Origin of the sequence: Halarchaeum nitratireducens (genome assembly GCF_017874695.1) — an archaeon.
GTDB classification, from domain to species: Archaea; Halobacteriota; Halobacteria; order Halobacteriales; family Halobacteriaceae; genus Halarchaeum; species Halarchaeum nitratireducens.
Map to the genome: position 1 here is coordinate 218714 of NZ_JAGIKY010000003.1, position 55617 is coordinate 274330.

Genomic DNA, 55617 nt, shown 5'->3' on the forward strand with positions numbered 1-55617 from the left:
GCGGGTATGAGCGATCATCCCCGCGTAGAGATTTACACGAAGACGGACTGCCCGTACTGTGAGAAGGCCAAGGACCTCTTCGACAGTAAGGGCGTGGACTACGTGACGTACAACGTCACGGGCGACGAGGAGCGCTTCGAGGAGATGAAAGAGCGCGCGAACGGCCGCGAGACCGCCCCCGAGGTCTTCATCGACGACGAGCTCATCGGCGGCTGGGACGACACCTCCGCGCTCGACGCGACGGGCGCCCTCGACGAGAAGCTCGGGATCGCCGAGGAGACCGACGACGTCGTCGAGCACCGGAACCTCATCATCACCGGGACGGGCATCGCGGCGCTCACCGCCGGCATCTACGCGGCGCGCTCCGACAACGACCCGTTGCTCTTCGAGGGCGACGAGCCCGGGGGCCAGCTCACCCTCACCAGCGAAGTCGACAACTACCCCGGCTTCCCCGAGGGGATCAACGGCACGACGCTCGTCAACGACATGAAAGAGCAGGCCAAGCGCTTCGGCGCCGAACTCGAACACGGGATCGTCGCCTCCGTCGACGACGGTGTCCGCCCCTTCCGCGTCACGCTGGAGAACGGCGACGTCTACACCGCCGACGCCGTCATCGCCGCCTCGGGCGCGTCGGCCCGAACGCTCGGAATCCCCGGCGAGGACGAACTGATGGGGTACGGCGTCTCGACGTGCGCGACGTGTGACGGCGCGTTCTTCCGCGGCGAGGACATGGTCGTCGTCGGCGGCGGCGACGCCGCGGCCGAGGAGGCCGTCTTCCTCACGAAGTTCGCCGAGACCGTCTACCTCGTCCACCGCCGCGACGAACTGCGCGCGGAGGACTACTGGGAGAACCGCGTGCGGGAGCACGTCGAGTCGGGGGACATCGAAGTCCTCTGGAACACGGAGGCCACCGAGATCCACGGGAGCCCGCAGGACGGCGTCGACAGCGTCGACCTCGTCTACCACCCCGAGGGGCACCCGACGGCGAAGCTCGACGACGCGCAGACCGAGGAGCGCGCGCTCGACGTCGGCGCCTTCTTCGTCGCCATCGGCCACACGCCGAACACGTCCTACCTCGAAGAGACGGGCGTCGAACTTGACGACGAGGGGTACCTCCGCACGCAGGGCGGCCACGGCGCCGGTCAGACGAAGACCGACGTCGAGGGCATCTTCGGTGCGGGCGACGTCGTCGACTTCCACTACCAGCAGGCCGTGACGGCCGCCGGGATGGGCTCGAAGGCCGCGCTCGATGCCGACGAGTACCTCGAAGGCGCACTCTCCGGCGCCACCGGCGAAGCCGAGGGGAGCGCCGAAGCGCCCGCGGACGACTAGCGCGGTCCCGACGACGAGAGGACCGCGTCGTAGAACGGGCGTAAGCGAGTGACGCGAGCAGCGCGATCGTTACGCGATCGCGTTTACGCGAACGACGAAGCCGTGAACAGCGCGATCACGTAGCCGCCACCTTCGCGCGAACGGTCACGAACCGGGGAGGATGTCGCTGAGTGCGGCACCGACAGCGGTCGGCACCCACGCGACCGCGACGACGCACGCCGAGAGCCACGGCTCGGCCGTCCAGTCGACCTGTCCCCACCCCGTGAAGAGGAGCGTGGTGACGCCCATCGAGATGGTGACGACGCCCGCGAGACGACGGGGGATGACGCCGAAAATCGGGTTCTTGACGCGGACGTCCTGAATCTCCGCGACGTAGAGGATGCCGTACACCATCGCGACGGTCGCACAGAGGGTCCCGAACAGGTGGCCGACGTGCGCCGCCACGTAAGCGCCGACGTCGTGCGTTCCGCCTTCGACGACCATCGGGATGGCGAAGAGGACGCTCCCGAGCGCGGCCTCCGCGGCGTCCGCGCGGTCGAATCCGCGGATGACGCGCCCGAACGTCCCGCCATGTCGGAGCTCGACCGCGGTCTCCATCGCCTCCGCGACCGCCTCGCGGGCCTCCTCGCTCTCGACGTGCGCTTCGAGCGCTTCGAGGTCGTCCATGAGGTCGGAGACGTCCGCGCCGTCGTCATCGTCGTCGTCCGTCGCCGTATCGCCCATGTCCTCGATGACGGCGCGCCGATACAAAAAGTCGGCCGCCACGCCCTTGTCTCCCGAGCCGTTCACCGCCGCACATGCCCGAGTATCCGAAGCCGCACGAACTGGAGACCGGGATGACCGTCGAGATCGAGCGCGGTGCGAACAGGGAACCGATCATCGGCGAGATCGGTGCGGTGATCGGTGAGGCCGACCCGACGGGGGCGGACGTGAAGCTGAAGTCCGGCGCTCGCGGTCGCGTCCGGAAGGTCACGCACCAGTAACGTCCCGTCTCCGCCGCCCCGCGTTCGGGAACGCCTATACGACCGGGCGGCATAGCCCGGCGCATGACCGAACAGACGCCCGCGGGTGACGCGGGCTGGTTCGCCGGTGTCGAGCGCGACGACACCGACGCCGCGGCCGCGGCGATACGCGAGGGCCGCGCGGACGCGCCCGCCGACTGGCCGGAGCGAGCGCTCGACGCCGGATTCGCGGCCGACGCCGACGACTACTACGACGCGCTTCACGAGGCGACGGTGGCGGCGACGCGCCGCGCCGTTCGGGAGGCCGAGTCTGCCGACGACAGGCAGCTCGTCCACGCGATCCGCGCGATGGACGACCTCGCGTCGACGACGAACGAACTCGCCGAGCGCGTCGCGGAGTGGGGCGGCACGCTCGACGACGAACCCGGGACGGGCGTGGCCTACGCCCGCGATCTGGCGGCCCGCGATCCCGAGACGGCGGCCGAGGAGCGCGTCGTCTCGCTCGCGGCGCGGGTCGTGGCCCTCGCCGACGAACGCGACGCCGAACGGGAGTTCCTCGAACGGACGGTCTCGACGGTCGCGCCGAACCTCGCGTCGATGGCCGGCCCGGTCCTCGCCGCGCGTCTGATCGAGCTCGCGGGCGGTCTGGAATCCCTCGCCAAGATGCCCTCGGGCACCGTGCAGGTGCTCGGCGCGGAGGACGCGCTGTTCGCGCACCTTCGCGGAAACGCCCCCTCGCCGAAGCACGGCGTCATCTACACCCACGAGTACGTCCGGGGCACCCATCCGGACGAGCGCGGGTCGGCCGCGCGAGCGCTCGCCGGCAAGCTGACGATCGGCGCGCGGATCGACCACTACGCGGGCGACTACCGTCCCGAGGTCGAGGCCGAACTCGACGAGCGCATCGAGACGATCCGCGCGCGACACGACGACGGAGGCGCGAAATGAGCGACGACGACCCCGACCTCCCGGCGGGCGTCGCGCGCCGCGACTTCGGCGACGGACCCGCGCTCGCCACGCGCGGCGAGCCGGTCTACGGCGAACCCACTGGCGACGGCTGGCGGCGCTGGGACCCGCACCGCTCGAAGCTCGGCGCGACGATCGAGAAGGGACTCGACACCGGTCTCAGCGCGGACGCCTCCGTCCTCTACCTCGGCGCGGCGAACGGGACGACGGTGAGTCACGTCGCGGACGTCGCCGGACCGACCTACGCCGTCGAGTTCGCGCCGCGCTCCGCCCGCGACCTGCTCGGCGTGTGTGACACCCGGTCGAACCTCTTCCCCCTGTTGAAGGACGCCCGCAAACCGGAGACGTACGCGCACGTCGTCGAAGCGGATCTGGACGTGCTCGTGCAGGACGTCGCCACCCGGGGCCAAGCGCGCGTTGCGGTCGAGAACGCGCGGTTCCTCGCCGACGACGGACGTCTCGTCCTCGCGGTCAAGGCCCGGAGCGAGGACGTCACCGCGGCTCCCGAAGCGGTCTTCGACGAGGCGCTCGCCGACCTTCGGGAGGCCTACGACGTGCTCGCGCGCGCACCCCTCGAACCGTACCACGACGACCACCTCGCGGTGGTCGCGACCCCGCGCTGAGGGCCGCCTTCGGTACTTATAAACTCGCCCCTCTCGAAGGCCGGGTGAATGACGACGGGTTCGCCGGACGCGTTCAGTGAGCTCGGGACGCTCGGCGTCGAGGAGGAGTTCTTCCTCGTCGACGCCGGTGGGCGTCCGACGGCGGGCAGCGACACGCTCGTGTACGAGGCCGACCCCCCGGAACTCTTGGCCGACCGCGTCGACCACGAGCTGTTCAAGTTCGTCGTCGAGACGCAGACGCCGAAACTCGACGGGGTCGAGGACGCCGGTGCGGCGATCCGTGACGTCCGGGAGGCGCTCGTCTCCTACGCGGCCGAGCACGGGTACGGCGTCGCCGCCGCCGGCCTCCACCCGGGCGCGCGCTGGCGCGACCACGAACACGCCGAGAAACCCCGGTACCGATCGCAACTCGATCGCATCCAGTACCCCCAACACCGGAACACGACCGCGGGGCTCCACGTCCACGTCGGCGTCGACGACGCCGATAAGGCGATGTGGATCGCCAACGAGATCCGGTGGTACCTCCCCGTGATGCTCGCGCTCTCCGCGAACTCGCCCTTCTGGAACGGCCACGACACGGGTCTCGCCTCGGCCCGCGCGAAGGTCTTCGAGAACCTCCCGAACACGGGGATGCCGACGGCGTTCGACTCGTACGCCGAGTTCGACGCCTTCGAGGAGCGGATGGTCGAACACGGGTCGATGGAGGACCGCGGCGAGATCTGGTGGGACGTCCGCCCCCACTCGGGACACGGCACGGTCGAGGTTCGCGCGCCCGACGCCCAGCACGACCCCGCGGTCGTCGAGGCGTTCGTCCGCTACGTCCACGCGCTCGTGCTCGACCTCGCGGAGCGCTACGCGGACGGCGAGACGGGGTACGGCCACCGACGCGAGCTCCTCGACGAGAACAAGTGGCGCGCGACGCGCCACGGCCACGACGCCTCGTTTATCGCCCGCAGCGGCGAGGACACGGTGACGCTCGGTGACGTCGTCGAGCGTGAGTGCGACCGCCTCGGCGTCACGGGCATCCGCGACGTCTACGAGGCCGAGAGCGGCGCGGCGTTCCAGCGGCGCGTCCGCGACACCGAGGGGGCGCGCGCGCTCTACGACGCCATCCGGCTCTGAGGCGAGCGAGGACGGGGCGAGCAGGAGGTTTTTACGCTCCCGGGGCTTGTGTTCTCCCGAGAGCGACATATGTCCGAGGACACCGACACACCCGAGGGGGGAGAGCGAAGCGCGCGCGACCGACTCGGCGAGAGTGCGGATCGGGCGCGTTCGGGGTTCGACGAACGCGTCGTCGACATCCTCTCGTGGATGCTCGACACCGAGACCCGCGCCCGCATCTACGTCTACCTCCGCCAGCACCCGTGGAGCACGAGCGAGGAGGTCGCCGAGGGGACCGGACTCTACCCGAGCACGGTGCGCGAGGCGCTCGCCGAGCTCGCCGACGAGGACACCGTCGAGCGTCGCAAACGCGAGAGCGAGGGGGCCGGCAACAACCCCTACGAGTACACCGCGATCGCGCCGAGCGACCTCGTCGGCGGCGTCGTCGGCGGCGTACAGGACGAGCTGAACACGATCTTCACGCTGGGACGCGAGGACGAACGCGACGAGCAACCGGTCCGTATCGAGGTCAACGGTAACGAGAACGACGCCGACGCGTCCGACGACGCGGACGCCGCTGCGACGGGCGAGGACGCCGCCCCCGCGGGCGACGACGCGCCGGACCGGAACGCCTGAGAACCAAACTGCTAAACATGATGGAACCCTCGCCCGGTGTATGAACGTTGCGCTGGGCGGGACGTTCGACCCCATCCACGACGGCCACCGCGCGCTCTTCGAGCGCGCGTTCGAACTCGGGGACGTCACCGTCGGCCTGACGAGCGACGACCTCGCGCCTCGGACCCGTCAGGAGGAGCGCTACGTCCGCCCGTTCGAGGAGCGAAAACGCGATCTCGCGGCCGAACTCGAACGGTTCGCCGACGAGTACGGCCGTGAGTACGAGATCCGTACGCTGACCGAGCCGACGGGCATCGCCGTCGAACCCCAGTTCGACGCGCTCGTCGTCTCCCCGGAGACCGAAGCGGGGGCCGAGCGCGTCAACGAGATCCGCCGAGAGCGTGGCTACGACTCCCTCCGAATCGAGGTCGTCCCGCGCGTCGCGGCCGACGACGGCGGCGTCATCTCCTCCACCCGGATCGTGAGAGGCGAGATTGACGAACACGGTACCGTGACGCCCGACGCGACGCCGCGCGAATAACCACCGACTCCGCCTACCATGACGGCGGTTCGAGGCCCGCGTCCGCGAGGAGGTCCTTCCACCGGCTCTGTACGGCCTGCCGCGAGACGTCCGCGGCCTCCGCGACCGCCGTCTGCGAGCGCTGATCGCCCGCGACGAGCGAGCCCGCGTAGACCGCCGCCGCGAGCGCCGCGCGCTTCGAGCGCTCTTCCTCTGGAACCCCAGAGAGGAAGAGGTCCTCCGCGCTCGAACGCGCCTCGGCGTCGAGATCGAGTCTGTCCGCGACGCGGTCGAGTTTCGCCACCCACTCGGCGTTCTCGAACGCATCGCCCGCGCGATACATGTCTCGCGTGAGGTGGTGAAGGGACATAAGCCCACGGCGAAGGCGACACGCTCTTAGGGAACTCGGCCGTTCGTCCACGTGCGCACGGGTAGCCAAGCCTGGCCAACGGCGTAGCGCTTAGGACGCTATCCCGAAGGGGTCCGCCGGTTCGAATCCGGTCCCGTGCATTTTCTGTCCGAGCGAAGCGAGGACGAAAACCATCCGGGCCGGATTCGGGCCCTATCAGGCGCGCGCAGCAGCGCGAGCACGTCTGATTTCGGTTCGAATCCGGTCCCGTGCATCCCCTCCATCTTTTTCCGACTCGGCTCGCCTCCGGCGACTCCTCGTCGCAGAAACATGGGTGAAAAAGACCCGCGCGATTGAGTTCGCTGGCGAGTCCGCGACTGAACCGTCACAACCGTGGCGCATCCGACCGCCACTCCACCGCCCCGTTTCCGCCCTACTGACCGGTGATGACCTCGTCGGCCCGGATCCGCAGGAGGACGCGCTCGCTCTCGATGGGGACGGCGTAGTCGTCGCCGGTGTAGCGGTGCGCGAGGGCGTCGATGTGTTCGCGCGCGCCGTCGGTCGTGATCTCGGCGACCTCGCCGGTGACGGAGAGGAAGCGGTAGTCGTCGTCGGGGTCGGTCGTGATCTCGGCGACCTCGCCGGTGACGGAGAGGAAGCGGTAGTCGTCGTCGGGGTCGGTCATGCTCGCGGCGACCGTCGGGTCGCGTTCGGCGTTGCGGGCCTTGCGGCGGTGGCGTTCGGTGTTGACGAGTAGGCGGTCGTCGTCGGCGTCGTAGCCGATCCAGACGGGCGTCGCGTGCGGCGTGCCGTCGGGGTTCATCGTGGTGACGTGTGCGATGGTCGCCTTCTCGAAGAGGTCGTGGTACGCGTCGGGGATCGTGGCCATGCGCGTGAGTTCGGCGGCCGGCCACGTAGTCCTTCGTCCCCCGGCAGACGGACGTCAGACGGGTCACAACCCTTTTTGCCGGCCCACGAGTCGGTACCGCCAATGTCTGCGCTGAAGGATCTTCTCGGCGAGCTCGTGACGGACGTCGACGCGCTGGTGTCGTTCTCCCCCAGCGGGTCGTATTACGAGCGCGCGCGGGACGCCACCGACGGGGGCGACGTCGACCTGATCGTGGTGGGCGCGGAGAACACGGTCGGCGCGGACGCCTTCGTCGAGCTCCCCCTCGAGTTCGCCGAGGTCACGGAGCGCGTGCGGTTCGGGATCGAGGGGGCGCTCGACAACGAGTACCTCTCGGACGGCGATGACGTCGCCTGCGCCACCGCGGTGTTCGACGACGACGTCGACACGGTCTCGCGGGTGCGCGTCGACGCCGAGCGCCACTCGGGCGTCTACGACCTCTTCGTCAACTCGCGGGCCGATCCGGCGGTCATCCGCGACGTCCTCGACGTCGTGATCGAACTCGGACAGAAGGGTCAGAAGGGCAAGCCGGTGGGCGCGCTGTTCGTCGTCGGCGACGCCGGGAAGGTGATGAACAAGTCTCGGCCGCTCTCGTACAACCCCTTCGAGAAGAGCCACGTCCACGTCGGCGATCCGATCGTGAACGTGATGCTCAAGGAGTTCTCGCGGCTCGACGGCGCGTTCGTCATCTCCGACTCGGGAAAGATCGTCTCCGCGTACCGCTACTTGGAGGGGTCGGCGGAGGGCGTCGACATCCCGAAGGGGCTCGGAACGCGGCACATGGCGGCGGCGAGCATCACGCGCGATTCGAGCGCGATCGCGGTGGTGTTGAGCGAGAGCGACGGGCTCGTCCGCGCGTTCAAGGGCGGTGAGCTCGTCCTCGAACTCGATCCGGAGGCGTATTGATGGACGTGCAGACGCTCGTGACGCGGGACGTCGACTACCTGCTCGCGCTCGGCGTGCTCGTCGTCGGACTCGTCGCGGGCTACCTCGTCGGACGGCTGAACGCCCGCCTCCTCCGGGCGGCCGGCGTCCCGACGGCCGTCGAGGGGACGAGCGTCGAACGGACCGCGCGGCGGTTCGGCACGTCGATCGTCGCGCTCCTCGCGCGCTTCTCCTCGCTCGTCATCTACGCCGTCGCGGTCGTCCTGGCGCTCGCCATCACTGACCTCGTCGACCTACGCGCGCTCTGGTACCGACTCGTCGGCTACCTCCCCGCGGTCGTCTTCGCGGTCGCGGTCCTCGTCTTCGGCGTCCTCGTCGGCGACAAGGTCGAGGTGGTCGTCTCGGAGCGCCTGCGCGGGGTGAAAGTCCCGGAGATCGGCGTGATCCCGCTCGTCGTCAAGTACGGCATCGTCTTCGTCGCGGTGCTCGTCGCGCTCGGCCAACTCGGCGTCGCCACCCTCCCGCTCGTCATCGTCTTCGCGGCCGTCATGCTCGCGCTCATCGTCTTCGTCGCCGTCGCCGCGCAGGACCTCCTCGCGTCCGCCGCGGCGGGCGTCTACGTCCTCCTCAATCAGCCCTACGGGATCGGTGATCACGTCCGCATCGGCGAGACGAGCGGGATCGTCCAAGAGCTGGACGTCTTCGTGACCTACATCGAGGACGACGGCACCGAACACGCCGTCCCGAACGCCCACGTCTTCGAGTACGGCGTCGTGAAGGAGCGCTAATCCCCCTACCTTTCCTCTACCCCTCTTCCCTCGTCCTCCCGCCCCGCCTCGTCCGTCTCGCCGCCGCTAGCGTCCGCGCTGTCAGCGCGCTCGTCGCTCGTCCCGTCTCGCCCGCGTTCGAGCGGTTCCGCCGGGACGCCCGCGACCGTCGTCTCGGGGGCGACGTCCTCGGCGACGAGCGAGTTCGCGGCGACCTGCGCGTCGCGGCCGATCGTGACGCCCGGGAGGACGACCGCGCCCGCTCCGATCATCGCTCGCTCGCCGACGACGACCTCGCCCGTCCGGTACTCGTCTTGGAGGAACTCGTGGCAGAGGAGCGTGGCGTCGTAGCCGACGATGGCGTCGTCCGCGACGGTGACGAGCTCGGGGAAGAAGACGTCCGGCGTCGCCTCGAGTCCGAAGGAGACGCCGTCGCCGACGGTCATCCCGAGCAGCCGGTAGAGGACGACCTTCAGCCGGAGGCTCGGCGAGTGGCGCGCGAGCACGATACAGGCGTAGTTGAGCGCGACGCGAACGACTCCCTTCGCGTCCGGCCAGTGACGCAGCGCGTTCCCGGGTCCGGGCGTGGGGTGGCGCGCCAGTCGGTCGTGGCGGCGATCGGTCATACCCCGCGTTCGTCACCGTCTCCCGTGAATCCCGCGCTCCGCCCACGGGATTTCGACGACTGTCGTAGCTAGGGTTTATGGTCGTCGTACCCATCACTACGCGTAACGAGATGCAAGCGCGACAGATGCCGAAGGGAGTTCCCGAAACGGTCGAATCGGCGCGGGGAAAGCTCGTCTATCTCTTCTTGCAGTTCCACGAGGGGGCGACCCTCGACGAGCTCCGCGATGGCCTCGACCTCCAACGGATCACGCTGTTCAGTATCCTCAAGACTCTCAAGGAACGCGGCGTCGTCGATCGCGACGGCGAAGTGTACGTTACCGCTCGACCGGCCTGAACTCGCCCGTTACGTCCCAGTCGTGGATACAGGCTACTTCCCCCTCGTTACCCTCGGGTACGCGCCACGCGTCGACGTCTTCGTTCCAGGCTTCCGTTCGTCCGCATCGGACGCAGGAGCGCTCTTTCGGCGAGCGAATGGTGAGACTCATACGCACACGTAACGCGCCGATGTGTAAAAGCCTACGCTTCTTCGGCAACGATTGTCACCCGCGGCCACGGGTTCCTCACGGTCGTTATCCCCAGAATCCGTCCAACTTCGGTCCGAGGAACTCCGGCGTCATCCGGACGAACTCCTCGCGCTCCTCCCGGCCGAGGTAGCCGTGAACCGATCGGGGTGCGTCCGCCGTATAGCGCTCGTCGACGAAGGCGCGCACGCCGCGCTCGTCGCGTCCCCGCACGACGCGTCCGATGGCCTGTCGCGCGCGCCGGACCGCCGGTACCGTCAGCGCGTACTCGAAGGCGTTCTCCTCGCCGAACGCGTCCGTGTACGCCCGCTTCACCGCACGGATCCGCGGCGACGCGACGTTCACGAGCGGGACGCCGACGACCGCACAGCAGTGGAGTTTCTCGCCGTCGTAATCCACCCCCTCCGTCAGCGTCCCCCGCGTCGAGGTGACGAGCACCTTCCCCGGCCCCCGGAAGAACGCCCGCTTCAGCCGCTCCGTCTCCTCGTCGCTCGAACTCGAATCGACCAGTACCTCCTTCTCCACCGCGTCGGTGAGGTAGTCGCCCGCCCACGCCGCCTCGCGGTAGTTCGGCATGCAGACGAGGACGTTCCCGTGGCTCCGCGCGAGCGTTCGGAGGACGTAGCGGTACTCCTCGCGGGTCGCGTTCGCGTTCTCGCCCGTCGGCGCACCCCGGTTCCGCGCGGTGAACGCCTCCGCCGCCACCGTCCACGACGCCCGGTTCTCCTCGGGGAACGGCAGGTCGTACGAGCGCTCCGCGACCGGCCGCGGGTCGTCCGGATCGTCCGCGAGCGCGTCGAGGCCGACGACCTCGCGGAAGACGTCGAGCGGTTCGAGCGTCGCGGACATCAATACGCCGCCGCCGAGGCCGGCGAACACGTCGCGGACCGCCCCGCCCGGCATGCAGTTGTACGTCACGAGCCCCGCGGTGTACGTGGCCTCCCACGGGTCGCCGCTCGGGGCCTCCGACGGTGCGTGTTCGAGTTCGATCTCCCGGAAGTACGTCGCGTGATCGCGCTCCCACCAGTTCGTGAACGTGCTCCCGACGGCCTCGCAGACGGTCGTGCGGTCCTCCTCGTCGAGGACGTCCTCGACCGCCGTCCCGACGGCGCGGAGGCGCCGCCAGAGGTCACCGGTGTATCCCTCCCGCTCCGCCCACTGGGTCAGCTCGTCGGGCTCGGCGACGTCCGGATCGCGCAGCGGGAGTTCGACGTCGTGCGCCGGCCAGTCGCGCTCGCCGTCGAACTCCGCGGCGAGGCGTTCGGTCACCTCGCCGGTCAGCCATGCCGCGACGTCGTCGTAGAAATCCCGGGCGCGCTTCACGTCGCCGACCGTCACGTCGAAGTCCGCGAGATGCGCCGCCACCTCCTCTTTCGCGCCCTCGCTCTGGTTCGTCCGCGCGACGAGTTCGCTCAGGTCGTTGCGCGCCCGCCGGAGCGTCTGGCGACCGACGCGCTCCGAGAGCAGATCGCGCACGCGTTCCTCGATCCGGTGGGCCTCGTCGACGATCACGAAGGTGTCCTCGCCGACGACGCCCTCGATCAGCGGTCGGCTCTGCGGATCGAAGAGGTGGTTGTAGTTCCCGACGATCACGTCCGCCTCGCCGAGGAGGACGCTCTGGACGCGGTGGGGACACGTCCCGGCCTCGACGGCGGCCGGCAGGAGATCGCGCGACGTGACGACGTGTTCGTCGCCCGCCGAGAAGTCGATCGGCGACCCGCGATTGCGGCCGTACCAGTCCGCCTCGAACGGACAGAACAGCGGTTCGTCCTCGTCGAACTCTGCATCCGCACTCGGCTGGACCGGGACGTACGGCGAGGCCGCCCCCGCCGTCTCCAGCGTCGACTGATCGATCGACTCCCGGCCCGGACGCGCGCTCTTCGCCAACGCACGGGCCGTCACCGGGTCCCACCACGCCTCCTCGATATCCTCGTCCGTCCGGATCGCCGTGAGGTCGTCGAGTTCCGCGCCGTCGTCGCGCGCCCCGCCGTCGCCCGCCTCGACCAGCTCGGCGGTCGTCTCCCGCAGGTCCTCACAGCGCTCGTGCGTGCTCGCGTCCGCGGGGAAGACGTCCTCGCGGCCGTACGGGCAGAGGTCGCGCTTACCGACGAGCGCCACGCTCCGCAGGGGATCGTCGCTTTCGGCGTTCATCGTCCGCAGGTCGTCGACGAACTGCCGGAGCTGCTGTTTGACCGGCGTGACGACGAGGACGTTCTCGTAGACGCCACGATCACAGAGCGTCGCGGCGGCCGTCAGCGCCGCCATCGTCTTCCCCGTCCCACACGCCCCCTCCATGGCGAGATAGCCGCCCTCGCGCCCGACGTCGACCGCGGCCTCGATCGCGTCCGCTTGGTTCTCGTACGGCTCGTCGAAGCCGAAGCGCTCGCGCCACGCGGCCCCCGCCTCCCCCTCGACGTCGGCGTCGCTCATTCACTTCGACTGGGGCCCGCTCGCATTTGAGTGTCGGGATCGTCGCGCCGACGGTTCAGAACCCGAGGTCGATGGGGAGCGCGCCCTTCGTGTATCCCTCGACGCGTCCGCTCGGACGCACGCGGAAGACCGCGGCGGGCCGGTGTTGGACGTCCGGCTCCGCCGCGAGGAGCGCGCGCCAGTCGTCGTCGGGGAAACTCGAACAGTCGACGAGGAGCGTTGCGCCGCCGCCGTGTTTCGCCAGCTGGCCGTCCGTCTTCGTCGCCACGGTGTCGCGGATCGCGGCCGTCGGCGTCCCCGCGGAGCGCTCGTTCACCGGGAGCGGGCGCGTCACCTCGACGAGGTGGGCCGCCGATCCGTCGGGGCGCTCCGCGCGGAAGTCCAGCGAGTGACCGGTCGCCACCTCGATCTCCGGGGTGACGTCGTAGCCCGCCTCGTGGAGGAGCCACGCGGCGTCGAACTCGCCCATCGCGGCGCTCGTCCGCGTCAGATCGAGGTACTCGGAGGTGCCGAGCTTCCCCGCCATCACGTGCCGGTGCGGTTCGAGGATCCCGGTCTTCAGGAAGTCGTCGTAGAACGCGAGCGCGTCGTCCCGGTCGGCGTCCGGGAAGCCCGCCGCGTGCTCGCGGAAGAACTCCCGGGAGGTCTCGCGGCCGTCCTTCGAGCAGAAGACCGGGAGGAAGAACCACGAGAGGTAGGTGTAGGGTTCGAGCCACGGGGCCTCGTCGTGGAGGCCGGCGAGGAACTCGCGTTGCGCCCACCGCGAGACGCCGTGCGGGGCCTCGTCGAACCCCTCCTTCTCCGTCCGCCAGAGCGCGCTCGGCGTCTCCGTGTTCCCCAGCCAGTACCCGCCGCTCCCGCTCTCGGCGTACGCGAAGAGCGCGACGTCGCCGTTGTCCATCTCGAAGCGCCGCGCCGCGTATCCCGACGGGGCGCGGTACCACGGCGACGTCGCCGTCGCGCCGATGTTCGCGTCGAGCGCCGCCAGCAGTTCGTCGCGGACCCGCCCCGCGCTCCACGTTTCGGTCGAACGCCTGAACCGGAGCGGTTGTGCCACGACCGACGGTAGTCGATCTGTCCGTTTACGTCTTCCGTCGGTCGGTCTCAGGCCGGCGCGAGCGGCGGAGGGCGGGCCTCACCGAGCTTCGGGTACCGCGGCGGACGCCGGTCGGGTCGCGGATGCGGATCGATCGCCCGCCCCGCCGGACCGCCCGCATCGCTCGATCGCGGACCGCCGCGAGTGCGCTTCCCTTTTGCCGCCGCCGCCCCCAGACCGTGGCGTGCGCGACACCGTGAACGACCGCTGGCTCTACGCGTGGGCGGGTGCGAACGTCGCCGTCGGCGCGCTCTCGCTGCTCGTCCCGCTCTTCATCGTCGGCCTCGGCGGCACCGCCTTCGACCTCGGCCTCTGCTGGTTCGCCACCTCGATCGCCATGGTGCCGGGCGCGCTCGGCGTCGGCACGCTGGTGGATCGCACCGGCCGCCACCGCCCGTTCGCGCTCGCCGGCCTCGCCGGGATCGCGCTCGCCACGGCGATCCTCCCGTTCCTCGACACCGTGGCCGCCGTGATCCTCGTCGACGCCGCCCTCTGGCTCTGCGTCGCCAGCGCCACTCCGGTGTTCACGACGCTCGTTCTCGCCGACGCGCCCGAACGCGAGTGGAACGGTCGCATCGCGCGTCTCAACCGCTATCAGGGGTACGGGTGGGCCGGCGGCCTCGTCCTCGGTGCGCTCTGGACGCGCCTCGCCAGCGGCGCGCTCGCCCCGCTCGCGTCCTCGTCGCTCGCCCTCCCCGGCGGCGTCGCCCTCGGACCGGTTACCCTGCCCGTCCAACGCTCGCTGTTCCTCGTCTGCGTCGCCCTCCTCGCCGGCGCGACGCTCGCGGCCGCGCGGTGGCTCCCGACCAGCGACGCCGCGCCGAGCGCGAGCGCGCTCTCGCGCCGCCCGCGCCTCCTCGGAACCGCCCGCGGGGCGCTCAGCCCGCTTCTCCCGGGGCGACTCGTCTCGCTCGCGCGGACGTCGCACCCCCGCGCGCTCCTCCGCGGCGTCCGCCGTCCCCTCGCCGTCTACCTCGTCGCCGTCTCCGTCTTCTTCGCGGGGTTCAGCGTCTTCAGCGCGCCCCTCCCCGACTTCCTCGCGGGCGTCGGCTTCGGCGACGACGCCGTCTACGCCCTCTACGTCGTCTCCAGCCTCTCCTCGGCCGCGTTCTACGTCGGCGCGGGCGCGCTCGCCGACCGCTACGACCTCCGCCGCCTCCAGACGGGCGCACTGGGCTTCCGCGCGCTCGCGTTCCCCGCGGTCGCCGCCGCGGCCTCCGTGCTCGGCGCGCCCTCCGTCCCCGGCCTCCTCGGCGTCGCCGCCCTCAACGTCGTCGTCGGCCTCTCGTGGGCCGTCGTCGCCGTCACCGCGAACACGCTCGTCGCGCGCTACGCCGCCCCCGACCGGCGCGGCGCGGCGCTCGGGCTCTACACCGCGCTCTCCTCGGGCGCCGGCGGCGTCGGCGGCCTCGTCGGCGGCTGGCTCGCCGCCCGCACCGACTACCTCCTCACCTTCGGCGTCGCCGGCGGCCTCGTCGTCCTCGGCGGCCTCGTCGTCTTCGCGCTCGGCTGGCTCGCGGACACGGGCCGCGTCGCGGGCGCGGCCGGCGCGGCGAACGCCGACTGACCCCGGACGCGGGGATGGGCTTTTCTTCGCCCCCGACGACGGGACAGTATGGCACCGCACGGCCACTACGTCGACGGCGACTGGCGCACCGGACAGGGAACCGCGACCTTCGAGAGCCGCTCGCCGGCGACGCGCGAGCGTCTCGGCGAGTTCGCCCGCGGGACGCCCGCGGACGTCGAGGAGGCCGTCGCGGCCGCGGAGGCCGCTCAGGACGAGTGGCGCGCGCTCTCCTACATCGACCGCGCGGAGTTCCTCTGGGAGATCTATCACGAGCTCAGAGACCGACACGACGAGCTCGGCGCGGTCGTCTCGCGGGAGTGCGGAAAGGAGATCAGCGAGGGGAAGGCCGACGTCACGGAGGCGTGGCACATGGTCGAGTGGGCGGCCGGGAACGCCCGCCACCCGCACGGCGACGTCGTCCCGAGCGAGATCGCCGCGAAGGACGCCTACATGCGCCGCAAACCCCGCGGCGTCGTGGGCTGTATCACCCCGTGGAACTTCCCCGTCGCCATCCCCTTCTGGCACATGGCGCTCGCGCTCGTCGAGGGGAACACGGTGGTGTGGAAGCCCGCCGAGCAGACGCCCTACTGCGCGCAGATCGTCGCCGAGATGTTCGACGACACCGGGATCCCCGACGGCGTCTTCAACATGGTGCAGGGGTACGGCGACGCCGGGAACGCCGTCGTCGAGAACGACGCCGTCGACACCGTGCTCTTCACCGGGAGCGCCGAGGTCGGACACTCCATCGCGGAGAAACTCGGGGGCGTCCCCGGGCGCGACGTCGCCCTCGAGATGGGCGGGAAGAACGCCGTCGTCGTCACCGAGGAAGCCGACCTCGACATCGCCGTCCACGCCGCCGTGATGAGCGCGTTCAAGACGACCGGCCAGCGCTGCGTCTCCGCCGAACGACTCGTCGTCCACGAGGACGTCTACGACGAGTTCAAAGCGCGCTTCGTCGACCTCGCCGCGGACGTCGCCGTCGGCGATCCGCTCGACGAGCGCACCTTCATGGGCCCGCTCGCCGACGCCGATCAGGTCGAGAAGTTCCGCGAGTACAACGCGCTCGCCCGCGAGGAGGGCGTGGACGTCCTCGTCGACCGCGCGGAGCTCGCCGACGGCGAGATCCCCGACGGCCACGAGGACGGTTTCTGGGTCGGGCCGTTCGTCTACGAGACCGACTACGACCCCGAGCTCCGCTGCATTAGCGAGGAGGTCTTCGGCCCGCACGTCGCGCTCATCCCCTACGCGGGCGGCATCGAGCGCGCCGTCGAGATCCACAACGCCGTCGATTACGGTCTCGCGGGGGCCGTCATCAGCGAGGACTACCGACAGCTCAACTACTACCGCGACCACGCCGAGGTCGGCCTCTCCTACGGCAACCTCCCCTGTATCGGCGCGGAGGTCCACCTCCCCTTCGGCGGCGTGAAGAAGTCCGGCCACGGCCCCGCGTCGGCGCGCGAAGCCATCGAGGCCGTCACCGAGCGCACCGCGTGGACGCTCAACAACGCGACGGAGATCGAGATGGCTCAGGGGCTCTCCGCGACCCTCTCGACCGACGACGGGTAGCGCTCAGGAGAGCACGGCGCGCGCGGCGAACACGAGGTTCTCGCGGCGCTCCGCGACGCGCCGGTAGAAGTACTGGAGCCACTTCCCGCCGTAGGGCACGTACTGCGCCACCGCGTACTCCTCGGCGAGCGCGAACTGGGCGTCCTCACGGACCCCCATCAGCATCTGGAACTCGAAGTCCGTCCCGTGCTCGGCGGCGAGCGTCTTCGCGTGGTCGATCATCGCGGGGTCGTGGCTCCCGACCGCCACCTCGCCGTCGTCGTAGTGTGCGAAGAGGTAGTCGAGGCCCGCCCGGTACTGCTCGTTCACGGCCGCCTTGTCCGTGTACGCGACGGACGCCGGTTCGTCGTACGCGCCCTTGACGAGCCGGACCGCCGCGGGGACGTCCGCGAGGCGTTCGAGGTCGCCCGCCGTGCGACGGAGGTTCGCCTGCAGCGCGACGCCGACCCGTCCCGGGTGCGTCTCCGCGGCGCGTTCGACGACGTCCAGCGTCACGTCCGTCGTCGCGTGATCCTCCATGTCGACCCAACAGAAGACGTCGCTGTCGGCCGCGGCGTCGACGATCCGCAGGAGGTTCTCTCTGAAGACGTCCTCGCTGACGCTCACCCCGATCTGGCTCGGCTTCACCGAGACGCGGGCGTCGAGGTCCGTCGTGGCGATGTCCGCGAGCAGGGAGACGTAGGCGTCCGCGTCCGCGTCCGCGTCGCGGCGATCGCGGTAGTGCTCGCCGAGGAGGTTCAGGATCGCGTTCACGCCGCCGTCGTCGAGCGACGCGGCGTGCGCGAGCGCGGTCGCTGGCGACTCGCCCGCGACGAACCGGTCCGCGATTGGCGGGATCATGTCGCACTCTTGGTCGCTCGCGGGGATAAACGAACCTCCGGTTCGGAGGCGCGCGATCCCGACTGCGCCGCTCGCGCTCGGAGCGTCGCCGAGACGGTGCACACAACGGTCGACAGGGCGGGCCAGCGGCGATCGCTGTCGGAACCCCCTCCCGATGAGAGAAGACCAGCGCTCGGGCTGACCCGCGGGTCTCCTGCTCCCCGACGACGCTCGTGCCGTCACGGGGAGACACCGTAGGAAAAACCGACGGTCCTTTCGCTGGCGGACGTCTCAGGAGTGGACCCTAAGCACTCGGTCGGAAGCCAAGGGAGGGATTTGAACCCCCGAATTCTCGATTACAAATCGAGTGCTTGAACCGCCCAAGCTCCCTTGGCGCGTCTCAGCGTTCGTCGCCCTCCTTTGTGTGCGTGTCGCTTTCCCCCGGCTTCTCCAGCACGCAGCGCTGTGGCCGATAGCCGCGGTCCTCGTAGAGGGCCCGCGCACGCTCGTTGTCGGCCATCACGGCGATCGAGAGGACGTCGACCCCGGCGTCACGGAGCGTGGCCTCAGCCGCGTCGAGCAGCGCGCTCCCGATCCCGCGATCGCGATGTGCGGGGTCGACGTAGACGTTGTCGACCACGCCGCGTGAGACGTCCTCCTCGTAGAGGCCGCTCTCGGGGTGGAACATGACGAACCCGACCGGCGTCCCGGCCTCGGTGCGTCGCGCGACGAGCACCCGATCGGTCGCCACGTACTGCGAGAGAACGTCACGGGCGGTCGTGCGGTTCTCGACCGCGAGGAGATGCGTGCCATGCGCGCGCTGGTCGGCGACGAGCGCGACCCAGAGGTCGACGAGCGTCTCGAGGTCGTCCATCGTCCCCGCCTCGATCACCACGCCGTCCGGTGCGCGTCGCGCCATCGCCGAAATCGATGAGCGCGTCGGCCTTAGGGCCGTCGCCTCCGCCTCACTCGCCGGTCGGGCGGTAGTCCCAGAGGTCGCCGTCGCGCATCCCCTGACCGACCTGCCTCCAGAAGTCGACCTTATCGGAGTACTCGTCGGCCTCGACGTGCTCGAAGATGTCCGCGACGGAGACGACCTTCCGGTAGTTGATCCGGACGGGATCGTCGCCGTACTCCGCGACGAACGCTTCCTTTTCGAGGGGGAAGTCCTCGTCCTCGTCGACCTTCTTCGAGAGGACGGCCATCCCGTACTTGCGCCCGCCCTCGCTCCCCTCCTCGCCGTCGGGGTCGTGGGGCCAGTCGCGGCCCGACTCGTCGTACATGTCCTCCATACACGGACGTGCGGTAGGGGTACCCAAAACGGTTACTCTCCACGCGCGCGTCGGCGTCGTGCTCACGTCCGCGCGCTCGCCTCGGACCGCCGTGCACGTCTCGTCTCGGTTCGATCGGCAGAAACGGCGAGACCGGGGTTCGAACTGGACGAGACGGGTCGCCCGTCTCGTATGCTCGCACCCAGCACGCCGGGCGTCTCACTCCGCTCGACAGCAACGGCGAGGCTGGGATTCGAACCCAGGAGGCTGAATGCCACCGGTTTTCAAGACCGGCGCGATAGGCCGCTCCGCCACCTCGCCGCGCAGCGTGTCGTTGTCGCTGGTCCCGTATGCGGCTTTCGGCATCGATCCGTGCCGGCCGTGGTCGTCGTCCCCGCGGCTACGCTTCGTCGGCGTCGTTCTCGGCCGGGGCGACGCGTTCGAGCGTCTCGACGAAGGTCTGTCGCCGGATGGGCTTCGTGAGATAGCCGTCGACGTCGTCCTCGCTCAGGACGGTGTCCTGCTCGTACGCGCTCACGACGAGGACTCGGCCGTCGAAGTCGGTCTCGTGGAGTCGTTCGACGACCTCGGGGCCCGTGAGGTCGGGCATCCGGCGATCGAGGACGAGCACGTCGACGTCGGCGTCGAGGGCGTGCAACGCCGCCTCACCGTCCGCGGCCGTCCGGCAGTCCCACCGATCCCCCGAGAGCCAGAGCCGGAACGTCTCGCGGAGCTCGTCGTCGTCGTCGGCGAGCAACACGGTGTCGGTCCGGTCGACGCCGGCGTCCGACTCGGCGTCGGAGATCGGCGCGAGGAACTCCTCGCCGGCGCCGCACACCTGGCAGGTCGCGTCGGATCGCAGGATCGAGAAGTTCTGCGCTGTCGAACACGCCTCACAGATCATCAACGCCATCGAGTCGCTCCTCCGGGCGCTCCTCGGACGCCCACGGTTCGGGACATATGCGCGTACTGATACAGTGGCGGTGGCCTCCCTAACCGTTTCGGTCACACCGACTCGCCGGGCCGTCGGTGGCGCCTCCCGCCAGCGCGGGCGTTCACGCGGGGCGTCGGTGACGGTCGCTCAGAGGTCGCGCGAGCGCGAGAGACTCCGGAGCGGACCGCCGCAGCCCTCACAGACCCGGGTCGCCGGGGCGACGACGCGCGCCCCACAGCGGAGACACTCGTACGTTTCGCTGTCTTCCGTCTCCACGACTGGTCGCATGTCTATTGTTAACACGATGCCAAACATAAGCGTTTCTCCGACGCCGTCACGTTCGAACGAGCGTCCGCTCTCCGCCCCGGTCAGCGACGCGTACTGGAAGATCGTCGAGGAACGCGGCCGTGTGTGCCGGGACCGACCGCCCGGCGCGGCGGCGCGCCGCGATCCGGGGGAGGAGCGTACGCAGATCCGCGCCCGTCCGCACCGCCGTCGACGGCGGGATGAAGTCCACGTCACAGTCGGCGTCGCGCGCTCGCGCCGTCAGCGTCTCCAACTCCGGGGTGGCGTACGCCCCCGCGAAGTCGATCGGCTCACCGAACGCCGCGTAGTGGACGCGGCCGTCCGCCGCCGGCCCGAGCACCACGTCCCGACGTCGCAGTTTCATCGCCGCCGCGTCGAGCGCCGAGCGATCGAGCAGCGGCGCGACCGGCTCCGCGACCGCGACCGACGACCGCGCCTCCGTCTCCAAGAGGTGCGTCACCGTGTTCCCCACCCGTGCGTCGTAGCTCGACCCCACCTGGATCTCGAAGCGCGTTCCGTCCAGTTCGTCCCCGTCGAGCGCCTCGGCGACGAGTGCGCGCACCGCGTCCTCGCTGGTCCGCTCGCGCACGGCCGGCTCCGGCAGGAGGTCGTCCGGCCGGTAGTTCACGAGCACGTCGCCACCGCTCTCCATGCCGGCGCGCAGGAGGTCCTTCGTCATCGCGCGGTAGAGGTCGACGACCTCCGCGGGCGTCAGCGGCGACGTGTCGGCCAACCGCGGGAGGACGAGTCCCTCACGGGGCGGGTCGATCATGGCGACGAGGAGCGTCATAGCCCCTGATCCGCGTGCGCCGCCCTTCAACCCCCGCGTTCGCGGTCCGCAATTCGCCGACCCGTCCCCGTTCGGTGAGTGCCCTATCGCCCGCGCCGTCCCTTCGTCTGTCGGTAATCCGTATCGAGGAGGTCGAGGAAGGCGGTCACGAACGCGTCCGCCTGCTCGGTCGTCATCGACCCCGGGTGGATCATCGGCATCAGCTCGAAGCCGCGCCCGCGGATCCGCTCCGCGTGGTGTTCCACCACGTCGAGGTCGTCGGCCGGCGTCGTCGTGTACTCGGTGCCGATCTCCGCGAGCGCGCGTTCGCCGACCGGCACGATGATCTCGGGGTTGATCATCCGCAGGTCCGCGTTCAAGAAGGGCTCACACGTCGCCACCTCCGCGTCCGTCGGGTCCCGATCCGGGTGGCGACACCGCGTCAGATAGGTCAGATAGGCGTTCTCGATCTCCGGCTCGTCGCTCGTCGGGAGCGAGTGGTTCAGCCCGATCTGCCCGAGCACGTCCTGGAAGCGCTCGCCGGCCGCGTCGCCCGTGAACGGGACGCCGGTCCGCTCCGCACCGGCGCTCGGGCGCTCGCCGACGAAGACGAAATCCGCACCCGCGTCACCGTAGCCGTGGACGACGCGCTCGCGGACGTCGCAGAGGCCCTCGCAGTTGCGACAGTCCTCGTCCATCCCGAAGGGGTTGTACCGCGTCTCCTGTGCGGCGTCCATGCCGTGTCCGACGCGGGCGTCCCGCAAAGACGTGCCGACTCCCTATCGCCGCCAGCGCCGCGGCCGCACCCGATCTCGGAGGAGCCATCCCACCCCGAGCAGGACTGCGAGGACGCCGAACGTCGGGGCGACGCGTACGAGCCCGTCCGAGATCGACCCCGCGGTCAGCGACCAACCGGGGCGCGCGAGCCCCGCCGCGGTCGTCGCGGTGACGGCGACGAGGACGATCGGGATCGCGTACTTCACGACCGGGTACGCGCGACCGAGCTCGGCGCGCACGACTGCGGTGTCCGCGGCCCACGTGAAGACGACGGCGAGGAGGAACGCCGTGACGGGGAGGGCGAACGTCCCGACGGACGCGTCAACGAAGTCGAGGAACGGGACGCCGAGGACCGCCGCGCCCGCGGGCGTGTAGCTCAGCGCCGAGGGGACGCCGAGGCAGAAGACGCCGCCCATCAGGACCGCGGTCGCGCGGGGGCGCGACCACTCGGTCGCGCGCGTCGCGGACGCCACGCTGACTTCGAGGAGCGACACCGCGGACGTGAGCGCCGCGAGGAACAGCAGTCCGAAGAACGCGACCGCGACCACGCGCCCGAACGGCATCGCCGCGAACGCGCGCGGTAGCGTCGTGAACGCCAACTGGGTGCCGGCGCTCGGTTCGACGCCGAGCGTGAACACTATCGGAAAGACGACGAGGCCGGCCGCGCAGGCGACCGCGACGTCCGCCACCGCGATGACGCCCGCCGACTTCCAGAGCGACGTCCCCTCGTCGACGTACGCCGCGTACGTCAGCATGATCCCCTGTCCGACGGAGAGCGAGAAGAACACCTGCCCGAACGCCGCCGACCACACGCCGGGATCGGCGAGCACCGAGAGCCGCGGCGTCAGGAAGAAGGCGACGCCCTCCGCCCAGCCGGGGAGCGTCACTGCGTAGCACGCCAGTCCGCCCAACACGACGAAGACGATCGGCATCACGGTCGTCGAGAGCCGCTCGATACCGGCCTTCACGCCCGCGCTCACGACGACGGCGACGACCCCCGTCACGACGACGAACGCGACGGCCGGCCAGTACGTCGCGGCGAACCCGTCGAAGGTGAGCGTGACGCCGGCCAGCGACGCGACGAAGAAGGAGAGCACCCACCCCGTGAGGACGAGGTAGTACGAGAGGATCACGAGCACGGCGCCCGCGACGACCCACCCGAGCGCCGCGTATCGCCGCCCGACCGTCCGGAAGGCCGAGACGACGTCCGTCCGCAGCGAGCGTCCGACCGCGAACTCGAGGACGAGCAGCGGCACCGCGAAGACGAACGCCGCGAAGAGGTACGGGACGAGGTACGCGCCCCCGCCGTTCTGCCCGACGACCGAGGGGAACCGCCAGATGTTCCCGAGCCCGACCGCCGCGCCGATCGTCGCTAGAAGGAACCCGAGCCGGGACGACCACTGTTCTGCCATACTGACTCGGGCGCGTCCCGAGACCATCAACGTGCGCCCGATGCCGAGCGCTTACTCGACGTGCGTCTCGGCGTCGTCCGGATCGTTCTCCGGGCTCGCGGGATGGTAGTCGGTGTCGTACTCGCCGGGGTTCCCGTCCATCCGGTCGGGGTTGATCCGGCCGCCGAGGAGCATGAAGTCGAGGATCGTCAGCCGGCACATCGCCTCGACGACGGGGACGCCGCGGGGCGGCAACACGGGGTCGTGGCGGCCGATGACCTGCGCGGTCTTCTCCTCGCCCGTCTCCCAGTCCACCGTCGTCTGCTCCGACGGGATCGACGTCGGCGCGTGCAGCGTCAGCTCGCCGTAGATCGGCTGGCCGGTCGTGATCCCGCCCTGGAGACCGCCGTGGTCGTTGCCCACCGGGACGGGGTCGCCGTTCTCGTCGAACGTCCAGTCCTCGTTGCGCTCGCTCCCGCTGTACTCGCGCGCCTCGCGCCCGAGGCCGAACTCGAACGCCGTCGTCGCCGGCACCGACATGAGCGCCTGCCCCAGACGCGCCTCCACGCTGTCGAATCGCGGCGCGCCCAGCCCCCGGGGAACGCCGCGGATCTCGAAGTAGATCGATCCGCCGATCGAGTCGCCGCGCTCCTGATACTCCTCGATGCGCTCTTGCATCGCCGCGGCCGCATCGGGGTCCGCACAGCGCACGTCGTTCTCCTCCGTGTGCTCGAGCATCTCCTCCCACGACACCTCGCCCGCCTCGATGTCGTCGATCTGGTTCACGTGCGCCTTCACACGCACGCCGTTCTCGCGGAGGACCTTCTTTGCGATCGCCCCCGCGGCGACCCAGTTCACGGTCTCGCGCGCGGAAGAGCGTCCGCCGCCGCCCCAGTTCCGCGTCCCGAACTTCGCCGAGTACGTGAAGTCGCCGTGCGAGGGGCGGGGCGCCGTGATGAACGGCTCGTACTTCCCCGAGCGCGCGTCCTTGTTCTCGATCGTCAGCCCGATCGGCGTCCCGGTCGTGTAGCCGTCCTGCACGCCCGACTGGATCGTCACCGCGTCCGGCTCGCCCCGCGACGTCGAGATCATCGACTGGCCGGGCTTGCGCCGGTCGAGTTCGTACTGGATGTCCGACGCGTCGAGTTCGAGGCCCGCGGGGACGCCCGAGACCGTCGCACCCATCCCCTTCCCGTGGCTCTCGCCGTACGTCGTCACCTGAAAGAGCCGTCCGAAACGGTTCCCGTTCATTACTACGGGGTTCGACGGCGCGTGGTTAAAGGCCTTGCACAACGCGCAAAATCGGACCCGGAGCCGAGCGCGCGACTTCTTGATCCGGGACGCGACGACCCCGGGCTATGCACTGATCGACGCACTCGGGGCGGACGAGCGAAACTCGCCGGCGACCCGCCCCGGCGGACGGAGACCGGCGTGTCAGCCCTCTTCGCGCGAGACGCTCGCGCCGAGATCGTAGAGCGCGTCGAAGAACCCCGGGAAGGAGACGTCGACGTCCTCAGCGCCCGTGATCGTCGTCTCTCCCTCGGCGACGAGCGCCGCGACGGCGAGCGACATCACGACGCGGTGATCACCCAGTCCGTCCACGTCGGCCCCGACGAGATCGCTCTCCCCGCCGTGAACGATCAGGGCGTCGCGTTTCTCCTCGACCGCCGCGCCCATCTTCGTCAGCTCCTCCGCCATCGCGCTCACTCGGTCCGTCTCCTTGTAGCGGACGTGCTCCGCGTTCACGATCTCGGTGGTGCCGTCCGCGGCCGCGCCGAGCACCGCGAGCGTCGGGAGGAGGTCCGGCGTGTCACCGACGTCGACGGTCGTCCCGTCGAGGTCAGAGCGCCGCACGACCGCGAGCCCGTCGTCGCGGTGCCAGTCGAGATCCGCACCCATCTCCTCCAGGATCCCGAGGATCGCGCTGTCGCCCTGTGCGCTCGGATAGACGCCGCGCACCTCGACTTCCGGGTCGCCAGCGAGCGCGCCCGCCGCGAGCAGGTAGGACGCCGAGGAGAAGTCGCCGGGGACGGCGTACTCGCCCTCCGGCGGCTCGTACGTCTGGTCGCCGTCGACACGGTAGCCCGCCTCGGTCCGCGCGGCGTCCACGCCGAAGTCGTCGAGCAACTCGATCGTGATGTCGACGTACGGCGCGGACTTCAGCTCCGTCGAGAGTTCGATGTCGATCCCGTCGTCGGTCGAGGCGCCGGCCATCAGGAGCGCGGAGATGAACTGCGAGGAGACGTCACCGGGAATCGTCACCGATCCCCCCTCGATGGGGCCCTCGACGACGAGCGGCGCCTGCCCGTTCCCGCGCGTCGATCGCGCGCGTCCGCCGAGCTGTTCGACGGCGTCGAGGAGCGGTGCTTGCGGCCGCGAGCGCAGCGAGGCGTCACCGGTGAGGACGGTCCCGCCGTCGACGAGCGCGGCCGCACCGGTGGCGAGGCGCATCGTCGTCCCCGAGTTCCCGCAGTCGACGACGTCTGGCGGGGATTCGGGGGTCCCTCCGAAGCCGTCGATTTCGAGGACGCCGTCGACCTCGACGACGTCGCCGCCGAACGCCTCCACGGCGCCCATCGTCTCGCGGGTGTCGGCCGATTTCAGCGCGTGCCGGACGAGCGCACCCTCCGCGTAGCCAGCGGCGAGGATCGCGCGGTGCGTGTAGCTCTTCGACGGCGGTACCTGCGCGTCGCCGTGTACGCGCGACTGCGGGACCGTGACCTGCATACGCGAGCGGACGCGTGAGGCGCCCGTAAGCGTTCCGGGGCCGCCCGAGAGCGACGGCAAACCCTTTTGTCGCGGCGGGCGGACTCTCGCGCATGAACGACGAACGCGACTACGGCGCGCTCGACGCGTTCCTCCGGGAGACGGGCCGCGACGGCTACCTCCTCCACGCGAGCGCCGACCTCGCCGACCAGTACTACCTCTCCGGATTCGACGCGCCCGATCCGTTCGCGACGCTCTACGCGCCGGATCGGACGGCGATCCTCGTCTCCGGACTGGAGTACGGCCGCGCGACGAACGAGGCCCGCGCCGACGTCGTGCGCCGCTACGCCGACTACGACTACCACGCGCTCGCCGCCGACCACGGTCGCGAGGAGGCGTCCCGGCGCGTCCTCGCCGCCTTCCTCGACGAGTTCGGTGCCACGGACGTGGCGACGAACGAGCGCTTCCCGCTCGGCGTCGCGGACGCCCTCCGCGAGCGCGACGTGACCGTGACGGCCGACCGCGACGACCACGTCGGCGGCGTGCGCGCGGTGAAGACCGAGGCGGAGGTCGAGCACGTCCGCGACGCCCAGCGCGCCAACGAGGCGGCGCTGGCGGCCGCCGAGGACCTCCTCGCGGAGGCCGACGTCGTCGACGGCGTGCTCCTCTACCGCGACGATCCGCTCACGGCCGAGCGCGTGAAAGAGGAGATCGAGGTGACGCTCCTCCGACACGGCTGTGCGCTCGACGAGACGATCGTCGCCTGCGGGGCGGACGCCGCCGAACCGCACAACCGCGGACGCGGTCCGCTCCGGGTGAACGAACCGATCGTGATCGACATCTTCCCGCGCGAGAAGGACTCGAAGTATCACGCGGACATGACGCGGACGTTCGTGAAGGGCGAACCCACCGAGGCGGCCCGCGAGTTCTACGACGTGACCGAACGCGCGTTCGACGCGGCGTTCGACGCGCTCGAACCCGGCGTGACGGGCGCGACCGTCCACGCCGCGGCCTGCGAGGTGTACGAGAACGCGGGGTACCCGACGCTCCGATCCGATCCCGACGCCGAGACGGGGTTCATCCACTCGACGGGCCACGGGGTCGGCCTCGACGTCCACGAGGCGCCGCGGCTGAGCGAGGGCGCGGACGAGACGCTCGAACCGGGGCACGTCGTCACGATCGAGCCGGGGCTCTACGATCCGGCGGTCGGCGGCGTGCGCATCGAGGACATCGCCGTCGTCACCGAGGACGGCTACGAGGACCTGACGGACTACCGCGTGGAGTTCGTCGTCGAGTAATCCCACTCGTTGGCGAGCGTGATCGAGTGGGTGACCAGATCGTCCATCCGGTCGAGCGCGTCCTCCACGTCGTCGAGCCCGTCGATTCCGGGGTTCGACGCCTGCACCGAGTCGAGGGCGACACGCGCGTTGTCGATGGAGTCCGCGAGGTCGTACGAGAGGACGCTGGCGAGTTCCATCAGGTGATCGCCGCGCGTCGACTCGCCGGCGACGGTCTGGCGGAAGTGAATGGAGAGGCCGTCCTCGGAGGGGTACGCCCGGACCTCGAAGTGCTTATCGAGCGGGCCGAAGGACTCCTCGAAGGTCACTGGCTCCTGGATGGCGATCGCCCGGTGGAACTCCGTGTAGAACGTCGAGCCAACCGACTCGGGGAACACCTCCCAGACGTTCTGGCCGACGAGGCGCTCGGCGGTGACTTCGAGGAGGTTCTCGGCCTCCTGGTTGATGTAGGTGAACCGCCAGTCCCGATCGAGCGCGAAGAAGGCGTCCGTGATGCGTTCGTAGACGTTCCGTGCGAGGTCGTTCAGGAGCGCGACGTCCTGTTCGGCCTGATACCGCCGCGCGGCGGAGACGAGCGTCTCGACGAGTCGATCGAAGCTCTCCTCGGCGTCGGCGCGAACGTAGTCGGTGACGCCGGCGGAGATCGCGTCGGCGGCGAGCTTCTCGTCGCCGCCGGTCGCGTAGAGGACGAAGGGGACCGCGGGGTCCGCCTCGCGCACGAGTCGGAGCACGCCGAGCGCGTCGACGTCGGAGAAGCCGCTCTCACAGGCGATGCAGTCGACGTCGTGCTCGGAGAGGGTGTCGGCCACGGACGCGCCGTCCGGTTCGGTGACGACCTCGGTAATCTCCGGGGACGCGTCGAGTTCGCGCACGCGTGACCCGTCGGCGCCGTCACCGACGTAGAGTACGCGGACACCGTCGTCCATACACTATCGGAGAGTAGCAGTCGGACCGTCAAAAGCGCGTTGGCGGATCCTACTCGTCGCCGTGCGCGCGCAGCGAGCGGAAGACGGCGGCGACGTCGTCGTCGTCGAGATTGCTGAGCTCCTCGTCGAGATCGCCCTCCAACGCCTCGATGTCGGCGACGAGGCGCTGGTACTCCTCGTTGTCGGCGAGCTGATCGGCGTCCTTCTGGGTTTCGAGCGCGGCGCGTTTGGCGGCGAGCGAGAAGTACTCGCGGACCTCGACCGTGTACAGCCGGCGGGCGAGGAGTCGACTGACCAGGTCGGTGAGTTCGTCGCGCGAGACCGGCTTGACGAGGTACGCGTCGAACCCCATCTCGATGATGTCGAAATCGGGGTCGACGGCGCTCACCATCGCGATCTGCACGTCGCTCCCGGTCTCGCGTAGCTCGGCGAGCACGTCGTCACCGGATGACTCCGGGAGTCGTCGATCCAGTAACACGACGTCGATGTCGCCGTCGAACTGGTCGAGGGCCTCCGCCGCGGAGTTGGCGGTGCGGACGTCGTGGTCGCCCTCGAGCCACGCGGCGTAGAGATCCGCGAGGTCCCGGTCGTCTTCGACGACGAGTACGGTCGGCCGGTCGGTCATTCACTATCCGGTTCGGTACCGCGACGCTTAAAACCTCCCGACGGACCGACGGGAACGAACTCCTTTTGCCCGCGCGTGGGCTATCGATTCGCCATGGACGTACTCGTCGTCGGCGCGGGCGAGATGGGCCGCTGGTTCGCGGCCGCCGTCACGCCCGACGTCGCGTTCGCGGACGCGGACCCCGCGCGCGCCGAGGCCGCGGCGGACGCGCTCGGTCCGCGGGGGCGCGCCGTCCCCCTCGACACGACCGATTCGTTCGGTATCGTCTGTCTCGCCGTGCCGATGCGGGTGGCGAGCGAGGCGATCGCCGACCACGCCGGGAAAGCCCAGCAGGCCGTCGTGGACGTCACGGGGTCGATGCGCGCGCCGCTCGACGCGATGGCGGCCGCGGCGCCCGCGCGCGAACGCGTGAGCTTCCACCCCCTCTTCGGCGGCGACGCCGCGCCCGGGACGGTCGCCGTCTCGACCGCCGCCGGCGGCCCCGCGACCGACGGGATCAGACGCGACATCGAGGCCGCGGGCAACGACCTCGTCGACGTCGCCCCCGAGGTACACGACGACGCGATGCGGACCGTCCAGGGCCGGACGCACGCCGCGATCCTCGCGTTCGCGCTCGCCGCCGCCGACGCCGACGACGACGTGCCGGACGAACTGCGGACGCCGGTGTACGAGCGCCTCGCCGCGCTCGCCGAGCGCGTCCTCAACGGGACGCCCCGCGTCTACGCCGACATCCAAGCGACCTTCGACGGCGCCCGCGACGTCGCCGCGGCCGCCGAGCGCCTCGCCGACACCGACCCCGACGAGTACGACGCCCTCTACGACGATGCCCGTAAATAAGGACGAACTCCGATCGAACGCGAAGTACCTCCGGGGCGTCCGACCGATCGACCCCGAGGAGATCTGTGACTACCTCAGCACGCCGCGTCACCCCGCGGTCGTCCGACGGGCCCTCCGCGAGGAGGCCGCGTCGCTCGGGCTCGTCGAACGCGAGGACGGCACGTTCGTCCCGGTCGAGACCGGCCCGGCCCGCGTCGAGCGCGAGTCCGTCACGGCGCTTCCCGACGAGCACGCGCGCGTGCTGGAGGACCGCCTCGTCGAGACCTACGGCCCGGACTGGCACCGCGGCGAGAGCGGCGATGCCCTCCGCGAGGCGATCCGCCGCCTGAAGGCCGATTACTACTACGAGAACGCCGTCACCTACGACGCGACGGCGGCGCTCGGCTACGCGATCTATCACCTCCCCGATTACTACGCGGTCGGTCGGTACGTCGCCGCGGACCTCGCCGCTGACGGTCTCCTGCCGCGCGACGCGCGCGTCCTCGACCTCGGCGCGGGCGTCGGTGGACCGTTCCTCGGCCTCGCGGACGCCCTCCCGGACGACGGTCTCCTCGACTACCACGCCGTCGAGCCGAGCCCCGCCGCCGACCTCCTCACGGACTACTTCGACGCCGCCGATCCGAACGTCCGCGGGACGCTCCACCCCGAGACCGCCGAATCACTCGATCGCGGCGCTCTCACGGACGAGGGCGACTTCGACCTCGTCACGGCGTTCAGCCTCCTCAGCGAACTCGACGACCCCGTCGCGGTCGCCGAGTCCTACCTCGACGTGCTCGCGGACGACGGCACGCTCGTCCTCGTCGCGCCCGCGGACCGCAACACGAGCATCGGCCTCCGGGACGCCGAGCGCGACCTCGAAGCGCGCGGCGTCACCGTCTACGCGCCGACCGTCCGCCTCTGGGACGGCGAGCGCCCGACGGACCGCGGCTGGTCGTTCGTCGAGAAGCCCGACGTCGAGGCCCCGGGCTTCCAGCGGCGCCTCGCCGAGGCGTCCGAGCGCCCCGCCGAGTTCCTGAACGAGACGGTGAAGTACAGCTACAGCTTTCTGCGGACCGACGGCCGTCGGAAACACGACGTCTCGCTCCCCGCCTCGCGGTACGCGAAACTCGGCGACGCCGATCGACACGTCTCGAACCGCGTCGACCTCGTCGCCGCCAAGCTCTCCGGCGACCTCTCAGAGGGCGGCAATCCCCTGTTCAAGATCAGCGACGGGAGCGAGGACACGGACTGCTACGCCGTCCTCGTCGACCGGAGCGCGCTCAACCGCGATCTCCTCGGTGCCGACTACGGGGACCTCCTCTCCTTCGAGTCCGTCCTCTGCCTCTGGAACGACGACGAGGGCGCGTACAACTTCGTCGTCGACGACGAGGTCGTCGTCGATCGCCTCGGCTGAGACCGAACCGCTTTCTCCATTCGGCTCATCGTCATTCCGCTCGGTGGCTCTACCTATCCGTATCTACCGGCCTCACGTCGACATGAGGTGGATCCGACGTCGAATACGGAACGCGAATCAGAACTGACGGCCCGGATATTCTCGCAATATCTAGCCGAGTAGGTGCTTCAGACGAGGAATATGCTATCTGGTTCGTCCTATACGAGACTTTATGTGGGTTGCTTTCGTGTTACGCTTATGGATACTTCTCTCCCACGGCGGGCGAACCCGGAAATAGTGTACGAGATCTGCCGCGAGATGAAGGGTGCCGACGAATTCACCCGGAACGAGGTATACGAGGAGGTGTCGGGAAAGACGCGTGACCTCCGGCGTGGGCTCACGCTCGCCCGTCGCCTCGGGTTCTTGCGGGCGGTCGATAGCGGTACCGACGACGTGTTCCGACTCACCACACGGGGGACCGGGCTCGGCTATCAGTCGTCCTACGAGGGCAATGGGACCGTCGAGGAACTGTTCCGTGAGGCGATAGAGGAGTTCCGACCATACCGGGAGATTCTCGTTCGGGCCCACGAAGGGAACGCGACGTCCGAAGTGATGGGGGACACTTGTGTCACGCAGAGCGCGTTTCGGGAGGCCGCGGGCTCCGTAATCGACGACGAGGTGAAAGACCGGGAGGTGAACCTCCTGATAAAGACCGCTCAGGCGGCGGGTCTCGGCGAGTACCGCACGGGAAAGCGGGGGTACGAGACACGCCTCATACTCTCGGACGACTACGCGCCCTTCGTTGAGTCCCTCAGCCGAGAACACCCGTCGCCGACAGCGGCCACAGATCGGACGACCGATTCGGAACGGGAGACGGCGGCTGAGACGGAAGGTGCGGCGTCCGGGGACTCATCGGATTCGTCCGACGTGACCATCTCCGTCGAACTCGACGTCGGCGACCGCACGAGCGAGGAGATCGCCGCAATCGTCGACGAAATCCGTCACGTGACGGACGAGTAACGTGCCGGGGAACGACGTCAACGAGGAACTCTCGCGCCTCGTTGCGCGGCGGGTGGCCGGCCTGTCGATGGTCCGCGGCGTACGGACGTTCCCGCCGGCGAAACCCGACAGAGTCGTCGCACGTCTGGAGCGCGAACACTACCCGCCGGTCGTCGAGGACGTCACGGTCGACTTCCGGTTCGCGCGAGCGGACGAGTTCAACGTCGTGTACGTGGAACACTGGTCCGGCGAAACGTGGTCGTGTCGGTGGGACCGTCACGAGAACCCACATAGCGACCGTGATCACTTCCACCCGCCACCGGACCCGAACAACGCGTCCCGAGACGCGCTCGCCGCCGTCTATCCCGATGGCCAGAGCGCGGTTGTCGGCGTCGTCTTCGACGCACTCCGTGAACGCTACACTGCGCTCTGGGAGAACCCCGACGAACCGACCTATCCATCCGAATCCGGGTTCGATCCCGGCGACGGCGACTGGCCGTTCCTCGGCGACTGACGCGATCGGCCAAGACCACTCATATATACGCCCATCCGCAGATTAATGTACGTGTACGCCCGAGAGGGTAGCATGACCGACGGGAGTGCCCCTCCGACCGACTTCTCCTTGACCGACGAGTGGGAGGACGTCGAGGCGAACCGGACCGTCCGCGAGCGGGTCTACGAGGTTGCCACCACGCTCACCGAACCGACCGCAGTCGGTGACGTCGCGGAGCGCGCCGACTGTGGGAAGGAGGGTGCGCGGACGCACCTCGAATGGCTCGTCGACCTCGGTGTGCTCGAAAAGGTCGCCGACAATCCCGCGCTCTTCACTCGACACGAACCGTACTTTGAGTTCCGCCGAGTGACCGAGCTCGCCCGTGACGCCGGCTCGGCAGATGCGCTCGACGAACGGTTGGACGCCTACCGCGAGCGCGCCGACTCCCTCTCTGAGCACTTCGACGCCGCGACCCCGGACGCGGTCGTGCTCGACGACGTTCCGGACGCGGAGTTCGAGGACGCCGCGGACAAACTCGGCGAGTGGCGGACCGTCGAGCGTCGCCTCCGCGAGGTCCGGCTGGCGAAGCTCCGCTTCGAGGGCGGTCGCGGGGCGTCGTCGAGCGTCGGCCCCTGATGCGGTCCGAATAGCAACATCGAAGGGACGCCTCCCCGACCGCCCGGTATGAAGATCGTTCTGACGAACGACGACGGGATCGAGAGCCCCGGGCTCGCCGCGCTCTACGAGTCCCTTTCGGCCGTCGGCGACGTCACCGCGGTCGCGCCCGCCGAGGACATGAGCGCGACCGGCCGCGCGCTCTCCCGCGAGGTCGTCGTCGACGGGCACGAGTACGGCTACGCGGTCCGCGGGACGCCCTCGGACTGCGTCGTCGCGGCGCTGGAGGCGCTCGTCCCCGACGCGGACCTCGTCGTCTCCGGGTGCAATCGCGGGGGCAACCTCGGCATGTACGTCCTCGGCCGGTCGGGCACCGTGAGCGCGGCCGTCGAGTCGGCGTTCTTCGACGTCCCCGCGATCTCGGTGTCGCTCGCGCTGACGAGCGCGGACTTCGAGTCCGGCGAGACACCGAAAGCGGACTACGCCGAGGCCGCGGCCGTCACGCGCTACCTCGTCGAGCACACGCTCGACTCCGGCGTCTTCGAGCGCGCGGACTACCTCAACGTGAACGCCCCCTGTCCGGGGACCGAAACGGGCGACATCGCGGTGACGCGGCCGACGCACGGCTACGAGATGCACGTCGAGCGCGCGGGCGAGCGCCTCCGGCTCCACGACGAGATGTGGGAGCGGATCGACCGGGGGATCGTCGCGAACGAACCCGACGACAGCGACCTCCGGGCGGTCGTCGAGGGGGAGACGAGCGTCTCGCCGCTCACGGCCCCGCACACGACCGAGCACCACGAGATCCTCGATCACCTCGCCGCGGACTACTGACCGGACGCGTCGAGCTCGTCGACGAGGGATCGCACGCGCTCTTCGATCTCGTCGCGGATCTCGGCGACCGCCTCGGGATCGCGGCCGTCCGGGTCGTCGAGGTCCCAGTCGCGGCTCTCGCCCGCCCACCCCGCGGGGCAGACGTCGTCGGCCGAACAGCCCATCGTGATCACGTAGTCGGCGCGCTGGACCTCCTCGAACGTCACCTCCCGGGGCGCCCGGTCGCCGAGGTCGATGTCGATCTCGCGCATCGCCTCGACGACCTCCGCGTGGACGCGCTCGGCGGGGTCGGTGCCGCCCGTGACGATCTCGATCTCCTCACCGAGACCGCGCGCGGCGACCTCGCGCTCGGCGAACGCGGTGGCCATCTGGGAGCGACCGGCGTTCTGAACGCAGACGAAGGCGAGTGTGACGGTCATCGATATCGCAGTCGTCGCTGAGCACTAATACCGTGTCGATCTGTGCGCACGGCGTCGGCGGGAGTCCGGGGGCGCGGCTGGCGGCGCGTTCGCCGGGGTCGTGCCTGTCGTCGGGGACGCGCTCGCGCACTCGGCGACGGGACCGGCGCCCGCGGCGTCGCACCGATTCCCGGAGTACGCGGAGGCGAAGTCCCTTTGACGGTGTCGGGGTAACGATCCGATATGCCTGCCGAAGACGTCGACGAGGTCGATCGGGCGATCCTGTACGCGCTCCAGGAGGACGCGCGGAACCTCTCGTCGAGCGACATCGCCGAACGAACCGGGACGTCCGGGAGCACGGTCAGGAAACGCATCCAGCGCTTGGAGGAGGCGGGAGTCATCAAGGGGTACAGCGCCGAGGTCGACTACGAGCGCTCGGGCTACCCGATCCGGATGCTCCTCTTCTGCACGGCGTCGATCCACGAGCGCGGCGATCTCATCCCCGACGTGTTGGCTCTCGACGGCGTCGTCTCGGTACAGGAGCTCATCACCGGCGAGCAGAACCTCCTCGTGACCGCGGTGGGGACGTCGGACAGCGACATCACGCCCATCGCCGAGTCGCTCCTCGAGATGGGCATCACCGTCGCCGACGAAGTGCTCGTCAAGAGCCACGTCACGACGCCCTTCGGCCGCTTCGAGGAGGAGTGAGCCCGGCGACGAGTCGATAACGAAAGACCACACACTCACGCGAACGGACTGGGAACAAACGAAGGATTTATTGCCCGATCTGTTCGTATTGTGGGGTAGGTGTGACCGGGCCCGCTCGCCCGCGTCACGATTCACACACGATGTCGGACACACACCCCACTCGGACGGTCGGCGCACTCCCCGACGCGGCGTCGGAATCGACCCGTGCCCCCGTGTGGCTCACCCGACTCGTGTGGCTGCTGTGGGCCGCGAGCCTCGGCGTCCTCGGGGTGCACGCGCTCACCGGCGCCACGTGGGCCGTCCCCGGCGTCGTCGCCGTCGACGGCCTCACCGTCGTCATGTGGGCCGCCGTCACGTTCTTCAGCGGCATCGTTCACAGCTACTCGCGGCGCTACATGGCCGGCAGCGAGCGCCTCCGTTCGTTCTTCGCGCGCATCTCCGCGTTCACGCTCGTCGTGATGGTGCTCGTCGCCGCCGCGAACACCGCGCTCTTCGCCCTCGCGTGGCTCGCCATGGGACTGCTCATGGCCGACCTCGTCGGCTACGCCCGCGACTGGCCGCAGGCGCGCGCCGCCGCCTCGCTCTCCCGCAGGTACTTCCTCGCCAGTAGCGCGCTCGTCGGCGTCGCCGCCGCGACCCTCTGGACGACGACCGGTGCGTCCACGTTCTCGGGCGTCGCCGCCGTCGTCGACTCGCTCCCCACCACCGTGTGGCTCGTCGTCGCCGGGAGCCTGTTGCTCGCCGCGATGATCCAGTCGGCGCTCGTCCCCTTCCACGGGTGGCTGCTCTCGTCGATGACGGCACCCACGCCCGCGTCCGCGCTCATGCACGCCGGCTTCGTCAACGCCGGCGGCATCCTCCTCGTCCGCTTCGCCCCCGTCGTCACCGTCGAGGCGCGCTTCATGCTCCTGATCGTCGCCGTCGGTGCCGCGAGCGCGCTCGTCGGTAAACTCCTCCGCACCGTTCAGACGGACGTCAAGGGGCGCCTCGGGTGCTCGACGATCGGCCAGATGAGCTTCATGCTCATGCAGGCCGGTCTCGGCTTCTTCGCCGCCGCGATCACCCACCTCATCCTCCACGGTTTCTACAAGGCCTACGAGTTCCTCTCGAACGGGAGCGACGTCTCGCGCACGACCCCCGACCACGGGCACGGCGAGACGCCGTCGCTCACCGCCGTCGGTGCCCTGGCGACCGGCGTCACCGCCGTCGCGGGCGGGGCGGTCTTCGCCCGCCTCACCGGCGAGGGCCTCCACGCCGACAGCGGCCTCCTCCTCGCCGGCCTCGTCGTGTTGACCACGCTTCACGCCGCCCGGCAGGCGATCGGCCACGCCGGCGTCTCGCCCGCCGTCCGCTACGGCGCGGTCGCCCTCGTCTTCCTCCCCGCGATCGCCGTCTACGGCCTCGTCTATGCCGCCATCGGCGACCTGATGGCCGGCTCGGTGATCGCGGCCGCCCCGACCGACCTGACCGCCGTCCACGCCGCCGTCGCGCTCGCGTTCGCCGCGATCTACCTCGCCATCGAGACCGGCGTCTACCGCCGCAGCACGCGGCTCTACGTCGCGCTCCGCACCGTCGCGCGGCCGGACGGCCGGACCGTCCTGACGAACACGGAGGCCTACGATGAGTACTGATACGACCCACGACACCGACGACGTCCGCGAGCGCATCAGCGACGCCGCCGAGACCGTCGGCACGAACTGGCCGCTCCACTCGTTCGTGACCGCGAACCCCCTCGCCGGCTACGAGGACCGCCCCTTCCACGAGGCCGTCGAGCGCGCGACCACCCTGCGCGGGGGCCGGGCCTACCCGGACCCGGACACGTTCCGCGCCGCGTGGGAGCGCGGCGACATCGACCCGTCGGTCCTCCGCGCCGAACTCGACGCGCACGGCTACTCGCTCGACCCAGAGGCGGCACTCGACCGGCTGGCCGACGCGGCGGGAGACGACGCGCGCACCGTCCGCGACGAGGCGACGGCGCGCGTCGATCACGCGCTCGCGTCGTGGCTCGCGGCCTTCTGCGACGAGGGCGAGGCGTCGTGGCCGATGCCGAACCGCGAGGCCGGCTTCTACGACGCCTTCCGCGCCGTCGCGCGCCACAACTCGACGATCCCGGACGCGGCCTCGCTCGCCGACGCGCCCGACGATCCCGCCGCCGCCATCGCCGACGTCCTCGCCGACCACCCGGGCGAGCGTCTGCCGGCGGTCTTCGAGGCGCATCTGAACGCGCTCCCCGGCTGGACCGGCCTGCTCAAGTACCGCGCCGAGCGCGGCGACGAGTGGCAGGACGCCTACCCGATCACGCTCGTCGGCTATCTCGCCGCTCGCCTCCTGCTCGCCGAGCGCTTCGACGCGCCGATCGATCCGCTCGCCGACGCGGGCGACGAGACCGACGCGAACGGCGCCGGCGCGATCGACGGGAGCGACGACGAGACCGACACCGCCGACGACGGCGTGCCGCTCGCAGAAGTCTGGCTGCGCGCGTGGGAGCAGTCCTACCGCGGCGACGTCGTCGACGCCGTCGCGGACGCGAGCGCGGCCCGCGCGGACCCCGCGGACGACGGGAGCCCCGACGGCCGCGCCGACGCCCAGCTCGTCTTCTGTATCGACACGCGCTCGGAGGTCTTCCGCCGCCACCTCGAGGCCACCGGCGACTACGAGACGCACGGCTACGCTGGCTTCTTCGGCGTCCCGATGCGCTACGAGGGGTACGACGAGGCCAGCGCGGACGCCTGCCCGCCGATCGTCGACGCCGAACACCACGTCCACGAGCGCCCCGACGGCGCACGCGCCGACGAGCACGCGATCTACGATCGCTGGACGGGCCGCCTCCGCGCGGCCGAGTCCGTGCTGAAGGCCGTGAAGTCCAACGCCGCGACGGCGTTCAGCTTCGTCGAGAGCGCGGGCAGCGCCTACGGGGCCGCGCTCGCCGCGCGCACGCTCGCACCCGAGCGCGTCCACGACCTCCGTGACGCCCTCGACGATCGCCTCCCGAGCGTCCCCGACTTCTGCACGCCGAGCGTCGAACGCGAGGGCGAGCGGGTCGGCGACCTCCCCGTCGGCATGACGCACGAGGAGCGCGTCGCGTACGCCGCCGCGGCCTTCGAGACGATGGAGTGGGACGAGTTCGCGCGCCTCGTCGTCTTCACCGGCCACGCGAGCGAGACGACGAACAACCCCTTCGAGGCGAGCCTCGATTGTGGCGCGTGCGCCGGCAATCCCGGCGGGCCGAACGCCCGCGTGCTCGCCGCGATCTGCAACGACGACGCCGTCCGCGACGCGCTCCGCGAGCGCGGGATCGACGTCCCCGACGACACCGTCTTCCTCGCCGCCGAGCACAACACGACGACAGACGAGGTGACGCTCTACGACGGCGCCGTCCCCGAGAGCCACGAGCGCGACGTCGAGCGCCTCCGCAGCGACCTCGATCGCGCGCGCTCCGGCGCGGCCGCCGAACGCGCCGAATCCATGGGCGCCGATCCCGAACGCGCCGTCCGCGACGCCGAGCGCCGCGCCGCCGACTGGGCGGAGACGCGCCCCGAGTGGGGGCTCGCCGGGAACGCCGCCTTCGTGATCGGGCCGCGCGACCTCACCGCCGACCTCGATCTCGGCGGGCGCGCCTTCCTTCACTCCTACGACTGGACGCAGGACCGCGAGGGCGACGCGCTCGACGCGATCTTCGCCGGCCCGGTCGTCGTCACGCAGTGGATCAACGCCCAGTACTACTGCGCGACCGTCGACAACGCGGCTTACGGGAGCGGGTCGAAGATCACGCACAACCCCGTCGGAAACGTCGGCGTCTATCAGGGCAACGGCGGCGACCTCGTCACCGGCCTCCCGCTCCAGTCGCTCATGGCCGCCGACGACGACCCCCACCACCAGCCCCTCCGCCTCTCTCTCGTCGTCCACGCCCCCGTCGAGCGCGTCCGCGGCGTCCTCGCCCAGCACGAACACGTCCGCACGCTCTGCGAGAACGGCTGGCTCTCGCTCACCGTCGTCGATCCGACGCGCGGCCACGACGCGTACGCCTACGACGGAGGGTTCGCCCTCGACGAACCTGAGGACTCGACGGCGGAGCGCGAGCCCGAACGCGAACCCGACCCGGAGGCGCGCGTCGCCGTCGCGGACGACTAGTCGCCGAGCAGGCCGGCGAGCGACTCGAACCACGCCGCGACCGACCGCTCGGGCGCCGTCGCGTCCCGGACCGTCGGGTCGACGCCGAGACGCGTGACGGTCGACGACACCGATCCCGCGCCGCGTTGCCGTTCGAGCAGCCACGCGTACGTCGCCGCTTGGAGGTCGTAGCGTCGGCGCGTCTCCCGGTCCGAGGGGGCGAGCGCGACCTTCAGGTCGTCGACGTGCCACGTCCCGTCCGGGCCGCGCGAGACGACGTCCGCGACGTTCTGCGTCTCGACGGCCGCCCCTTCGCCGACGCGGACGACGGCGTCCAGCGACTCCTCGATGAACACCGGATCGCTCGCGTGCAGGCGCGCCCACGTCTCGCTCGCGGCGAACTGCGGGCACACCCGGTCGGCGACGAACGCCCGGACGGCCGCGCGCTCCGCCTCGCTCACGCCCCGCCCGGCGAGCGCCTCGTCGAGTCGCCTGCGCAGCGGTCCGGCACACGCCGCAAGCGTCTCCGTCTCGACGCCCGCGGAGACGGCGCGCGCGAGCACCGCGTGCGCGACGGTGCCGACCGCGCCCGGGCCGAGCGCGTCCAACGGGAGTCCGAGGTCGTCGGACGGCGCCGCCCGCTCCGTGTGGAGCGCGCGCCGCTGGAGGTGTGCGAGCAGGTGTCGCTCGGGATCGCCCGCCAGCGGGTAGAGCGTGCTCGCGTTGACGTATCGCGGAGTCCAGCCGGTCCGCTCGCGCACCGCGGGCGTCGCTGCGGCCGGCGTCGGCGGCGACCCGCGCGACGGCACCCGATCGACGAGCGGGACGTCGTTGACGCCGACCGCGAACGCCCGCTCCGGGTCGCCCGGACGCGGCGACGCGACGGCGTGCGTCTCCCCGCGCGTCGCGCGCTCCATCTCGAACGCCTCGGCGAGCGCGTCCGCCCAGTTCTCCCGCGGTCGGCGGCGCGACGCGTCGCGGTCCGCGGGGAGCGGCACGACGAGGTGGTCGCGGGCGCGCGTCATGGCGACGTAGAGCACGCGCCAGCGCTCCGCGCGCTGTGCGCCCGCGGCGGCGACGAGCGGCGGCGGGCCGGCGAGTCGCGTCCCGTCCGCGACCCACCGCTCGCTCGCCCAGCGGAGGCCCGCGTCGCGGCGCGTGTCGTTATCGTCGTGGCCGCCGTCCCGCTCGTCGCTGATCGGGTCGCGCGCCGGGTGCGCGTAGACGCCGGCGTCGAAGCCGGCGAGCGGTGGGGCGTCGTCACCGACGCCGGCCGGTGGCGCGAGCGCGAGGTGGTCGGCTCGCGCGACGAACGCGTCGGTGTGCGGCCCGTGGAAGCCGAGCCACGCCCCGAGGTCCGCGAGGGCGATCACGTCGGCCTCGTCGCCCTTCATGCCGTGGACGGTACGGAAGACGACGTCGTGGGTCGCCGCGTCCGGGACGGGGACCGTCGGGCCGTCGCCGGGCGCCGCGAGGAAGCGTCCGAGCGCGTCCGCGAGGTCGTCGAGTCCCTCCTCGTCACCCGTCCACTCCGCGACGCCGTCGCGGAGCGCGTCGAGCGCCGCTACTCGGCGCGCCCGATCGTCCCCCGCGAGAGAGAGCGGATCGGCCGCGAGATCGAGCGCGTCGAGCACGTCGTCGACGGCGGCGACGGGCGCGGCGACGTGGCGTGCGCGCCGGGCCGCGAGCGCCGCGAGGCCGTCGAGAAACGCATCCGTGGGGTCGTCGAGCGCCGACCCCGTCGCCGTAGCGGCCGCGCGCACCGACCACCCGGCGTCGGCGACGGCGTCGCGGAGTGCCGCGGGGAGCGTCGTGCCGTCGCTGCCGAGGTCGGTCTCGAACAGCGCGCGCGTCCGGTCGGGATCGAACGGATCGACGAGCCACCGGGCGACCGCGGCGGCCAGGCGGACGAGCGCCCGATCGAAGAGACGCTCGCTCGCGTCCGCGACCGAGAGCCCGCGCGCGTCCAGCTCCGCGGCGAACACCGCCATCCGCGTCCGCCGCGGGAAGAGGACGGTCACGCTCGGCCGCTCGGCCTCCGCGTCTCTGTCGCCCTCGTCACTCCCGTCACTCTCCTGCCCTTTCCCGTCGCGTCCGCCACCGCTCACGTCGTCGCCACCGCCCCCGTCGTCACCGTTCTCGAACGCCCCGCCATCGAACGCACCCGCGAGATAGGTGGCGAGGGCCTGCGCCTCCGATTCGGCCCAACCGAATTCGCCGGGCGACGCGCTCGCGCCGTGCGTGGCGACGTGGACGCTCGCCTCGCGTGCCGCCTCGCGGTCGGCGACGAGGTGCGGATAGTCGATGTCGAGCGATCCCGCGGCGCCGCGAGTCGGATCATCGAAGGCGTCGGCGAACACCGCGTCCACGGCCGCGGCGACGTCCGGCCGCGAGCGATAGGTTCGCGCGGCGCGTTCGCGGACGTGCGTCTCCCAGTCGACGCCGAAGTACTCGCCCGCGGCGGCGGCGCGCGCGAAGCGTTCGGGGCTGGCGTTCCGCCACGTGTAGATGCACTGCTTCCGGTCGCCGACGAGTACGACCCGCGTGTCTGCGTCCACGAACGGTGCGAGCGCGTCGTGCTGGGCGACCGAGACGTCCTGCGCCTCGTCCACGATCAGCGTGTCGAGCCGGGCCGCGTACCGCTCGCGGCAGTGCGTGCGGTAGTCGCTCGCGTACCGACCGGCCTCGAAGTACGTCGCGATCCAGTGCGCGACGTCGAGGTGCGTGACGACTCCCCGCTCGCGCGTCAGGGCGTCGTAGCGCTCGGCGTACGCCCCGAGGAGCGCGCGGACGTCCTCGATGGCCTCGCGCCACGACGCGTCGCACGCGCGATCCGCGGCGACGAACGCCGACCGCGCGTCGGCGTCGAAGCTCGCGTCGGTCTCGGCCGCCGTCCGTCGATCGACGAAGCGCTCGACGTCGCGCAGGACGCCGGCGAACGACTCCGGCGGGCCGTCCGGGTACGTCTCGTCGACGACCGCGCGGAGGCGATCGGCGAAGGCGTCGACCGACAGTCGGCGCTGGCGGGCGGCCTGGAGCGTCGCGGAGAGGAGGTCGTCGAGCCCCACCGTGTGTTCGCCGCCGGGGTACGCGGCGTCGAGGCGCTCGACGCGCGCCGCGTGCTCGGGGTCGTCGCGCAGGGCGTCGACGCAGTCCGCCTCGAGCGCCGCGAGACGCGTCTCGTCACCGACCGTCGGGACCCCGTCGAACCCGACCGCCGTCGCGACGTCCGCGAAGACGGTGTGGAGAACGCTGTCGACCGTCCCGAGCGTGTCGCTCCGGCGGAGACGTCGGGCGAGGTCGCTCGCGTCGTCGGCGTCGATTCGGACGTCGTCGCGCGCGGCGAGCGATTCGAGCGCGGCCGCGACGCCCGGCCCGACCGCCGCGGCGTCGTCGCGTGCGAACGATGTGACACAAAGCCGCCGCTCGGGCGCGCGCTCCCCCGCCGCGCGGCCGCGGGCGAGCACCTCGGCGGCGAGCCGATCCGCGACCGTCGACTTCCCTGCTCCGGGGTTGCAGTCGAGGACGAACAGCCCCGAGTCGTGCGCGAGGACGGCGTCGCGGAGGCGACGCTGTGCGCCCCGAAGCTCCGGGGCGTCGCCGCCCGCCGCCTCCGATGCGTCGGTCATCCTCCGGCCTCCCCGGCCGCTCCCAGCACGCCGGCCAGCGCGTCCGGCACGCGGCGATCGGCCGCGAGCAGTGACGAGAGGTCGTCCCCGTCGACGACGGGCGCGTCGGGCGCGACCTCGGCGAGGAACGGTGACCGGTACGCGGTGACGCCGTCGGCACCGGTCGTGAAGCGCGTGCAGACGAGGCCCGCGCTGGCCGCACCGACGGCGTCCGCGAGGTGGTCGCGCTCCCGGGCCTCCGTCCACGCCCCGCGCACCCCGAGCGCCGCGCCGCCACCGGGGCCGCCGTCGCCCGCCACGACCGCGTCGCGGAACGCCGGCGGGAACGCCCCGCTCGGGCGCTCGGGCCACTCGCCGTCGACGAACCCCACGGCGACGACGTACGGGACCGTCCGCACCCACGCGTCGGTCGCGTCCAGCACGTCGATCCGCTCCGCGTTGTCGTGTTCGCGTCGACCCGGTCGGGTCGTCACGAGGGCGTCGAGGACGTCCGCGACGGCCGCCCACGACGCCTCGACGTACCCGCGGCCGCACCAGTCGCCGTACTTCGCGCGGGCCTCGCCGAGCAGGTCGCGCGAGCGCGAGAGCGCCCGCGCACCCCGCGAAGTCGCGCCCAGATCTGGCGTGTCGGCGTCGCGAACCGCCGGCAGGACGACGCGCTCGTACGCGTCGAGCACCGGCCCGAGCGTCGGCTCGACGGTCTCGGGGCGCGGCGCGCCGGCGTGCGTCTCCGCCCACGCCAGCAGTCGCCTGACCCCCGCACGCGCCGCCGCTTCGCCGTCCGTCGCCGGATCGAGCGCGTCGAGTCGTCGCCGCCACGTCTCGACGTCCCCCGAGTCGTCCGCGAGCGCGCGGCGGACGGCCGCGACGTCACCGTGGTCCAGCGGCCAGACGCGCCCCCGGTCGGCGCGTGGGGGAACCCACTCGACGTCGAACGGCGCGAACAGGTCGGCGGGCGTGATTTCGCCCTCGCCCTCGTCACTCGTGGCGTCGAGGAGCGCGACGCAGGCGCTGAGGACGCGATACGGCCGCGTCTCGGTCACCGCGAGCTGCGTCCAGACGGAGAGGTGGCGGCCGTACTCCCGCCCCGCCCGCGTCAGGGCGCGCTCGTAGCGATCGACGTCGCGGGCGACGACCGCGACGTCGGCGACCGCGGCGCCCCGTTCGAGGAGCGCGTCGACGACCGCCATCGCCGCGCGCGCCTCGGCCCGGCGGGTGGGCGCGACGACTTCGGCGACGGGGACGGCCGGATCGAGTTCGCGGGTCGGCGCGTCCGCGACCGTCACGTCCGCGCCGTCGACGGCCGGCCCCGCCGCGAGCCGGGACGCGAGCCGCTCGGCGATCCGCGGGCCCGTCCCCGCGCGCAGAACGCAGTGAACGTCGGTGTCCGTGCACGCCGCGACGGCCCCCAAGAGATCGAGCAGCGGGCTTTCGACGGTGCTCACGCCGGCGAGCGAGAGGCGCTCGATTCCGGGGTACGCGTCCGTCCACGCCGCTCCGTCGCTCCGGACGATCGCGTCCCGCGCCGCGCGCAGCGCCGCCGCAGTCGAGACGGGGCGATCCGCCCGCTCCGCGAGGGCCGTCTCGATCCCGTCGAGTCCGTCCAGCAACGCCCGCGTCTCGCGCGCCGCCGCGTCGGGGAGGGTACCCGCGACGGTGTCGAGCGCGTCGCGTCGCTCGCCCGCCCCGCCCGCGACGGTCGTCAGCTCCTCGCGCGCGGCCTCGATCGCGTCGGCGTGCGCGGCGAGATCCGGCCCGACGACCGTCCGGAGCGGATCGCCCGCCACGCTTCCGTCGTCGAGGACCCGTTCGAGGAGGCGGAGGCGGTCCGCGCGGTCGAGCGCCCCCCGGTCGACGGCGTGCGTGCGAACGTCGCGCGCCACGTCGCCCGGCGAGGCGAGACGAAGCGAACTCCGCGGCCGCGACCGCTCGGCGAGCGCGCGCTTCAGGTTGCGCTTGTGGAGGCGCTCGGGCGTGAGAACGAGGTCCGTCGCGGCCGCGCGTCGCGTCGCCCGATCGAGGAGCGTCGCGGCCGTCCCGACGTGGACGGTCAGCGACGCCGTGCGGTCGTCGCGAGGACCCGAGTCGGCGTCCGTCATCGAACGCCGCGTCGGTTCGATCCGGTCCGTCTAAACGACGGCGGTTCCGCGACGACGCGCGCGTCCCGGGACGCGAATCTCACGGCCGGTTGGGTCGGCGCTCTCGAAAGGGCGCGAACCGAGAGGCGCGCTTCAGCGGTTCTCGCGCTGTTGGATCTTGTTCAGCTCGATGAGCAGCCGAAACACCGCTTTCACGAGGTTCGAATCGAGGTCGAACGCCTCGGCGTTCTCGCCCGCGCGTTTCATCACGGCCTCCTCTTGGGCCTCGTCGGTCGTCGCCATCCCCTCGTCGGCTTTCACGTCGGCGACGGCGTCCGCGACGTAGGTGCGGCGCGCGATCAGTTCGACGATGTCGCGGTCGATTCCCTCGATCTCCTCGCGGAGTTCGTCGAGGCTCATCTCGTCCGTGCGCCGTCGTGCTGTGTCGTCGTTCGAAACGTCGTTCCCGGTTTCGTCTCCCATGTGTCCTGTAGGTCCTCCAAAGCGCTCCGCTCCCCGACGGCGACGTAGCTCGGGCCGGTGCCCGAGAGCGAGACGCCGTCGACGGCGGGCATGGCCTCGACGAGCGGGGCGAGCGGAAAGTCGAGCGCCCCGCAGAACGCGAAGCCGTTGATCGTCATCGCGAGGCCGTACCGCCCCGCGAACGTCAGCTCTTCGACGTGCGCCGCGAGCGGCGCGATGCGCGCGCAGCGCTCGGCGTCCGCGTCCGCGCTGAACGCCCGCTCGTCCGGCGTCCAGACGAGCACGTCCCAGTCGGGATCGTCGCGCGCGAGCAGGACGTCCCGATCGTTGTCGGTCACGGTGAGCCCGCCGAGCATGCTCGCGCTCGCGTCGTCGTACGCGCCGGTGACGGTCACGCCGACGTCGCGGGCGGCCCGAACGCCGAGCAGTGCCGCGTCCTCGCGCGGAACGTCGTCGGCGACACCGAGCGCGTCGAGCGCGGCGAGCACGGTCGCGTTCGCGGCCGCGCTCGACGACTTGAGGCCCGCCGCCATCGACACCTCGGAGGACGTCTCGACGTGCCCGCCCCGGACCCCGTCGCCGTACGTCTCGCAGGCGAGTTCGACGCAGCGCTCGACGAGTCGGGTGTCGGCGTCCGGCTCGCCGGCGACCGCCCCCGTGACCGCCCCGCCGCCGCCGAGCTCGACGTCCGCACGGGTGTAGCGGTCAATGGCGAAGGCGGCGCCCCGGCCGGTCGCGAGCGCGTTCAACACGGTGCCGGCCGCGGGGGCCTCGGCGCTCCCGTCCATATCTGAGGGTCACCGACGCACCACTTAGCGGTGGCGGTCCGCGCGACCGCATCGAACGCGGCGCTTTTGCGCGCGCGGACGTAGAATGAGACATGAGCTACCGGAACGACGTCGCCCCGGAGACCCTCCCCGTCGAACTCACGTCCGACGGCGTCGTGCTGACGTACGCGGACGGCCGCGAGACGTTCTACAACGGCGTTCCCGAGCGACACGAGGGGACGCTGCGGACGAACCCCGGGATGCACGTCCAGGTGCTCGTCCTCGATCCGACGGAGACGGAGGGCGTGATGTGTTACGTGAACGATCGGGACACGCACGACGAGGTGCTTGAGACCACTGGCGTCGGACGCGTCATGCTCGATCCCGGCGAGACGACGGTGGTCTTCCCGGGCGTCACCGTCGAGATGGACGGCTACGCGGCGGAGATCACCGCAGACCCCGAGGTCGCGCGCGGTCGCGTCTTCGTCTTCGAGGAGGACGAGACGCGGGAGTACAGTTTCGAGTTGTTCGCCGGCGAGTAGGCTACTGTAAGTAGGAGGGGTCCTCGGCGTCGCAGGTCTCCTCGTGTTGGGTCGCGTCGTCCTCCGAATCGAACATCAGTCCACATTTCTCACAGCGGTACCACGTCATGTCGTCCCGCTGGGTTTCCTCGACCATACTCTCACTCTCGACGCCCGTCCTGTTAGGCGTTTTCCCCCACCGTAGTCATTTATCCCCCGCTCACCAACACGGGGACATGAGCGAGGACAGCGTCCCCCGCCTCGTCGTCCGCGAGGCCACCGCGCGCGACGCCGGTCGCGGGATCGTCCGCCTTCCCGACGCCGTCCGCCGCGATCTCGGCGTTCTCAGCGGCGACACCGTTCGCCTCGTCGGCGAGCGCGCGACGGTCGCCAAGGTGTGGCCCGACGCGGCGCTCGCCCCCGACGAACTCCGTATCGACGGCGCGACCCGCTCGAACGCCGGCGTTCGCGTCGGTGACACGGTCCGCGTCGAGCGCGCGTCGGTCAGCGACGCCGAGCGCGTCGCCGTCACCCCGGCCGTCCCACCGGAGCGCGAACGCGACGCGGTCGTCGACGCCGTCCGCACCGCGCTCTTCGATCGCCCCGTTCGCGCCGGCGAGACCGTCCGCGTCGACTCCCTCGGCCGTATCGGCGAGTTCGAGATCGGCGACACGACGCCCGACGGCGACGTCGTCGTGACGGACGCGACGACCATCGACGTGCGCGAGCCCGAGCCCGGCGACGAGAGACGGGAGTCGTCGGCCGACGGCGATCGCGTCGGCGTCACCTACGAGGACGTCGGCGGCCTCGGCGAGGAGCTCGCGGCCGTGCGCGAACTCGTCGAGCTCCCGCTGACCGATCCCGGGCGCTTCCGGCGCTTCGGCGTCGATCCCCCGAAGGGCGTCCTCCTCTACGGGCCGCCGGGGACGGGGAAGACGCTGATCGCGCGCGCCGTCGCCACCGAGGTGGACGCGCACTTCGTCAGCGTCTCCGGGCCTGAGATCACCTCCAAGTACAAAGGCGAGTCCGAGGAACAGCTCCGCGAGGTGTTCGCGGAGGCGCGCGAGAACGCCCCGAGCGTCGTCTTCTTCGACGAGTTCGACGCCATCGCGGGCGAACGCGACGACGCCGGAGACATGGAGAACCGGATCGTCGGCCAGCTGTTGAGCCTCATGGACGGCCTTGAGGGCCGCGGCGAGGTCGTCGTCATCGGCGCGACCAACAGGGTCAACGCCATCGATCCCGCGCTCAGGCGGCCGGGGCGCTTCGATCGGGAGATCGAGATCGGCGTCCCCTCGCGGGCGGGCCGCGCGGAGATCCTCGACGTCCTCACGCGCGGGATGCCGCTCGCCGACGACGTCGACCTCGGAACGTTCGCCGACCGGACGCACGGCTACGTCGGCGCGGACCTCCGCGCGCTCGTCACCGAGGCCGCGATGGCCGCGATCCGCGACGACCGCGACACCGTGACGCGCGCGGACCTCGACACCGCGTTCGCCGCCACCGATCCCTCCGCGATGCGCGAGGTCGTCGCCGAGTCGCCGGACGTCTCCTTCGCCGACGTCGGCGGCCTCGACGAGGCGAAGGCGACGCTCCGCGAGGCCGTCCAGTGGCCCCTCCAGTACGGCCCGCTCTTCGAGGCCGCGAACACCGACCCGCCGACCGGGATCCTCCTCCACGGCCCGCCCGGCACCGGCAAGACGATGCTCGCGCGCGCCGCCGGCCACGAGGCGGGCGTGAACGTCGTCCGCGTCGCCGGCCCCGAGCTCGTCGATAAGTACGTCGGCGAGTCGGAGAAGGCGGTCAGGGAGGTCTTCGAGCGCGCGCGACGCACCGCCCCCTGCGTCGTCTTCTTCGATGAGATCGACGCCGTCGGAAGCGCGCGCGGTCCCGAGACGAGCGAGGCGACCGAGCGCGTCGTCAGCCAGCTCCTCACCGAACTCGACGCCGCCGCGGAGAACCCGAACCTCGTCGTCGTCGGTGCGACGAACCGCCGCGACGCGCTCGATCCCGCGCTCCTCCGGCCGGGGCGCTTCGAGACACACGTCCACGTCCCCCGGCCCGACGAGGCCGCACGGCGCGCGATCCTCGCCGTCCACACGGCCGAGAAACCGCTCGCCGCCGACGTCGACCTCGATCAGGTCGCCGAGCGCACGGAGGGGTACACGGGCGCGGACCTCGCCGCGCTCGTCCGCGCGGCCGCCCTCGACGCCATCCGCGACACCGTCGACGCCCACCCCGACGACGCCGCGTCTTACCCCGACGAGGTCCTGCTCCGCCGCGAGCATTTCGCCGCCGCGCGCGAGCGCTACGACGCCTCGCGCTGACGTCCCGATAGGTACAGGGGGTCCCGGGACGAAGCCGGCCCATGGCCATCGAAGCCGTCGTCTTCGACATGGACGGCGTCGTCGTCGACTCCGAGCGTTACTGGGTCGCTGAGCTCTCCGAGATCCTCGCCACCGCCGTGCCGGGCGCCGACCTCGCTCCGGAGTCCGTGGTCGGCATCAACGTCTACGATCAGTACGAACTGCTCGCCGCCGACCACGACATCGCGGTCACGCGTGATGAGTACTTCGACCTCTTCGATCGGCACGCCACGACCGTCTACACCGAGAAGGCGTCGCTCACCGACGGCTTCCACGACCTCCTCGCGGAGATCCGCGCCCGCGATCGCCCGCTCGCGCTCGTCACCTCCTCGTTTCCGAACTGGGTCGAGATGGTCTTCGAGCGCTTCGACCTCGACGACGCCTTCGACGTCGTCGTCACCGCCGCCGAGGAGGACGTCCCCGGCAAGCCCGAGCCCGACCTCTACGAACTCGCCGCGGCGCGCCTCGGCGTCGCCCCGTCGGACGTGCTCGTCGTCGAGGACTCGGAGCACGGCGTCGCCGCCGCGGACGCCGCGGGCGCGTACGTCGTCGGCTACCAACACGGCGTGAGCACCGACATGGACCACGACGGTGCGGACGCCATCGCGACCGATCCCGAGACGCTCCGCGCGCGCGTCCTCGACGCGCTCTGATCGGGCTCTGGCGGGACGAAACGAAAAACGTCGGGACGAAGCGGGACGGGGCGAAACGACGGAGGCGGGACGAAACGCGACGTCCCCTCAGGCCCGCGGGAAGGTGAGCGTGACCGCCGCGCCGCCGAGGTCGGACTCGTCGAACTCGACGCTGCCGCCGTACTCCTCGACGATCCACCGGACGAGCCAGAGACCGAGCCCGCTCCCGTGTTCGAGTTGCGTAATGTCCCGCTCCCCCGCGACGAGCTCGCGCTCGGACTCGGGGATCCCCGGACCGTCGTCGGCGACGGTGACCGCGACCGACCGGCCGTCGATCTCGACGCTTATTTCGACCGTCGGATCCTCGCCGGCGTGTTCCGCCGCGTTCTCGACGAGCTCGTCGATCGCGTCGCGCAGGTACTCGCTCGCCCGCACGGGCGCCGACTCGGGGGCCGCGAGCGCCACGTCGAGGCCGTACGCTTCCTCCGCGTCCGCGACGACCCGCCGACAGGTCGCGGCGACGTCCACCTCCGTCACGTCGGTGTCGAAGGCCTCCTCGACCGCGCGGACGTTCTCGTTTATCTCCGTGAGATCGTCGGCGACGGCCTCGACCTCCGCCGCGGTCTCCGGGTTCGACTGACGGATCCGCTCGACCGCGAAGAGCAGGCGCTGAGCCTCGTGCCGGAGGTTGTGCCGGACGAGCGTGTTGAGGACGGCGAGGCGTTCGCGCTCCGTGGCGAGCTCCTCCGCGCGGATACGCCGGACGTCGTAGACGCCGATGATGACGTGCGCGACGGCACCCGCCGAGAGCGCGACGGAGAAGAGGAAGCCGGCGTCCTCGACCGGCCGGTACGTGAACACCAGAGTGAAGACGGCACCGAGGACGACGATACCCAGGAAGTTCCACCCCGCGATCCGAACGGCGTTCGTCTGCGAGACGTCCAAGCGATAGACGACCGCGCCGACGGCGACGAGGCCGAGCGAGACGAGCACTCCCGCGACGCCGAGGACGATGCCGAGCGGCGGCGGCCCGGAGAGCAGGTGCGCGAGGATCGGAACGAGGAGGACGACGCCGGTGAGCGAGAGCGACCCCGTCGCCGCGAGCCGGAGTGGTTTCATCGTGTGCGTCGCCCTATGCGTGCCCCGGCCGGTAAAGAATTCCTCTTCTACGGCGAATAATACCCGAATCACGGCCTCACGCGGGGGCAAAGCGACGTCCGACGAGACGAGGTGGCGTCACGGCGCGGTGCGGGACGGTGCGGAGCGAGACGGAGCAGAGCGAGACGGTCCGGGACGAGATGGCGCGGAGCGGTGCGCCGCGATCCGCGCTGCACCGCGAGCGCCGGCGGCGCTCGCGGGATTTTTTGGTGGAGCTTTTTGCTGTGAGCGGTCGGCGGAGCCGACCCGAGCAGGAAAGAGGTCCGTTACCAGAAGGCCTTCGTCCGGGCGTACTCGCGTTCGCGTTCGAGGATGTCGCGGTAGAAGTCCGCGTCGTCCTCGCGGTGGTTGTTGATGACGCGCGCGGCGTTCTGCGGACCGACGCCGCGTGCGGCGAGCGCGATCACGGCCTTCTTCCCGTGGCTCTGGACGATGCTGGCGTTCCGGTAGGCGCGCTCGACCGTCTTCTCCTGCTCGTCGTCGCGGTCGGCGGGGTCGGCGTCGAGGGCCGTCACGACGTCGTCGGCCCACGGCGAGAGCGCGGCGATCCGCGTGGAGCCACAGCGGGGACACTCGGGCTGCTCGCGCACCCTGCGGACCTTCGTTTCCTGCTCCCACTCCCCGCAGTGGAGACAGACGAGGTTCACGCGGTCGTCCATGAGGCGTTCCCGGACCGCTTTCACGACGCTCGCGTCCGCGTTCTCGGGCGTGAGGAGTTCCTGCCCGGAGGAGCGCCCGCCGACGCCGATCGGGGTGCGCTCGCCGTGACGGACGACCGCGAGATCGTCCGACTGGACGCGTTCGAGCACGCGCGCGGCGCCCTCGGCGTCGAGGTCGGTGTGGAACACCTCGCGCAGCGCCTCGTCGTAGACGGGGGTGTCCTCCAAGGCGCTCAGGATGCGCGAGAAGCCGACGCCGTCGCGGCCTTTCGAGCGGTCGAGCGCGCCGAACTTCGCGGCCACCTGCGCGAGCGTGAACTTCAGCGTGTCCGAACGCTTCAACGAGAGTTCGAGGACGGCCGCGACGTGGCCGGGGTCCGTCTCGTGGAGCACCGCCTCGACCTCGCTCGCCCGCACGCGCTGGGGGACTTCGAGCTCGATCCGGTACGGTCCGGCGTCGAGGCCGACCGACGAGCCGGTGCGTTGCCCGACGAGCGCGGAGAGCAATCGCCCGAGCGTCTCGTTCACTTCGTGGCCGAACGCGGCGTTCAGCGTGACCGCGCGACCCTGCGCCTCGATGACGAGTCGATCGTCGCTCGGAACGGGCGCGTCGGCCTCGACCTGCCGCGCGACGGGATCGAGCGCCGCGGCGACGGTGTCGGCGTCCGCGGGGTAGCGGCCGGCGACGTCGCGCGCGACCGCCTCGCGGGTCGCACCGCGCTCGAACTGCGCGGCCGCCGCGACGCGCATCTCCCCGACCTCCTGGGCGACGTCGTAGGGCACCGGGATCTCGGAGCCCGTCCACGACGGAACCTCGCCGCTCGGGTCCGCGATCGGCGAGACGTTCACGCGCCCCTCCTCCTCGTCGATCTCCGCGATCCGCCACATCTCGCCGCGCTGGACGAACGTCTCGCCGGGCTCCGCAAAGTTGACGACGAAGCGCTCGTCGAGCGTCCCCACCTGTCTGCCGGCCGCCATGTCGTACACCTCGTAGGTCTCCTCGTCCGGGATCATCGAGAGGTTCGCGTAGACGTACTGCCACGTCCCCGAGGAGGAGAGCTCGTCCGCCTCCTCGTCGAGGTAGAACACTCGGTTCTTGTGGAGTTCGCGCACCACCTCGCGGAAGGTCTCCTCGTCGAGATCGCGGAACGGGTAGGCGCGCGTGACGATCCGGTACGCGCGGCGCGCGGCGACGTCGCCGAAGTCCATGGCGATCCCCGCGATCTGGTTCGCCACCGTGTCGAGGCTCCCGTGGTGGATGTCGACCGTCTCCACCTGACCCGCGCCGGCCCGCCGCGCGATGACGAGCGCCTCCGCGACCTCGTCGGGGTGCGTGGCGACGATCGTCCCCGAGGAGACGGCGTCCCGCCGGTGTCCGGCGCGCCCGACCCGCTGGAGGAGGCGGGCGACCTCCCGGGGACTGTTGTACTGGACGACGTGATCGATGTGTCCGACGTCGATCCCCAACTCCATCGAGGACGTACAGAGCATCGCGTCGAGGTCGCCGGCTTTGAACGCGTCTTCGACCTCGATCCGCGCCTCCTTCGCCAGACTGCCGTGGTGGACGCCGATCTCGCTCCCGAGCTCCTTGAAGCGCGACCCGAGCGCCTCGGCCGTCTGGCGCGTGTTCACGAAGATCAGCGTCGAGTCGTGTCGCTCGACGATCTCGCGGATCGCGCGCACGTGACTCGCCATCTCCGCGCTCGTCACGAGTTCGTTCCCGAGGCGCTCGTCCGCCTCCGTCACCGTCGGCGCGACCACGTCGAAGTCGACCTTCGAGGTGACGTCCACCTCGATCACGTCGAAGTCGCGCCCGCCGGTGAGGAACCGCCCGACTTCCCCGGGGTCGCCGACCGTCGCGGAGAGGCCGACGCGCTGGAAGTCGCCGGCGAGCTCGCGCAGCCGTTCGAGGCCGATAGCCAGTTGCGCGCCGCGCTTCGCGCCCGCGAGCTCGTGTACCTCGTCGATCACGACGTGCTCGACGTCGCTCAGCGCGGTGCGGAGCTTCTCGCCCGTCAACATCGCCTGCAGCGTCTCGGGCGTCGTCACGAGCACGTCCGGCGGGTCGTTCGCCTGCTTCGAACGCTGGTAGTCCGAGGTGTCGCCGTGGCGCACGTCCACCTCGACGTCCAGGACCTCACCCCACCAGTCGAGGCGCTCGCGCATGTCGCGGTTCAGCGCGCGCAGCGGCGTGACGTAGAGCGCGCTGATCCCGTGGACGTGGCCGTCGGCTTTGCGCTCGACGATCGCGTCGAGCACGGGGAGCATCGCCGTCTCCGTCTTGCCCGTCCCCGTCGGCGCGACGACGAGCGCGTCGTGTCCGGCGACGAGCGGCGGGATCGCGCGGCGCTGTGGCTCCGTCGGCGTGGCGAAGCCGCGTTCGGAGAGCGCGTCACGGACCGCGGGCCCGAGGCGGGTGAACGCGTCCACGACGCCGGTCTCACTCATCACCGGACGAAGGGGCGCGGGCGAGTTAAGCCACTCGGCGCCGGCGATCGGGCACGCACGTCCACCGGCGCGCGTCCCCGTGGAAAGCGAGCACGCACGGCGCGACGACTGTCGACGACGGCGGGTACCGGGCGTCGAGCGGCGCCACCCACCCGAGACGGGCCGCGAACGGATCCGCCCGCGTCCCTCAGAGGCCGCGGTACGGGCCGAGTCGAGTGCCGTCGAGCAGGTAGGCCTGCGCGTCCGGGCACGCCTCCGGGAGGAACGGGGCGAGGAACTCCTGCCCCTCGACGTTCACCCACGTCCCGCCGCTGTACTCGTTGAACGCCGGACAGACGACGAGCTCTCCCGAGACGGCCGTATCGCGCGCCGCGTCGTCGTGTTCCGCGAACGGCGCCCCCTCCAGGGGGCCGCGGAGCCAGACGCGTTCGACGCGACTCCCGCCGACCTCGTCCGCTAAGCGGACCGCCGGATGCTCGTGGCCGACGCAGACCACGTCGGCTTCGAGGACGTCGCGGCTCGGCCACGTGTGCCCGTGGCAGAATCCCACGCCACCGACCCGGACTCCCTCGGCGGGCGTGACGTCGATGTCGACGACGTCCGCGATGCCGCCGTCGTGGTTCCCCCGCACGAGCGTGGCCGGCACCGGGAGGTCGGCGACGAGCGTTTCGAGCTCGTCGCGTTCCGCGCCGCGCGGCTCGCCGATCCGGTGGCCGAGGTCGCCGAGGAAGACGACGCGTTCCGCGCCCGTCTCGACGACGAGCGACAGCACGCGATCCCGGCGTTCGTCGGCCCGCGAGGGAGCTTCGAGCCCGTCGCGGCGCAGCGACGCCTCGATCCCCGCGTGGTAGTCCGCGACCACGAGGGCCGACTCGTCACCGCAGTCTGCGACCGCCACCGGTCGCCCCGGGACGGGCTCGACCCCCGCCATCTAGATGGCCTTCAGGTGGTCCTCGCCCGACTCGTAACACCGGCCGCTCATCAGCGCCGACTGGATCGCGTCCGCGATCTCGCTCTCGTCGGCCTCCGTCTCTTCGAGCACGGTGCGCACGAGGTCGTCGCGGTCCGCGCCGTCGCCGTCGTCGAGGTCGTCCATGTAGTCGACGACGAGGTCTTCGAGGTCGACGTCCGGCGGCGCGGCCTCCGCGTCCTCGGCGTCGCTCTCGGGCTCGTCGTACTCGGACGCGGTGAAGTCGTTGAGGTCGTCCGCGTCCTCTTCGTCCTCGCCGAAGTCCGTCGACGCGTCGAAGTCGCCGAGGTCGCTGGCACCCCCGCTTTCGGACGCCGACTCGGCGACGCCCGCCGCGGGTTCGTCCGCCGCCGGCTCCTCGTCCGCGGCGAGGTCAGACTCGCCGCCCTCGGGGATGTCGTTCCCCGTCGAGAAGCCGACGTCGAACTCCGCTTCGACCTCGTTGCGGGTCTCCTCGTCCATCTCCCACTGCTCGTCTTCGCCGCTTTCGAGCGCGCTCTCCTCGTCGTCGACGCCGACATCAGCGTGTTCCGCGTTCTGGACCGCCGACTCCTCGCTGTTGTCGACATCGTCCGGCGACGGCGCGGTCGTCTCGGTGACCGTTTCGCCTTCCGGCGTGGCCTCCGTTCGGGCCGTTTCGACGTCCGTCGTCGCGGGCTCCTCGGGTTCGCTCTCGGTGGCCTCGCTCGCGGGCGTGTCCGCGGCGTCGACGTCGCCGTCGGCGCGCTCCGCGTTCTGGACCGCCGGCGCCTCGCCGTCGGCGTCGACATCGTCCGGCGACGGTTCGGTCGTCTCCGTGACCGGCTCGCCCTCCGCCGTCGCCTCGACGTGCTCGTCCATCGTCGCCTCCGCCGTCTCCACCTCGGCGAGTTCCGCGCCCGCGT

General features: G+C 71.1%; 54 protein-coding genes and 3 tRNA genes (1 of these 57 running past the window's edge). 26 read left to right on the forward strand and 31 right to left on the reverse strand.

Annotated elements, in window-relative coordinates; genetic code table 11:
* Window positions 1–6: 6 nt before the first annotated feature.
* Complete coding sequence (locus J2754_RS04880; protein WP_188878189.1) at window positions 7–1332, forward strand: FAD-dependent oxidoreductase; 1326 nt, start codon at window positions 7–9, stop codon at window positions 1330–1332.
* Between the two features lie 144 nt (window positions 1333–1476).
* Here the strand turns inward: J2754_RS04880 and J2754_RS04885 are convergent, their stop codons facing one another.
* Window positions 1477–2055, reverse strand: a complete 579-nt coding sequence (locus tag J2754_RS04885; RefSeq protein WP_211086862.1) for a DUF2391 domain-containing protein — start codon at window positions 2053–2055, stop codon at window positions 1477–1479.
* 74 nt (window positions 2056–2129) lie between these two features.
* Between J2754_RS04885 and J2754_RS04890 the strand changes: the two genes are divergently transcribed.
* From J2754_RS04890 to J2754_RS04915, 6 genes are all read left to right on the forward strand, one after another.
* Window positions 2130–2315 carry a hypothetical protein gene (locus J2754_RS04890; RefSeq protein WP_188878190.1) on the forward strand — a complete coding sequence of 62 codons (186 nt, stop codon included), beginning with the start codon at window positions 2130–2132 and terminating at the stop codon, window positions 2313–2315.
* Between the two features lie 63 nt (window positions 2316–2378).
* Window positions 2379–3242 (forward strand): NOP5/NOP56 family protein, encoded by an 864-nt coding sequence (locus tag J2754_RS04895; protein ID WP_211086812.1) that lies wholly within the window; start codon window positions 2379–2381, stop codon window positions 3240–3242.
* Window positions 3239–3883, forward strand: a complete 645-nt coding sequence (locus tag J2754_RS04900; RefSeq protein WP_211086813.1) for a fibrillarin-like rRNA/tRNA 2'-O-methyltransferase — start codon at window positions 3239–3241, stop codon at window positions 3881–3883. Before J2754_RS04895 ends, J2754_RS04900 begins: the two co-directional genes overlap by 4 nt.
* A 48-nt stretch (window positions 3884–3931) precedes the next feature.
* Window positions 3932–5005, forward strand: coding sequence for a glutamate--cysteine ligase (locus J2754_RS04905; RefSeq protein ID WP_188878193.1), 1074 nt, complete (start codon window positions 3932–3934; stop codon window positions 5003–5005).
* A gap of 69 nt (window positions 5006–5074) precedes the next feature.
* Window positions 5075–5620: a winged helix-turn-helix domain-containing protein gene (locus J2754_RS04910; RefSeq protein WP_211086814.1), complete on the forward strand. Its 546-nt coding sequence runs from the start codon at window positions 5075–5077 to the stop codon at window positions 5618–5620.
* Window positions 5621–5660: 40 nt separating this feature from the next.
* A complete protein-coding gene (locus tag J2754_RS04915; protein WP_211086815.1) occupies window positions 5661–6140 on the forward strand; it encodes a phosphopantetheine adenylyltransferase in 480 nt (159 codons plus the stop codon).
* A gap of 13 nt (window positions 6141–6153) precedes the next feature.
* Here J2754_RS04915 and J2754_RS04920 read toward each other — a convergent pair whose 3' ends face one another.
* Complete coding sequence (locus tag J2754_RS04920; protein ID WP_188878196.1) at window positions 6154–6462, reverse strand: transcription initiation factor IIB family protein; 309 nt, start codon at window positions 6460–6462, stop codon at window positions 6154–6156.
* An 82-nt stretch (window positions 6463–6544) separates the two neighbouring features.
* Between J2754_RS04920 and J2754_RS04925 the strand changes: the two genes are divergently transcribed.
* A tRNA-Leu gene (locus J2754_RS04925) sits at window positions 6545–6629 on the forward strand.
* Between the two features lie 272 nt (window positions 6630–6901).
* Here J2754_RS04925 and J2754_RS04930 read toward each other — a convergent pair.
* Window positions 6902–7357 (reverse strand): pyridoxamine 5'-phosphate oxidase family protein, encoded by a 456-nt coding sequence (locus J2754_RS04930; RefSeq protein WP_211086816.1) that lies wholly within the window; start codon window positions 7355–7357, stop codon window positions 6902–6904.
* Window positions 7358–7459: 102 nt separating this feature from the next.
* Between J2754_RS04930 and dacZ the strand changes: the two genes are divergently transcribed.
* Both dacZ and J2754_RS04940 read left to right on the forward strand, forming a co-directional pair.
* Entirely contained in the window at window positions 7460–8281 is an 822-nt protein-coding gene (gene dacZ, locus J2754_RS04935; protein WP_188878199.1) for a diadenylate cyclase DacZ, read from the forward strand.
* Window positions 8281–9048, forward strand: coding sequence for a mechanosensitive ion channel domain-containing protein (locus J2754_RS04940; RefSeq protein ID WP_188878200.1), 768 nt, complete (start codon window positions 8281–8283; stop codon window positions 9046–9048). The genes dacZ and J2754_RS04940 overlap by 1 nt, the downstream gene beginning before the upstream one ends.
* A 5-nt stretch (window positions 9049–9053) precedes the next feature.
* Here J2754_RS04940 and J2754_RS04945 read toward each other — a convergent pair whose 3' ends face one another.
* Window positions 9054–9653 carry an acyltransferase gene (locus tag J2754_RS04945; protein ID WP_245332891.1) on the reverse strand — a complete coding sequence of 200 codons (600 nt, stop codon included), beginning with the start codon at window positions 9651–9653 and terminating at the stop codon, window positions 9054–9056.
* Between the two features lie 77 nt (window positions 9654–9730).
* Here J2754_RS04945 and J2754_RS04950 point away from each other — a divergent pair, with 77 nt between their 5' ends.
* Window positions 9731–9988, forward strand: coding sequence for a TrmB family transcriptional regulator (locus J2754_RS04950; protein WP_245332892.1), 258 nt, complete (start codon window positions 9731–9733; stop codon window positions 9986–9988).
* Here the strand turns inward: J2754_RS04950 and J2754_RS16545 are convergent.
* The 3 genes from J2754_RS16545 to J2754_RS04960 form a co-directional block, all read right to left on the reverse strand.
* Entirely contained in the window at window positions 9969–10139 is a 171-nt protein-coding gene (locus tag J2754_RS16545) for an HEWD family protein (RefSeq protein ID WP_326838209.1), read from the reverse strand. The genes J2754_RS04950 and J2754_RS16545 overlap by 20 nt on opposite strands.
* An 84-nt stretch (window positions 10140–10223) precedes the next feature.
* Window positions 10224–12605 (reverse strand): ATP-dependent DNA helicase, encoded by a 2382-nt coding sequence (locus tag J2754_RS04955; protein ID WP_211086817.1) that lies wholly within the window; start codon window positions 12603–12605, stop codon window positions 10224–10226.
* A gap of 55 nt (window positions 12606–12660) precedes the next feature.
* Entirely contained in the window at window positions 12661–13662 is a 1002-nt protein-coding gene (locus J2754_RS04960; RefSeq protein WP_188878206.1) for a DUF5784 family protein, read from the reverse strand.
* Between J2754_RS04960 and J2754_RS04965 the strand changes: the two genes are divergently transcribed.
* Window positions 13571–15268: an MFS transporter gene (locus J2754_RS04965; protein WP_245332893.1), complete on the forward strand. Its 1698-nt coding sequence runs from the start codon at window positions 13571–13573 to the stop codon at window positions 15266–15268. The genes J2754_RS04960 and J2754_RS04965 overlap by 92 nt on opposite strands.
* Before the next feature lie 48 nt (window positions 15269–15316).
* On the forward strand, window positions 15317–16834 hold the full coding sequence (locus J2754_RS04970) for an aldehyde dehydrogenase family protein (protein ID WP_211086819.1): 1518 nt from the start codon (window positions 15317–15319) through the stop codon (window positions 16832–16834).
* Window positions 16835–16837: 3 nt separating this feature from the next.
* Here the strand turns inward: J2754_RS04970 and J2754_RS04975 are convergent, their stop codons facing one another.
* The 12 genes from J2754_RS04975 to aroA all read right to left on the reverse strand — a co-directional run bounded on the left by J2754_RS04975 (window position 16838) and on the right by aroA (window position 25828).
* The gene (locus J2754_RS04975) at window positions 16838–17674 is read right to left on the reverse strand and encodes a proline dehydrogenase family protein (protein WP_211086820.1); all 837 of its coding nucleotides are present in this window, start codon (window positions 17672–17674) and stop codon (window positions 16838–16840) included.
* Window positions 17675–17974: 300 nt separating this feature from the next.
* Window positions 17975–18048, reverse strand: a tRNA-Thr gene (locus J2754_RS04980).
* Window positions 18049–18053: 5 nt separating this feature from the next.
* Window positions 18054–18572, reverse strand: coding sequence for a GNAT family N-acetyltransferase (locus tag J2754_RS04985; protein ID WP_211086821.1), 519 nt, complete (start codon window positions 18570–18572; stop codon window positions 18054–18056).
* Between the two features lie 46 nt (window positions 18573–18618).
* Complete coding sequence (locus tag J2754_RS04990; protein ID WP_188878213.1) at window positions 18619–18945, reverse strand: DUF5785 family protein; 327 nt, start codon at window positions 18943–18945, stop codon at window positions 18619–18621.
* A gap of 217 nt (window positions 18946–19162) precedes the next feature.
* Window positions 19163–19245, reverse strand: a tRNA-Ser gene (locus J2754_RS04995).
* Between the two features lie 79 nt (window positions 19246–19324).
* Window positions 19325–19837, reverse strand: a complete 513-nt coding sequence (locus tag J2754_RS05000) for a response regulator (protein WP_211086822.1) — start codon at window positions 19835–19837, stop codon at window positions 19325–19327.
* A 168-nt stretch (window positions 19838–20005) separates the two neighbouring features.
* On the reverse strand, window positions 20006–20146 hold the full coding sequence (locus tag J2754_RS05005) for a rubrerythrin-like domain-containing protein (protein WP_188878217.1): 141 nt from the start codon (window positions 20144–20146) through the stop codon (window positions 20006–20008).
* Window positions 20147–20192: 46 nt separating this feature from the next.
* A complete protein-coding gene (locus J2754_RS05010; protein WP_188878220.1) occupies window positions 20193–20954 on the reverse strand; it encodes a DUF2064 domain-containing protein in 762 nt (253 codons plus the stop codon).
* A gap of 83 nt (window positions 20955–21037) precedes the next feature.
* Window positions 21038–21670: a uracil-DNA glycosylase gene (locus J2754_RS05015; protein WP_188878221.1), complete on the reverse strand. Its 633-nt coding sequence runs from the start codon at window positions 21668–21670 to the stop codon at window positions 21038–21040.
* A gap of 42 nt (window positions 21671–21712) precedes the next feature.
* A complete protein-coding gene (locus J2754_RS05020; protein ID WP_211086823.1) occupies window positions 21713–23122 on the reverse strand; it encodes a sodium-dependent transporter in 1410 nt (469 codons plus the stop codon).
* Between the two features lie 51 nt (window positions 23123–23173).
* Window positions 23174–24352 (reverse strand): chorismate synthase, encoded by a 1179-nt coding sequence (aroC, locus tag J2754_RS05025; protein ID WP_188878222.1) that lies wholly within the window; start codon window positions 24350–24352, stop codon window positions 23174–23176.
* A gap of 183 nt (window positions 24353–24535) precedes the next feature.
* Window positions 24536–25828: a 3-phosphoshikimate 1-carboxyvinyltransferase gene (aroA, locus tag J2754_RS05030; protein ID WP_188878223.1), complete on the reverse strand. Its 1293-nt coding sequence runs from the start codon at window positions 25826–25828 to the stop codon at window positions 24536–24538.
* Window positions 25829–25920: 92 nt separating this feature from the next.
* Between aroA and J2754_RS05035 the strand changes: the two genes are divergently transcribed.
* On the forward strand, window positions 25921–27105 hold the full coding sequence (locus J2754_RS05035) for a M24 family metallopeptidase (RefSeq protein ID WP_211086824.1): 1185 nt from the start codon (window positions 25921–25923) through the stop codon (window positions 27103–27105).
* On the opposite strand, the gene J2754_RS05040 is transcribed toward J2754_RS05035, so the two are convergent.
* Window positions 27078–28031, reverse strand: coding sequence for a PAS domain-containing protein (locus J2754_RS05040; protein ID WP_188878227.1), 954 nt, complete (start codon window positions 28029–28031; stop codon window positions 27078–27080). The genes J2754_RS05035 and J2754_RS05040 overlap by 28 nt on opposite strands.
* Window positions 28032–28080: 49 nt before the next feature.
* Window positions 28081–28656: a HalX domain-containing protein gene (locus J2754_RS05045; protein ID WP_188878228.1), complete on the reverse strand. Its 576-nt coding sequence runs from the start codon at window positions 28654–28656 to the stop codon at window positions 28081–28083.
* A 93-nt stretch (window positions 28657–28749) separates the two neighbouring features.
* Between J2754_RS05045 and J2754_RS05050 the strand changes: the two genes are divergently transcribed.
* The 6 genes from J2754_RS05050 to surE all read left to right on the forward strand — a co-directional run bounded on the left by J2754_RS05050 (window position 28750) and on the right by surE (window position 33806).
* On the forward strand, window positions 28750–29493 hold the full coding sequence (locus J2754_RS05050; RefSeq protein ID WP_211086825.1) for a prephenate dehydrogenase/arogenate dehydrogenase family protein: 744 nt from the start codon (window positions 28750–28752) through the stop codon (window positions 29491–29493).
* A complete protein-coding gene (locus J2754_RS05055; protein WP_211086826.1) occupies window positions 29480–30886 on the forward strand; it encodes a small ribosomal subunit Rsm22 family protein in 1407 nt (468 codons plus the stop codon). Before J2754_RS05050 ends, J2754_RS05055 begins: the two co-directional genes overlap by 14 nt.
* A 237-nt stretch (window positions 30887–31123) precedes the next feature.
* Window positions 31124–31885 carry a hypothetical protein gene (locus J2754_RS05060; protein WP_211086827.1) on the forward strand — a complete coding sequence of 254 codons (762 nt, stop codon included), beginning with the start codon at window positions 31124–31126 and terminating at the stop codon, window positions 31883–31885.
* A gap of 1 nt (window position 31886) precedes the next feature.
* Entirely contained in the window at window positions 31887–32378 is a 492-nt protein-coding gene (locus tag J2754_RS05065) for a toxin-antitoxin system TumE family protein (protein ID WP_211086828.1), read from the forward strand.
* Window positions 32379–32450: 72 nt separating this feature from the next.
* Window positions 32451–32993, forward strand: coding sequence for a DUF7342 family protein (locus tag J2754_RS05070; protein ID WP_211086829.1), 543 nt, complete (start codon window positions 32451–32453; stop codon window positions 32991–32993).
* A 48-nt stretch (window positions 32994–33041) separates the two neighbouring features.
* Window positions 33042–33806 (forward strand): 5'/3'-nucleotidase SurE, encoded by a 765-nt coding sequence (surE, locus tag J2754_RS05075; RefSeq protein WP_211086830.1) that lies wholly within the window; start codon window positions 33042–33044, stop codon window positions 33804–33806.
* Here surE and J2754_RS05080 read toward each other — a convergent pair.
* The gene (locus J2754_RS05080; RefSeq protein WP_211086831.1) at window positions 33800–34225 is read right to left on the reverse strand and encodes an arsenate-mycothiol transferase ArsC; all 426 of its coding nucleotides are present in this window, start codon (window positions 34223–34225) and stop codon (window positions 33800–33802) included. The genes surE and J2754_RS05080 overlap by 7 nt on opposite strands.
* A gap of 222 nt (window positions 34226–34447) precedes the next feature.
* On the opposite strand from J2754_RS05080, the gene J2754_RS05085 reads away from it, so the two are divergent.
* The 3 genes from J2754_RS05085 to J2754_RS05095 all read left to right on the forward strand — a co-directional run bounded on the left by J2754_RS05085 (window position 34448) and on the right by J2754_RS05095 (window position 39043).
* Window positions 34448–34912 (forward strand): Lrp/AsnC family transcriptional regulator, encoded by a 465-nt coding sequence (locus tag J2754_RS05085; RefSeq protein WP_188878237.1) that lies wholly within the window; start codon window positions 34448–34450, stop codon window positions 34910–34912.
* A 140-nt stretch (window positions 34913–35052) separates the two neighbouring features.
* Entirely contained in the window at window positions 35053–36543 is a 1491-nt protein-coding gene (locus J2754_RS05090; RefSeq protein ID WP_211086832.1) for a proton-conducting transporter transmembrane domain-containing protein, read from the forward strand.
* A complete protein-coding gene (locus tag J2754_RS05095; protein WP_211086833.1) occupies window positions 36533–39043 on the forward strand; it encodes a DUF2309 domain-containing protein in 2511 nt (836 codons plus the stop codon). Before J2754_RS05090 ends, J2754_RS05095 begins: the two co-directional genes overlap by 11 nt.
* Here the strand turns inward: J2754_RS05095 and J2754_RS05100 are convergent.
* The 4 genes from J2754_RS05100 to J2754_RS05115 form a co-directional block, all read right to left on the reverse strand.
* Window positions 39040–42651, reverse strand: coding sequence for a UvrD-helicase domain-containing protein (locus J2754_RS05100; protein WP_211086834.1), 3612 nt, complete (start codon window positions 42649–42651; stop codon window positions 39040–39042). The two genes, J2754_RS05095 and J2754_RS05100, sit on opposite strands and share 4 nt — an antisense overlap.
* Complete coding sequence (locus tag J2754_RS05105; RefSeq protein WP_211086835.1) at window positions 42648–44750, reverse strand: hypothetical protein; 2103 nt, start codon at window positions 44748–44750, stop codon at window positions 42648–42650. Before J2754_RS05105 ends, J2754_RS05100 begins: the two co-directional genes overlap by 4 nt.
* 132 nt (window positions 44751–44882) lie before the next feature.
* Entirely contained in the window at window positions 44883–45149 is a 267-nt protein-coding gene (locus tag J2754_RS05110) for a chorismate mutase (RefSeq protein ID WP_211086836.1), read from the reverse strand.
* Window positions 45146–46000 (reverse strand): shikimate kinase, encoded by an 855-nt coding sequence (locus J2754_RS05115; protein WP_211086837.1) that lies wholly within the window; start codon window positions 45998–46000, stop codon window positions 45146–45148. Before J2754_RS05115 ends, J2754_RS05110 begins: the two co-directional genes overlap by 4 nt.
* 92 nt (window positions 46001–46092) lie before the next feature.
* On the opposite strand from J2754_RS05115, the gene J2754_RS05120 reads away from it, so the two are divergent.
* On the forward strand, window positions 46093–46521 hold the full coding sequence (locus tag J2754_RS05120; RefSeq protein WP_211086838.1) for a DUF5796 family protein: 429 nt from the start codon (window positions 46093–46095) through the stop codon (window positions 46519–46521).
* A gap of 1 nt (window position 46522) precedes the next feature.
* Here J2754_RS05120 and J2754_RS16415 read toward each other — a convergent pair whose 3' ends face one another.
* Window positions 46523–46657, reverse strand: a complete 135-nt coding sequence (locus tag J2754_RS16415) for a DUF7128 family protein (RefSeq protein ID WP_268238682.1) — start codon at window positions 46655–46657, stop codon at window positions 46523–46525.
* Window positions 46658–46736: 79 nt separating this feature from the next.
* Here J2754_RS16415 and J2754_RS05125 point away from each other — a divergent pair, with 79 nt between their 5' ends.
* The gene (locus J2754_RS05125) at window positions 46737–48827 is read left to right on the forward strand and encodes an AAA family ATPase (protein WP_211086839.1); all 2091 of its coding nucleotides are present in this window, start codon (window positions 46737–46739) and stop codon (window positions 48825–48827) included.
* Window positions 48828–48868: 41 nt separating this feature from the next.
* Complete coding sequence (locus tag J2754_RS05130; RefSeq protein ID WP_188878250.1) at window positions 48869–49519, forward strand: HAD family hydrolase; 651 nt, start codon at window positions 48869–48871, stop codon at window positions 49517–49519.
* An 87-nt stretch (window positions 49520–49606) separates the two neighbouring features.
* On the opposite strand, the gene J2754_RS05135 is transcribed toward J2754_RS05130, so the two are convergent.
* The 4 genes from J2754_RS05135 to J2754_RS05150 form a co-directional block, all read right to left on the reverse strand.
* Window positions 49607–50617 (reverse strand): sensor histidine kinase, encoded by a 1011-nt coding sequence (locus tag J2754_RS05135; protein ID WP_211086840.1) that lies wholly within the window; start codon window positions 50615–50617, stop codon window positions 49607–49609.
* 305 nt (window positions 50618–50922) lie between these two features.
* Window positions 50923–53763: a DEAD/DEAH box helicase gene (locus tag J2754_RS05140; RefSeq protein WP_211086841.1), complete on the reverse strand. Its 2841-nt coding sequence runs from the start codon at window positions 53761–53763 to the stop codon at window positions 50923–50925.
* Window positions 53764–53950: 187 nt separating this feature from the next.
* On the reverse strand, window positions 53951–54694 hold the full coding sequence (locus J2754_RS05145; protein ID WP_211086842.1) for a metallophosphoesterase: 744 nt from the start codon (window positions 54692–54694) through the stop codon (window positions 53951–53953).
* Window positions 54695–55617 carry the 3' portion of a hypothetical protein gene (locus J2754_RS05150; RefSeq protein ID WP_245332894.1) on the reverse strand. The gene runs 757 nt beyond the window's last position, so only the last 923 of its 1680 coding nucleotides appear in the window; its start codon lies beyond the right edge, outside the window; its stop codon occupies window positions 54695–54697.

Coding starts and splice junctions, on each gene's coding strand:
- J2754_RS05070 (WP_211086829.1), top strand. CDS start 32,451: ATGACCGACGGGAGTGCCCCTCCGACCGACTTCTCCTTGACCGACGAG.
- J2754_RS04940 (WP_188878200.1), top strand. CDS start 8,281: ATGGACGTGCAGACGCTCGTGACGCGGGACGTCGACTACCTGCTCGCG.
- J2754_RS05105 (WP_211086835.1), bottom strand. CDS start 44,750: ATGACGGACGCCGACTCGGGTCCTCGCGACGACCGCACGGCGTCGCTG.
- J2754_RS05125 (WP_211086839.1), top strand. CDS start 46,737: ATGAGCGAGGACAGCGTCCCCCGCCTCGTCGTCCGCGAGGCCACCGCG.
- J2754_RS04930 (WP_211086816.1), bottom strand. CDS start 7,357: ATGGCCACGATCCCCGACGCGTACCACGACCTCTTCGAGAAGGCGACC.
- J2754_RS04910 (WP_211086814.1), top strand. CDS start 5,075: ATGTCCGAGGACACCGACACACCCGAGGGGGGAGAGCGAAGCGCGCGC.
- J2754_RS05000 (WP_211086822.1), bottom strand. CDS start 19,837: ATGGCGTTGATGATCTGTGAGGCGTGTTCGACAGCGCAGAACTTCTCG.
- J2754_RS05005 (WP_188878217.1), bottom strand. CDS start 20,146: ATGCGACCAGTCGTGGAGACGGAAGACAGCGAAACGTACGAGTGTCTC.
- J2754_RS05095 (WP_211086833.1), top strand. CDS start 36,533: ATGAGTACTGATACGACCCACGACACCGACGACGTCCGCGAGCGCATC.
- J2754_RS05100 (WP_211086834.1), bottom strand. CDS start 42,651: ATGACCGACGCATCGGAGGCGGCGGGCGGCGACGCCCCGGAGCTTCGG.
- J2754_RS05040 (WP_188878227.1), bottom strand. CDS start 28,031: ATGGACGACGGTGTCCGCGTACTCTACGTCGGTGACGGCGCCGACGGG.
- J2754_RS05120 (WP_211086838.1), top strand. CDS start 46,093: ATGAGCTACCGGAACGACGTCGCCCCGGAGACCCTCCCCGTCGAACTC.
- J2754_RS04950 (WP_245332892.1), top strand. CDS start 9,731: ATGGTCGTCGTACCCATCACTACGCGTAACGAGATGCAAGCGCGACAG.
- J2754_RS04900 (WP_211086813.1), top strand. CDS start 3,239: ATGAGCGACGACGACCCCGACCTCCCGGCGGGCGTCGCGCGCCGCGAC.
- J2754_RS05045 (WP_188878228.1), bottom strand. CDS start 28,656: ATGACCGACCGGCCGACCGTACTCGTCGTCGAAGACGACCGGGACCTC.
- surE (WP_211086830.1), top strand. CDS start 33,042: ATGAAGATCGTTCTGACGAACGACGACGGGATCGAGAGCCCCGGGCTC.
- aroC (WP_188878222.1), bottom strand. CDS start 24,352: ATGAACGGGAACCGTTTCGGACGGCTCTTTCAGGTGACGACGTACGGC.
- J2754_RS04880 (WP_188878189.1), top strand. CDS start 7: ATGAGCGATCATCCCCGCGTAGAGATTTACACGAAGACGGACTGCCCG.
- J2754_RS05130 (WP_188878250.1), top strand. CDS start 48,869: ATGGCCATCGAAGCCGTCGTCTTCGACATGGACGGCGTCGTCGTCGAC.
- J2754_RS05135 (WP_211086840.1), bottom strand. CDS start 50,617: ATGAAACCACTCCGGCTCGCGGCGACGGGGTCGCTCTCGCTCACCGGC.
- J2754_RS04955 (WP_211086817.1), bottom strand. CDS start 12,605: ATGAGCGACGCCGACGTCGAGGGGGAGGCGGGGGCCGCGTGGCGCGAG.
- J2754_RS05115 (WP_211086837.1), bottom strand. CDS start 46,000: ATGGACGGGAGCGCCGAGGCCCCCGCGGCCGGCACCGTGTTGAACGCG.
- J2754_RS04945 (WP_245332891.1), bottom strand. CDS start 9,653: ATGACCGATCGCCGCCACGACCGACTGGCGCGCCACCCCACGCCCGGA.
- J2754_RS05015 (WP_188878221.1), bottom strand. CDS start 21,670: ATGGACGCCGCACAGGAGACGCGGTACAACCCCTTCGGGATGGACGAG.
- J2754_RS05055 (WP_211086826.1), top strand. CDS start 29,480: ATGCCCGTAAATAAGGACGAACTCCGATCGAACGCGAAGTACCTCCGG.
- J2754_RS05110 (WP_211086836.1), bottom strand. CDS start 45,149: ATGAGCCTCGACGAACTCCGCGAGGAGATCGAGGGAATCGACCGCGAC.
- J2754_RS04905 (WP_188878193.1), top strand. CDS start 3,932: ATGACGACGGGTTCGCCGGACGCGTTCAGTGAGCTCGGGACGCTCGGC.
- J2754_RS05020 (WP_211086823.1), bottom strand. CDS start 23,122: ATGGCAGAACAGTGGTCGTCCCGGCTCGGGTTCCTTCTAGCGACGATC.
- J2754_RS04895 (WP_211086812.1), top strand. CDS start 2,379: ATGACCGAACAGACGCCCGCGGGTGACGCGGGCTGGTTCGCCGGTGTC.
- J2754_RS16545 (WP_326838209.1), bottom strand. CDS start 10,139: ATGAGTCTCACCATTCGCTCGCCGAAAGAGCGCTCCTGCGTCCGATGC.
- J2754_RS04975 (WP_211086820.1), bottom strand. CDS start 17,674: ATGATCCCGCCAATCGCGGACCGGTTCGTCGCGGGCGAGTCGCCAGCG.
- J2754_RS04985 (WP_211086821.1), bottom strand. CDS start 18,572: ATGGCGCGACGCGCACCGGACGGCGTGGTGATCGAGGCGGGGACGATG.
- J2754_RS05145 (WP_211086842.1), bottom strand. CDS start 54,694: ATGGCGGGGGTCGAGCCCGTCCCGGGGCGACCGGTGGCGGTCGCAGAC.
- J2754_RS05140 (WP_211086841.1), bottom strand. CDS start 53,763: ATGAGTGAGACCGGCGTCGTGGACGCGTTCACCCGCCTCGGGCCCGCG.
- J2754_RS05060 (WP_211086827.1), top strand. CDS start 31,124: ATGGATACTTCTCTCCCACGGCGGGCGAACCCGGAAATAGTGTACGAG.
- dacZ (WP_188878199.1), top strand. CDS start 7,460: ATGTCTGCGCTGAAGGATCTTCTCGGCGAGCTCGTGACGGACGTCGAC.
- J2754_RS04890 (WP_188878190.1), top strand. CDS start 2,130: ATGCCCGAGTATCCGAAGCCGCACGAACTGGAGACCGGGATGACCGTC.
- J2754_RS05050 (WP_211086825.1), top strand. CDS start 28,750: ATGGACGTACTCGTCGTCGGCGCGGGCGAGATGGGCCGCTGGTTCGCG.
- J2754_RS05090 (WP_211086832.1), top strand. CDS start 35,053: ATGTCGGACACACACCCCACTCGGACGGTCGGCGCACTCCCCGACGCG.
- J2754_RS04915 (WP_211086815.1), top strand. CDS start 5,661: ATGAACGTTGCGCTGGGCGGGACGTTCGACCCCATCCACGACGGCCAC.
- J2754_RS04970 (WP_211086819.1), top strand. CDS start 15,317: ATGGCACCGCACGGCCACTACGTCGACGGCGACTGGCGCACCGGACAG.
- J2754_RS04885 (WP_211086862.1), bottom strand. CDS start 2,055: ATGGGCGATACGGCGACGGACGACGACGATGACGACGGCGCGGACGTC.
- J2754_RS05035 (WP_211086824.1), top strand. CDS start 25,921: ATGAACGACGAACGCGACTACGGCGCGCTCGACGCGTTCCTCCGGGAG.
- J2754_RS04965 (WP_245332893.1), top strand. CDS start 13,571: ATGTTCGCGTCGAGCGCCGCCAGCAGTTCGTCGCGGACCCGCCCCGCG.
- aroA (WP_188878223.1), bottom strand. CDS start 25,828: ATGCAGGTCACGGTCCCGCAGTCGCGCGTACACGGCGACGCGCAGGTA.
- J2754_RS05080 (WP_211086831.1), bottom strand. CDS start 34,225: ATGACCGTCACACTCGCCTTCGTCTGCGTTCAGAACGCCGGTCGCTCC.
- J2754_RS04990 (WP_188878213.1), bottom strand. CDS start 18,945: ATGGAGGACATGTACGACGAGTCGGGCCGCGACTGGCCCCACGACCCC.
- J2754_RS05085 (WP_188878237.1), top strand. CDS start 34,448: ATGCCTGCCGAAGACGTCGACGAGGTCGATCGGGCGATCCTGTACGCG.
- J2754_RS16415 (WP_268238682.1), bottom strand. CDS start 46,657: ATGGTCGAGGAAACCCAGCGGGACGACATGACGTGGTACCGCTGTGAG.
- J2754_RS04920 (WP_188878196.1), bottom strand. CDS start 6,462: ATGTATCGCGCGGGCGATGCGTTCGAGAACGCCGAGTGGGTGGCGAAA.
- J2754_RS05010 (WP_188878220.1), bottom strand. CDS start 20,954: ATGACGCTCCTCGTCGCCATGATCGACCCGCCCCGTGAGGGACTCGTC.